The 56,513-nt window shown below is 70.7% G+C and carries 54 protein-coding genes and 1 pseudogene (1 of these 55 running past the window's edge); 24 read left to right on the plus strand and 31 right to left on the minus strand.

The window, feature by feature from the left end:
• A pseudogene (locus ACZ7CF_RS23715) lies at nucleotides 1–890 on the minus strand (hypothetical protein); the annotation flags it as partial.
• On the opposite strand from ACZ7CF_RS23715, the gene ACZ7CF_RS23720 reads away from it, so the two are divergent.
• Genes ACZ7CF_RS23720 through ACZ7CF_RS23740 form a run of 5 tightly spaced genes read left to right on the plus strand, consistent with a single transcriptional unit; the run spans nucleotide 817 to nucleotide 4,829 of the window.
• Nucleotides 817–2,904, plus strand: coding sequence for a hypothetical protein (locus ACZ7CF_RS23720; RefSeq protein ID WP_470370617.1), 2,088 nt, complete (start codon nucleotides 817–819; stop codon nucleotides 2,902–2,904). The pseudogene ACZ7CF_RS23715 and the gene ACZ7CF_RS23720 overlap by 74 nt on opposite strands.
• Nucleotides 2,904–3,251 carry a toxin-antitoxin system YwqK family antitoxin gene (locus ACZ7CF_RS23725; protein ID WP_360397737.1) on the plus strand — a complete coding sequence of 116 codons (348 nt, stop codon included), beginning with the start codon at nucleotides 2,904–2,906 and terminating at the stop codon, nucleotides 3,249–3,251. The genes ACZ7CF_RS23720 and ACZ7CF_RS23725 overlap by 1 nt, the downstream gene beginning before the upstream one ends.
• A gap of 9 nt (nucleotides 3,252–3,260) precedes the next feature.
• Nucleotides 3,261–3,623 carry a toxin-antitoxin system YwqK family antitoxin gene (locus ACZ7CF_RS23730; RefSeq protein ID WP_360397735.1) on the plus strand — a complete coding sequence of 121 codons (363 nt, stop codon included), beginning with the start codon at nucleotides 3,261–3,263 and terminating at the stop codon, nucleotides 3,621–3,623.
• A gap of 2 nt (nucleotides 3,624–3,625) precedes the next feature.
• Nucleotides 3,626–3,925, plus strand: coding sequence for a hypothetical protein (locus tag ACZ7CF_RS23735; protein ID WP_470370618.1), 300 nt, complete (start codon nucleotides 3,626–3,628; stop codon nucleotides 3,923–3,925).
• A gap of 22 nt (nucleotides 3,926–3,947) precedes the next feature.
• Complete coding sequence (locus tag ACZ7CF_RS23740) at nucleotides 3,948–4,829, plus strand: hypothetical protein (protein ID WP_470370619.1); 882 nt, start codon at nucleotides 3,948–3,950, stop codon at nucleotides 4,827–4,829.
• A gap of 53 nt (nucleotides 4,830–4,882) precedes the next feature.
• Here ACZ7CF_RS23740 and ACZ7CF_RS23745 read toward each other — a convergent pair whose 3' ends face one another.
• Nucleotides 4,883–6,043 carry a glycosyltransferase 87 family protein gene (locus tag ACZ7CF_RS23745; protein ID WP_360397729.1) on the minus strand — a complete coding sequence of 387 codons (1,161 nt, stop codon included), beginning with the start codon at nucleotides 6,041–6,043 and terminating at the stop codon, nucleotides 4,883–4,885.
• A 144-nt stretch (nucleotides 6,044–6,187) separates the two neighbouring features.
• On the opposite strand from ACZ7CF_RS23745, the gene ACZ7CF_RS23750 reads away from it, so the two are divergent.
• A complete protein-coding gene (locus ACZ7CF_RS23750) occupies nucleotides 6,188–6,772 on the plus strand; it encodes a DNA-binding protein (protein ID WP_360397727.1) in 585 nt (194 codons plus the stop codon).
• A 29-nt stretch (nucleotides 6,773–6,801) separates the two neighbouring features.
• Entirely contained in the window at nucleotides 6,802–7,458 is a 657-nt protein-coding gene (locus tag ACZ7CF_RS23755; protein ID WP_360397725.1) for an RES family NAD+ phosphorylase, read from the plus strand.
• A 48-nt stretch (nucleotides 7,459–7,506) separates the two neighbouring features.
• On the opposite strand, the gene ACZ7CF_RS23760 is transcribed toward ACZ7CF_RS23755, so the two are convergent.
• Nucleotides 7,507–9,366 carry a S9 family peptidase gene (locus ACZ7CF_RS23760; protein WP_458430840.1) on the minus strand — a complete coding sequence of 620 codons (1,860 nt, stop codon included), beginning with the start codon at nucleotides 9,364–9,366 and terminating at the stop codon, nucleotides 7,507–7,509.
• A gap of 89 nt (nucleotides 9,367–9,455) precedes the next feature.
• Here ACZ7CF_RS23760 and ACZ7CF_RS23765 point away from each other — a divergent pair, with 89 nt between their 5' ends.
• Nucleotides 9,456–10,658, plus strand: coding sequence for a metal-dependent hydrolase family protein (locus tag ACZ7CF_RS23765; protein WP_360397721.1), 1,203 nt, complete (start codon nucleotides 9,456–9,458; stop codon nucleotides 10,656–10,658).
• Here the strand turns inward: ACZ7CF_RS23765 and ACZ7CF_RS23770 are convergent, their stop codons facing one another.
• Entirely contained in the window at nucleotides 10,659–11,657 is a 999-nt protein-coding gene (locus ACZ7CF_RS23770; protein ID WP_470370620.1) for a TerC family protein, read from the minus strand.
• A gap of 369 nt (nucleotides 11,658–12,026) precedes the next feature.
• Between ACZ7CF_RS23770 and ACZ7CF_RS23775 the strand changes: the two genes are divergently transcribed.
• The 4 genes from ACZ7CF_RS23775 (at nucleotide 12,027) to ACZ7CF_RS23790 (ending at nucleotide 16,423) form a co-directional block, all read left to right on the plus strand.
• Nucleotides 12,027–14,873, plus strand: a complete 2,847-nt coding sequence (locus ACZ7CF_RS23775) for an alpha/beta fold hydrolase (RefSeq protein WP_458430839.1) — start codon at nucleotides 12,027–12,029, stop codon at nucleotides 14,871–14,873.
• Nucleotides 14,866–15,000 (plus strand): hypothetical protein, encoded by a 135-nt coding sequence (locus tag ACZ7CF_RS23780; protein WP_360397715.1) that lies wholly within the window; start codon nucleotides 14,866–14,868, stop codon nucleotides 14,998–15,000. The genes ACZ7CF_RS23775 and ACZ7CF_RS23780 overlap by 8 nt, the downstream gene beginning before the upstream one ends.
• Before the next feature lie 284 nt (nucleotides 15,001–15,284).
• Nucleotides 15,285–15,503, plus strand: a complete 219-nt coding sequence (locus tag ACZ7CF_RS23785) for a hypothetical protein (RefSeq protein WP_470370621.1) — start codon at nucleotides 15,285–15,287, stop codon at nucleotides 15,501–15,503.
• The gene (locus ACZ7CF_RS23790) at nucleotides 15,500–16,423 is read left to right on the plus strand and encodes an ABC transporter permease (protein WP_470370622.1); all 924 of its coding nucleotides are present in this window, start codon (nucleotides 15,500–15,502) and stop codon (nucleotides 16,421–16,423) included. Before ACZ7CF_RS23785 ends, ACZ7CF_RS23790 begins: the two co-directional genes overlap by 4 nt.
• Here ACZ7CF_RS23790 and ACZ7CF_RS23795 read toward each other — a convergent pair whose 3' ends face one another.
• The 5 genes from ACZ7CF_RS23795 to ACZ7CF_RS23815 form a co-directional block, all read right to left on the minus strand.
• Nucleotides 16,424–16,828, minus strand: a complete 405-nt coding sequence (locus ACZ7CF_RS23795; protein ID WP_470370623.1) for a VOC family protein — start codon at nucleotides 16,826–16,828, stop codon at nucleotides 16,424–16,426.
• A 64-nt stretch (nucleotides 16,829–16,892) separates the two neighbouring features.
• Complete coding sequence (locus ACZ7CF_RS23800; protein ID WP_360397707.1) at nucleotides 16,893–17,234, minus strand: MmcQ/YjbR family DNA-binding protein; 342 nt, start codon at nucleotides 17,232–17,234, stop codon at nucleotides 16,893–16,895.
• Nucleotides 17,235–17,247: 13 nt separating this feature from the next.
• Nucleotides 17,248–17,679 (minus strand): MarR family winged helix-turn-helix transcriptional regulator, encoded by a 432-nt coding sequence (locus ACZ7CF_RS23805; protein WP_360397705.1) that lies wholly within the window; start codon nucleotides 17,677–17,679, stop codon nucleotides 17,248–17,250.
• A gap of 653 nt (nucleotides 17,680–18,332) precedes the next feature.
• Nucleotides 18,333–20,495 (minus strand): excinuclease ABC subunit UvrB, encoded by a 2,163-nt coding sequence (gene uvrB / locus ACZ7CF_RS23810; RefSeq protein ID WP_360397703.1) that lies wholly within the window; start codon nucleotides 20,493–20,495, stop codon nucleotides 18,333–18,335.
• A 57-nt stretch (nucleotides 20,496–20,552) separates the two neighbouring features.
• A complete protein-coding gene (locus ACZ7CF_RS23815; RefSeq protein ID WP_360397701.1) occupies nucleotides 20,553–21,659 on the minus strand; it encodes a DUF5685 family protein in 1,107 nt (368 codons plus the stop codon).
• A 50-nt stretch (nucleotides 21,660–21,709) separates the two neighbouring features.
• Here ACZ7CF_RS23815 and ACZ7CF_RS23820 point away from each other — a divergent pair, with 50 nt between their 5' ends.
• Nucleotides 21,710–22,219, plus strand: coding sequence for a ribonuclease FAU-1 family protein (locus ACZ7CF_RS23820; protein WP_360397699.1), 510 nt, complete (start codon nucleotides 21,710–21,712; stop codon nucleotides 22,217–22,219).
• Nucleotides 22,220–22,385: 166 nt separating this feature from the next.
• A complete protein-coding gene (locus tag ACZ7CF_RS23825; RefSeq protein ID WP_458430834.1) occupies nucleotides 22,386–22,826 on the plus strand; it encodes a ribonuclease FAU-1 family protein in 441 nt (146 codons plus the stop codon).
• On the opposite strand, the gene coaE is transcribed toward ACZ7CF_RS23825, so the two are convergent.
• The 4 genes from coaE to rpsA form a co-directional block, all read right to left on the minus strand.
• Nucleotides 22,802–23,947 (minus strand): dephospho-CoA kinase, encoded by a 1,146-nt coding sequence (coaE, locus tag ACZ7CF_RS23830; protein WP_470370624.1) that lies wholly within the window; start codon nucleotides 23,945–23,947, stop codon nucleotides 22,802–22,804. The genes ACZ7CF_RS23825 and coaE overlap by 25 nt on opposite strands.
• Nucleotides 23,948–23,992: 45 nt before the next feature.
• On the minus strand, nucleotides 23,993–24,607 hold the full coding sequence (locus tag ACZ7CF_RS23835; RefSeq protein WP_360397693.1) for a hypothetical protein: 615 nt from the start codon (nucleotides 24,605–24,607) through the stop codon (nucleotides 23,993–23,995).
• Between the two features lie 187 nt (nucleotides 24,608–24,794).
• A complete protein-coding gene (locus ACZ7CF_RS23840) occupies nucleotides 24,795–25,016 on the minus strand; it encodes a hypothetical protein (RefSeq protein ID WP_470370625.1) in 222 nt (73 codons plus the stop codon).
• Nucleotides 25,017–25,219: 203 nt separating this feature from the next.
• Nucleotides 25,220–26,710: a 30S ribosomal protein S1 gene (gene rpsA, locus ACZ7CF_RS23845; protein WP_360397691.1), complete on the minus strand. Its 1,491-nt coding sequence runs from the start codon at nucleotides 26,708–26,710 to the stop codon at nucleotides 25,220–25,222.
• A gap of 179 nt (nucleotides 26,711–26,889) precedes the next feature.
• Here rpsA and ACZ7CF_RS23850 point away from each other — a divergent pair, with 179 nt between their 5' ends.
• The 5 genes from ACZ7CF_RS23850 (at nucleotide 26,890) to ACZ7CF_RS23870 (ending at nucleotide 31,871) form a co-directional block, all read left to right on the plus strand.
• Nucleotides 26,890–27,723, plus strand: a complete 834-nt coding sequence (locus ACZ7CF_RS23850; protein WP_360397689.1) for a class I SAM-dependent methyltransferase — start codon at nucleotides 26,890–26,892, stop codon at nucleotides 27,721–27,723.
• A 10-nt stretch (nucleotides 27,724–27,733) separates the two neighbouring features.
• On the plus strand, nucleotides 27,734–28,654 hold the full coding sequence (locus tag ACZ7CF_RS23855) for a GNAT family N-acetyltransferase (RefSeq protein WP_360397687.1): 921 nt from the start codon (nucleotides 27,734–27,736) through the stop codon (nucleotides 28,652–28,654).
• A gap of 78 nt (nucleotides 28,655–28,732) precedes the next feature.
• A complete protein-coding gene (locus ACZ7CF_RS23860; RefSeq protein ID WP_458430831.1) occupies nucleotides 28,733–29,362 on the plus strand; it encodes an ATP-binding cassette domain-containing protein in 630 nt (209 codons plus the stop codon).
• A complete protein-coding gene (locus ACZ7CF_RS23865) occupies nucleotides 29,359–31,284 on the plus strand; it encodes a YhgE/Pip family protein (protein WP_458430830.1) in 1,926 nt (641 codons plus the stop codon). The genes ACZ7CF_RS23860 and ACZ7CF_RS23865 overlap by 4 nt, the downstream gene beginning before the upstream one ends.
• A complete protein-coding gene (locus ACZ7CF_RS23870) occupies nucleotides 31,281–31,871 on the plus strand; it encodes a TetR/AcrR family transcriptional regulator (RefSeq protein ID WP_458430829.1) in 591 nt (196 codons plus the stop codon). Before ACZ7CF_RS23865 ends, ACZ7CF_RS23870 begins: the two co-directional genes overlap by 4 nt.
• Nucleotides 31,872–31,877: 6 nt before the next feature.
• Here ACZ7CF_RS23870 and ACZ7CF_RS23875 read toward each other — a convergent pair whose 3' ends face one another.
• From ACZ7CF_RS23875 to ACZ7CF_RS23900, 6 genes are all read right to left on the minus strand, one after another.
• Nucleotides 31,878–32,390 carry a hypothetical protein gene (locus ACZ7CF_RS23875; RefSeq protein WP_470370626.1) on the minus strand — a complete coding sequence of 171 codons (513 nt, stop codon included), beginning with the start codon at nucleotides 32,388–32,390 and terminating at the stop codon, nucleotides 31,878–31,880.
• Complete coding sequence (locus tag ACZ7CF_RS23880; protein ID WP_458430827.1) at nucleotides 32,387–32,959, minus strand: P-loop NTPase family protein; 573 nt, start codon at nucleotides 32,957–32,959, stop codon at nucleotides 32,387–32,389. Before ACZ7CF_RS23880 ends, ACZ7CF_RS23875 begins: the two co-directional genes overlap by 4 nt.
• A 38-nt stretch (nucleotides 32,960–32,997) precedes the next feature.
• Complete coding sequence (locus ACZ7CF_RS23885; protein WP_360390029.1) at nucleotides 32,998–33,513, minus strand: hypothetical protein; 516 nt, start codon at nucleotides 33,511–33,513, stop codon at nucleotides 32,998–33,000.
• A gap of 266 nt (nucleotides 33,514–33,779) precedes the next feature.
• Nucleotides 33,780–35,255, minus strand: a complete 1,476-nt coding sequence (locus ACZ7CF_RS23890; protein ID WP_360390031.1) for a DUF8189 domain-containing protein — start codon at nucleotides 35,253–35,255, stop codon at nucleotides 33,780–33,782.
• A gap of 92 nt (nucleotides 35,256–35,347) precedes the next feature.
• The gene (locus ACZ7CF_RS23895; protein ID WP_360390033.1) at nucleotides 35,348–35,809 is read right to left on the minus strand and encodes an NlpC/P60 family protein; all 462 of its coding nucleotides are present in this window, start codon (nucleotides 35,807–35,809) and stop codon (nucleotides 35,348–35,350) included.
• Between the two features lie 24 nt (nucleotides 35,810–35,833).
• Complete coding sequence (locus tag ACZ7CF_RS23900) at nucleotides 35,834–36,346, minus strand: GNAT family N-acetyltransferase (protein ID WP_360390036.1); 513 nt, start codon at nucleotides 36,344–36,346, stop codon at nucleotides 35,834–35,836.
• Between the two features lie 71 nt (nucleotides 36,347–36,417).
• Between ACZ7CF_RS23900 and ACZ7CF_RS23905 the strand changes: the two genes are divergently transcribed.
• On the plus strand, nucleotides 36,418–36,867 hold the full coding sequence (locus ACZ7CF_RS23905) for a winged helix-turn-helix transcriptional regulator (protein ID WP_360390039.1): 450 nt from the start codon (nucleotides 36,418–36,420) through the stop codon (nucleotides 36,865–36,867).
• Nucleotides 36,868–36,903: 36 nt separating this feature from the next.
• On the opposite strand, the gene ACZ7CF_RS23910 is transcribed toward ACZ7CF_RS23905, so the two are convergent.
• Both ACZ7CF_RS23910 and ACZ7CF_RS23915 read right to left on the minus strand, forming a co-directional pair.
• On the minus strand, nucleotides 36,904–39,912 hold the full coding sequence (locus ACZ7CF_RS23910) for an AfsR/SARP family transcriptional regulator (RefSeq protein WP_470370627.1): 3,009 nt from the start codon (nucleotides 39,910–39,912) through the stop codon (nucleotides 36,904–36,906).
• A 106-nt stretch (nucleotides 39,913–40,018) separates the two neighbouring features.
• Nucleotides 40,019–40,615 (minus strand): TetR/AcrR family transcriptional regulator, encoded by a 597-nt coding sequence (locus tag ACZ7CF_RS23915; RefSeq protein ID WP_470370628.1) that lies wholly within the window; start codon nucleotides 40,613–40,615, stop codon nucleotides 40,019–40,021.
• Nucleotides 40,616–40,678: 63 nt separating this feature from the next.
• Between ACZ7CF_RS23915 and ACZ7CF_RS23920 the strand changes: the two genes are divergently transcribed.
• A complete protein-coding gene (locus ACZ7CF_RS23920) occupies nucleotides 40,679–41,143 on the plus strand; it encodes a DUF1453 domain-containing protein (RefSeq protein ID WP_470370629.1) in 465 nt (154 codons plus the stop codon).
• Nucleotides 41,144–41,368: 225 nt separating this feature from the next.
• Nucleotides 41,369–41,848 (plus strand): aminotransferase class V-fold PLP-dependent enzyme, encoded by a 480-nt coding sequence (locus tag ACZ7CF_RS23925; protein WP_470370844.1) that lies wholly within the window; start codon nucleotides 41,369–41,371, stop codon nucleotides 41,846–41,848.
• Nucleotides 41,849–41,985: 137 nt separating this feature from the next.
• Here the strand turns inward: ACZ7CF_RS23925 and ACZ7CF_RS23930 are convergent, their stop codons facing one another.
• From ACZ7CF_RS23930 to polA, 5 genes are all read right to left on the minus strand, one after another.
• On the minus strand, nucleotides 41,986–42,375 hold the full coding sequence (locus ACZ7CF_RS23930) for a RidA family protein (protein WP_360390054.1): 390 nt from the start codon (nucleotides 42,373–42,375) through the stop codon (nucleotides 41,986–41,988).
• A 27-nt stretch (nucleotides 42,376–42,402) separates the two neighbouring features.
• Complete coding sequence (locus tag ACZ7CF_RS23935; protein ID WP_360390058.1) at nucleotides 42,403–43,305, minus strand: methionyl-tRNA formyltransferase; 903 nt, start codon at nucleotides 43,303–43,305, stop codon at nucleotides 42,403–42,405.
• Complete coding sequence (locus ACZ7CF_RS23940; protein WP_360390061.1) at nucleotides 43,302–44,531, minus strand: argininosuccinate synthase; 1,230 nt, start codon at nucleotides 44,529–44,531, stop codon at nucleotides 43,302–43,304. The genes ACZ7CF_RS23935 and ACZ7CF_RS23940 overlap by 4 nt, the downstream gene beginning before the upstream one ends.
• A gap of 20 nt (nucleotides 44,532–44,551) precedes the next feature.
• Nucleotides 44,552–45,295: a HalD/BesD family halogenase gene (locus ACZ7CF_RS23945; RefSeq protein WP_360390064.1), complete on the minus strand. Its 744-nt coding sequence runs from the start codon at nucleotides 45,293–45,295 to the stop codon at nucleotides 44,552–44,554.
• A 719-nt stretch (nucleotides 45,296–46,014) separates the two neighbouring features.
• The gene (gene polA, locus ACZ7CF_RS23950; protein WP_470370845.1) at nucleotides 46,015–48,642 is read right to left on the minus strand and encodes a DNA polymerase I; all 2,628 of its coding nucleotides are present in this window, start codon (nucleotides 48,640–48,642) and stop codon (nucleotides 46,015–46,017) included.
• A gap of 153 nt (nucleotides 48,643–48,795) precedes the next feature.
• Between polA and ACZ7CF_RS23955 the strand changes: the two genes are divergently transcribed.
• On the plus strand, nucleotides 48,796–49,155 hold the full coding sequence (locus ACZ7CF_RS23955) for a hotdog fold thioesterase (RefSeq protein ID WP_360391443.1): 360 nt from the start codon (nucleotides 48,796–48,798) through the stop codon (nucleotides 49,153–49,155).
• 161 nt (nucleotides 49,156–49,316) lie between these two features.
• Here the strand turns inward: ACZ7CF_RS23955 and ACZ7CF_RS23960 are convergent, their stop codons facing one another.
• The 5 genes from ACZ7CF_RS23960 to ACZ7CF_RS23980 form a co-directional block, all read right to left on the minus strand.
• Complete coding sequence (locus ACZ7CF_RS23960) at nucleotides 49,317–50,033, minus strand: ABC transporter ATP-binding protein (RefSeq protein ID WP_360390069.1); 717 nt, start codon at nucleotides 50,031–50,033, stop codon at nucleotides 49,317–49,319.
• Nucleotides 50,030–50,836 (minus strand): ABC transporter ATP-binding protein, encoded by an 807-nt coding sequence (locus tag ACZ7CF_RS23965; RefSeq protein WP_360390072.1) that lies wholly within the window; start codon nucleotides 50,834–50,836, stop codon nucleotides 50,030–50,032. The genes ACZ7CF_RS23960 and ACZ7CF_RS23965 overlap by 4 nt, the downstream gene beginning before the upstream one ends.
• Nucleotides 50,833–52,545: a branched-chain amino acid ABC transporter permease gene (locus ACZ7CF_RS23970; protein ID WP_360390075.1), complete on the minus strand. Its 1,713-nt coding sequence runs from the start codon at nucleotides 52,543–52,545 to the stop codon at nucleotides 50,833–50,835. The genes ACZ7CF_RS23965 and ACZ7CF_RS23970 overlap by 4 nt, the downstream gene beginning before the upstream one ends.
• On the minus strand, nucleotides 52,542–53,456 hold the full coding sequence (locus tag ACZ7CF_RS23975; RefSeq protein WP_360390078.1) for a branched-chain amino acid ABC transporter permease: 915 nt from the start codon (nucleotides 53,454–53,456) through the stop codon (nucleotides 52,542–52,544). The genes ACZ7CF_RS23970 and ACZ7CF_RS23975 overlap by 4 nt, the downstream gene beginning before the upstream one ends.
• Before the next feature lie 77 nt (nucleotides 53,457–53,533).
• On the minus strand, nucleotides 53,534–54,760 hold the full coding sequence (locus tag ACZ7CF_RS23980; RefSeq protein WP_360390081.1) for a branched-chain amino acid ABC transporter substrate-binding protein: 1,227 nt from the start codon (nucleotides 54,758–54,760) through the stop codon (nucleotides 53,534–53,536).
• A 450-nt stretch (nucleotides 54,761–55,210) separates the two neighbouring features.
• On the opposite strand from ACZ7CF_RS23980, the gene ACZ7CF_RS23985 reads away from it, so the two are divergent.
• Nucleotides 55,211–56,513, plus strand: the 5' portion of a protein-coding gene (locus tag ACZ7CF_RS23985; protein ID WP_470370630.1) for a hypothetical protein. 104 nt of this gene lie beyond the right edge of the window; the window shows 1,303 of its 1,407 coding nt (coding positions 1–1,303); its start codon is at nucleotides 55,211–55,213; its stop codon lies off the right edge, out of view.

Raw genomic sequence — 56,513 nt, forward strand, 5'->3', positions numbered from 1 at the left:
ACGAACTCTCCGGACCTGACGCCGTCCGGGTCTCCGTCGGGGTCGCACTCCGGTTCGCCGTCTTCGTCCACTCCGGACTCTTCGCCCTCCTCACCCTCTTCGCCTTCGAGCCCGCCGCGCACCCCGGATGCTCCGTCCACTCCGGACAGCTCCCCGTCCGCTCCTGGCTCTGGTTCGCCGCACACGGGCCCGTCGTCCACCCCGGACGCCTCTGCCGCGCCCCCGCGCAACACCGGCCAGACCACCCAGTCCTCGGTCGCCACCCCCGAAGCGCCGGCTCGCGCGGACGTCCCGCACGCCCCGCAGCCCTCGCGCACCCCGGACACCACCCCGTCGTCGTCCCAGCCGGGCCCGATGGGCAGCGCACCGAACGCCGCCGGCAACGCCCCCGCCGGTCGCCCCGGCACCCCCGGCTCGCGCGGTGACGTGCCCCCGTCCGCCCCGGCCGCCCCGCGTTCCCCGGACCACTCGACGACGGCCTCCCGCGCCGACGCCCCGTCCCGTCCGTCCACGCCTCCGACGCACTCGGCGCCTTCGGCTCCGTCGTCGCCGTCGATGCCGTCGTCCCCGTCCGGCGGCATGCCCTCCGCCCCCGGTGGCGCCCCGCACGCCCCGTCGTCCGGTGCTCCTTCCGGCGCCCCGCGCACCGACGCGACCCCGCCCAGCCGCGCCACCGCTCCCTCGGCGGCGGCACCGCACGCCCCGTCGACTCCGCACACCCCGTCGACCCCGTCGGCACCCCCGGCGGGCGGCGGCACCCCGCACTCCTCTTCCAGCGGCTCCCCGTCGGCCGGCTCCCCGCGCACCGACACCCCGATGCGCCCGCAGCCGTCCACGCCGTCGGCCCCGAGCGCTCCGCACACCCCGTCGGCCCGCACGGACGCGCCCACCGCGCCGTCCTCCCGCCCCGACGCACCCCAGACCCGTCCGGCAGGCGGCCCGACCGCGCCGTCCCGTCCCGACGCCCCGCACACCGGCACGACCACGCCGTCGTCGCGCCCGGACGCCCCGCACAGCGGACCGGCCGCACCGCACAGCCCCAACACACCCCAAACCCCCACCGCGCCGCACTCTCCCACCGCGCCGCACGGCGGCCCGAACACCCCGTCCCGCCCGGACGCGCCGCACCGTCCCGACGCCCCCAACCGTCCCGACGCCGGCCCACGCCCGGACACCTCCCGCCCCCGCACGGACGCCCCCGCGGGCCACCCGTCCCGTCCCGACGCCCCCACGCGCCCGGACACCCCGCACCGCCCCGACAGCCCGTCCCGCCCCGACGGCTCCCGTCCGCACTCGCCGGACTCCCCGCGCTCGCGCGGCACCGGCACCGACGCACCCCCGCACCACGCGCCGGACGCGACCCGCCCCGAGGCGGCCACCCCGCACTCCCCCGCGGCTCCGCACTCCCCCGACGCGCCACACCACCCCGACGCGCCACACCACCCGGACGCCGACGCGCCGTCGCACACCCCGGACAAGCCGCACGACCCGGACTCCCCGGACCGCCCCCACGACACCGACGTGGACACCACACCGGCGGACCGCCCGTCCCCGGAGGCCGCACACCAGCGCCACGCCGAGCAGACACCGGCCGGCGTCTCGCACCACGGCGGCGACCCGGACATGGGCGACCTGCCCCACCGCGTGCCGGACGACCCGCGCTACTTCACCGCGGACGTCCACGTCACCCCGGACGGCCACGCCCGCATCGGCGGCCACGACTACACCCCCGCCGAGTACGCGGACATGCTGCGCCGCGGTGGTTACGACGGCAGTCGCCCGGTCCGCCTGATCGGCTGCGACGCGGGCAGCAACGACTTCGCCCAGCAGCTCTCCCGCCACCTCGACGCCCCGGTCCTCGCCCCCACCAAGCCGGCCTGGACCGACGTGAACGGCCGCGTCTTCACGAGCGACGCCGACATCCGCCCCGACGGCACCCGCCAGCCGAAGATCCCGCCGAACGGCGAGTGGGAGACCCACCACCCGGACGGCACGAAGACCAAGACCGGCGACGACGGCTACGCCCCGGACACCGAGCGCCACGACCCGGACGCGACGACGGACACCGACGGTGCCGTCGACCGCGGCGAGCCGCCCTACGAGCGGGACCCGGAGTTCGCGCACCACCCGGACGACCTGCCGCCGAACCGCGCCGAGCCGCAGGTGCTCGAACAGCTGGACCCGGACAGGTGCCAGGTCGACGAGAACGGCCTCATCACGCACTACGACGGCCAGCCGATCGAGCGGTACCTGAACAGGGTCCTCGAAGACCGCGCCAAGCTGATCGAGAACAAGATCGCCGACGGCACGATCAAGCCGCCGGACCACCCCGCGCAGAACATCCAGAAGTACGCGAACAACAACGTCGTGTGCACGTCGGTCTCGGTCGACCGGCAGACCGGCCGGATCTACGAGTCGGTCAACGGCTCGAACACGGACCTGATCCCGGAGGACAAGCTCCACCCGGCGCTGGCCGCGCGCCGCGACGCGATGATGGGCAACCCGCCGCCGGACGGCGACGGCCTGGGCTACACCCAGCCAGACCGCAACCCGGACCGCCTCGGCCAGCCGCTGCTCGACCGCAACGGTGAGGAGTTCCGCACGCCGTTCCCGATCAACGACGCGCCGACGAGGCACGCCGAGGTCAAGAACGTCAACCAGATGCTGCTCGACCGCGGGGTCCCGCCGGACGTGTCCCCCGAGGAGCTGCGCAAGATCCTGGGCGAGATGCGCGTCGACAACGCCTTCACGCCGGCGAAGGTCGGCGCGGTCAGGGACGGCCGCTTCCCGGACACCGCACAGTGCTGCGCGAACTGCACGCGGATGATCGACGGCGTGCCCAGCTCCGCTGGTAAGCTCACCCATCCACCTGGTGACCCGCGGCTCCAGGTCCTGCCGGAGTGATGACCATGCGTGTGAACATCGAGGACACCGAAGACGACTACAACGGTGTCCTCCACGAAGGCGTCCCGTTCACCGGCGAAGTGGTGGAGATCGGCGCGGACGGCAACCTGATCTCGCTCTACACCTACTACACCGGCGTGCAGGACGGCCCGTACTCCGAGTGGTACGGGCCCGACCGCCCGTTCAAGCAGGGCACCATGAAGTTCGGCATGCTCAGCGGCGTGAACCGGCAGTGGCACCCCAACGGGCAACTGGCGCTGGAGACCGAGTTCGACGACCGGGGCCGCCAGCTGTACCGCAGGGAGTGGGACGAGACCGGCGCGCTCACCTACGAGCACAGCGCCTGAGCGATCCCGTTGCGCGTCAACAGGAGCAAGACGGTCGACACCCCGGCGGCGATCCTCCTGCACGACGGTGAACCGTTCACCGGCGAGCTCGAGGACACCGACGCCGAGGGCAACGTCATCGCGCTCTCCTCCTACGTCGACGGCATCGAGCACGGCCCGCAGACCGAGTGGTACCCGAGCGGTGAGAAGCAGGCCGAGGGCCGGTGCCATCGGGGATCACCGGTCGGCGAATGGCGGGAGTGGCACCGCAACGGGAAGCTCGCCGAGCACGACCTGTTCAACGTCTTCGGCGAACTGGTCGAACGGCGGCGGTGGGACGAGCACGGCACGCTCCTCGTTGACGTGAGATCCGGCATCACGCGGGGGCTCTGACGGTGCGCATCGACAGCGGTGAGTCGTACCTGGACGAGGCCAAGGACGCCAACGGCAACGTCATCGCCCTGGTCACCTGCTGGCAGGGCATCACCCACGGCCCGCAGACGCTCCGGTACCCGAACGCCCGCAGGCGTCTGGCGCTGACCGCGTCTCCCGGCCGCGAACCGGAAGACCCACCGCGAGTGGCCCCGCCGGGGAACCACCGGGAGATCAACACCCTCGGAACCAGTGTGAACGGGTCGAAGCCACCGACCCGCCCGCACGTGCACGGGCAGCCCGATAAGATCAGCGCGTTGTGACGGGGAGAGGGGCGAGGAGCACATGGGCCAGCCAGCGACACCGCTGAGCGAGCAGGAACAGCAGCAGCTCGTGCGGCAGATCGGCCGTGCCATGCTGCCGGCGATGCCGCAGGGCTGGCAGCGCATCCGTGCCGAGTACCGCGCGGCGGGCAGGCACATCGAGGTCGACCTCGCGTTCGCCGGGCCCGACGGGCAGTTGCGGCCGGTGCGGCCGCCGATGGACGTGGTGCAGATGTTCGGCCAGCTGCGCGCCGGGATGTACCAGCCGGACCGCGGCACGTGGCTGAGCGCGACCTACGAGATCGAGGCGCCCGCGGCGTTCACGGTCGACTTCAACGCCGAGGACGAGCCGCGCTGGCGCAACACGCCGCCGCCGATCGGGTTCCGCGACGAGCTGCAGACGTTCCCGCGGCCGGACCAGCTGATCCCGGACTGGTGGCGGCAGCGCGTCGGACTGCCGCCGCTGCCCCAGCCGGAACCGGAGCCGCAGCAGGAGTTCCAGGTCCCGCCGCAGCAGCCCGAGCAGCAGCCGTCGGCCGACCTGCGCACCGCGAAGGTCTACGACGGCAAGAACGACGACGGCCGCATCGTGGTGAACCGCCAGCCGGTCGACCCGCAGCTGGTGGACAACCTGCTCACCTACCTCGAGACGGCGCCGGTCGTGCTGGCCGCGCGCAGCTACGACGTGGACGAGTTCTCCGCCAACGGCGAGCAGGACGTGCCGCTGAACTTCCGCACCGACGGCACCTGGGTCTGGGCCGGCGCGGTGCCGCACTACCTGCGCAAGTACGGCCTGCCGCCGGAGCCCGAGCTGGTGGCGCACGCGGTGTCGCGCGGGTTCCGCATCGGTGAGGTGAGCGAGGCGGCGCAGGACCGCGCGGTCTCGCTGATCACCGGTCAGTGAGCGAGAAGTGCTGAAGGGGGCTCGGCTGCGGCCGGGCCCCCTTCTCCACGTTCTCAGCCCGCGGTCGCGACGACGGGGCGGCGTGCCCGCACGGCGAGCGTGACCAGCACGGCGACCCCGGCGACCACGTAGAGGTTGCCGATCACCTGCTGCCACCACGCCCACTGCTGCTCCACGTCGTTGTCACGCGGGAACAGCCAGTGCGGCCCCACCGCGAACACCGCCACGACCAGCCACGACGCCCAGTGCCGCCGCAGCGCGGGCCGCGACAGCAGCACCAGCGCGGGCGCGATCCAGATCCAGTGGTGCCCCCACGAGACCGGCGAGATCAGCAGCCCGCCGAGGGCCACGGCGAAGAACGCCTCGACCTCGCCGACACGTGCCGCCACCCACCACGTCAGCGCCACGACCAGCAACGACAGCACGACCCAGGTGAGCACCTGCGGGCCGCTCTCCAGCCCGAGGCGGGCGAGCAGGCCGCGCAACGACTGGTTCGACGCGTAGGTCAGGCGTCCGACGCGGGCGGGGTCGAGCAGCGCGTGCGTCCAGTACTCGCGCGCGTCGCCGAATGCGATCAGGAACCCGAGCAGGCCGAACGCGAAGAACGACGCGATCGACACGAGCACCGGCTTCCACTGGCGCCGGGCCACGAAGAACAACGCGAAGAACGCGGGCGTCAGCTTGATCGCCGCCGCGAGCCCGATCAGGGCGCCGCGCGGCCACCAGCGGGTGCGTTCGAGCAGGCAGTCGGCCATGACCAGCACGCCGAGCAGCAGGTTGACCTGCCCGAACCAGAGCGTCTCGCGCAGCGGGTCGAAGATCGACGACACGGCGGCCGCGCCGAGTCCCCACTTGACCGCCTCCGGCCCCCACCCGAGCACGCGCGAGGCCGCGACCAGGCACAACGTCGTGAGCAGCGCCAGGTTCGCCACCGCGACCGCGAGGATGGCGACCACCAGCGGCACGAGCGCGAGCAGGCTGAACAGCGCGGCGGCGGCCGGCGGGTAGGTGAAGGGCAGGTCGGGGCCGCCGAGCGGCTTCGCGAACCCCTCGACGTAGAGCGGGAGGCCCTGCAGCAGCGCGTCGCCGCCGTTGCGGTAGACGCGCAGGTCGAGCGACCACCCCGGCGGGCGGAGCATGACGTACGCGAGCGTGCCGATCATGACGACGGCCCACGCCACGACGACGCGCTTGGCTCCCCGGTCCAGCTGCATCGGGAAATCCTAGCGATGGGGGTGCTGAGGCCCACGTCACGGACACCGGGCCGGATTTCTCACGTAGCGTCGTCGCGTGACCGCGGAACGTGGAACTCTGTTGGTGGAGCGCACAAATGCGCACGCTCGGGCTATCCTGTGCGCATGAGCCCCGCACTGGAGACGGTGCTGGCCAAGGCCGGCCTGCAGGTGACGCCCGACGAGTTCCTCGCGCTCGTGACCGACGCGGCGCGCAGGCTCGCGCCGCCACATCCGGAGCCGGTCAGCTACTTCACCCCCGAACAGCAGACGGCACTCGCCGACGTGGGCCTCGACCTGTCCCCGGCCGGCCCGTCCGACGCCAAGCCGCGCACCCGCACCGTCGTGGCGCACGCGGTCCTGCGCGACTCCGCGCTGACCGTCGCCGACGCCGCACGTCAGCTGCAGATCGACACGAGCCGCGTCCGCCACCGCCTCGGCGTGGGCAGGCTCGTCGGCTGGAAGGACCGCGGCAGCTGGCGCCTGCCAGCCTGGCAGTTCGCCGGCACCGGCGTCCTGCCCGGCCTCGAAGCCGTGCTCACGGCCGTGCCCACCGACCAGCCGGCGCTCGTCGTCGCCGCGTTCATGACCACCGCCCAGGAGGACCTGCTGGTCGACGGCAAGCCCGCGACACCCCGCGACTGGCTCCTCGCAGGAGGAGACCCGCGCCTCGTCGCCGACCTGGCCTCCGCGCTCGGCACCCCCGCCTGAGCCGTTCCCGAACACCCGACAGGACCCGAATGTCACGGCTTCCGCAGCCGCCTGCCCCTGCCGTGCTCCAGGCACACCTGCGCCGCACAGAGGACGTGGTGGCCGTCCACCGCGCGACCCGGCTGGTGCGCGTCTTCACGGCCAAGGGCTCCCACCCGCAGCGCTGGAACTCGTTCCGCTACGCGGGCCCCCTCCCGCACGCCCGCTTCGACGCGCAGGCCCCGACCCCCGACGGCAAACCGGCCCCGGACCACGAGAACGGCGTCCTCTACTTCGGCCTGTCCGTCCGCACCTCCGTCGCCGAGGTCTTCCAGGCCACCTCGATGGTCGACCGCCGCACCCGCTCCCCGTTCCTGGTGGTCCTGCGCCCGCGCCGCACGCTGCGCCTGCTGGACCTGGGCGGCCTGTGGCCGACGCGGGTGGGCGCCTCGCAGGAGATCTCGACGGGCCCGAAGGCCGTGACGCAGGCGTGGGCCCGCGCGATCCGCGCGGCCTACCCGGAGCTCGACGGGCTGTGGTACCGGTCGTCGATGGACTCGGGCGACCCGGCCGTGTGCCTGTGGGACCCGCCGGGAGCTTCGGGGCTGCCGGCGGCTCCGGACGTGTTGTTGCCGTTGGACCACCCTGGGCTGGACCTGCCGTTGGCGCGGGTGTGCGAGGAGCTGAACTACACGCTCCTGGGCTGAGGTCCCCGGCCCGTCCGGCCGAGGACCCCGGCCGAACGGGTCAGTTCCTCACAGGTAGCGCCCCCACCACTCCAGCACCGCCGCGAACCGCTGCCTGCGGTGCCGCGGCTGGCCGGACCGGGTCAGCTCGTGCCCCTCGCCGGGGAAGATCAGCATCTCCGCCTCGACGCCGCGCCGGCGCAGGGCCACGAACATGCGCTGGGCCTGTTCGAGCGGGCAGCGCCAGTCCTGCTCGGAGTGCACGACCGCGAACGGGATGGTGATCTTCTCCGCGTAGGTCAGCGGGCTCATCGCGCGCTGGGCCTCGGGGTCGGGGCCGCAGTAGGCGTCGGGGAAGTAGTAGCCGATGTCGGAGGAGCCGGAGAAGGAGTCCCAGGCGTTGACGGCGCGTTCGCTCCAGGCCGCGCGGAAGCGTTCGCCGTGGTGCGCGGACAGCCAGGAGGCCATGAAGCCGCCGTAGGAGCCGCCCATGACGCCGACGCGGCCGGCGTCGCAGTCGGGGCGTTCCAGCGCCACGTCGAGCAGGGACAGCACGTCGTCGACGTCGACGGTGCCGAACTTGGCGACCACGGCCTGGCCGTGGGCCTGACCGTAGCCCGCGGAGCCGCGCGGGTTGGGCAGCACGACGGCGTAGCCGGCAGTGGCGTAGACCTGGGCCTCGTCGAAGAAACCCCAGCTGTGGTACATGAACGGGCCGCCGTGCACGGCCAGCACGACCGGGTGCGGGCCGTCGCCGTCGGGCAGCACGAGCCAGCCGTGGACGGGGTAGCCGTCGGAGGCGGAGCCGGTCAGCTCCACCACGCGGCGGGCCGGCACCTTCGAGAACGACGTGCGCGTGCCGGTTCCGACGAACTCGACCTCGCCGGCGTTGTCTGGAGTGGACACGACGGCGACGACGGTGGACCCGTCGGAGGCGAACGACTTCACCACCGCGGACTCGCCCGCGAGCACCTCGCCGGTGCCGCCGCCGGACAGCGGGATTCGCCGCAGCTCCACGGCACCGCGGTTGCGGACCGCCACCAGCACGTCCGGACCGACCACCACGGGCGGGCCGGACAGCCGTTCGACGTCGACGGATTCCTCGTCGGTGAGCCGCTCCGGGCCACCGGAGCCGTCCAGCGGCGCCCGCCACAGGCCGGTGTTGCGCGCCACCGCGTCGATCCCGGTGAACTCCGTGCCCAGCCAGTGGACGAACCCCTCGGCGACGAACGGCATCGACGCCTCGCCCCGGCTGCGGACCAGCACGGACGCCGGGCCACCGGAGGCCGGCACCGTGTACAGGTCGCTGACCAGCGTCTCGGCCGCGCCGAAGTCACGTGGTGCGGCGAACACCAGCTCCTCCGGGGACAGCCACGCCGGGTCGGCCACGTCGAAGGAGCCGTCGGTGACCTCGGTGACCTCGCCGGACAGGTCGGTCACGTGCAGTCGCGGCCGGCGGTCGAGCAGGAAGCCGACGTCGTCGACGCGGTAGTCGAGCCGCGTGATGCGGCGCGGCGCCTCGGCCTCGGGGCCGTCGTCACCGGTGCCGTAGCGGCCCTCCTCCGGGACGCGCGCCACGAACGCGATCCGCGTCGAGTCCGGCGACCACACCGGGGCGCCCGCGCCCAGCGGCAGATCGGTCAGCTTGCGCGGTTCACCGCCTGCGGTCGGCATGACATAAAGCTGCGGTTTCGTTTTGCCCGAAACGCGCAGGAATGCCACCTGGGTGCCATCGGGAGAAATACGCTGTGCATGATCACGGTCACCGTGTGTCCACGGTGTCGTGCTGCCGTCGGGGTGGACCCGGTGCAGGCCACCCCAGTAGGTGTTGGTGGCGAAGTCGGGCGTGGCGAGGCTGACCAGCACCAGGTCTCCGGACACCGCGACGGTGCCGGGCGTGGTGAGCAGCTCCAGGTCTTCGGGGCGCACGGCACGGACGGTAACAGGTTTCTTTAGCAACGCTCACAACGTTTTGTTGACCGATCACAAAAATTGACTCGCCACATAGATTTCCGCGTATGACGCGCATCGTGTTCTCCGGTGGACGGGTCTTCACCGGCACAACGACCGAGCCAGGCGACGTGGTGGTCGAGGGCGACCGCATCGTCGACGTGGGCACCGACCTCGACGGCGACACCAGGGTCGACGCCACCGGCCACACCCTGCTGCCGGGGCTGTTCGACTGCCACGTGCACTTCATGTTCAGCGGTGCCGACCTGGTCCGCGACCTGAACACGCCGTTCTCGCTGCCCTTCTACCAGGCCATCGGCAACATGCGCGCGACGCTCGACTGCGGCATCACGACCGTCCGCGACGCGCTCGGCGCCGACCTCGGGGTCGCGGAGGCGGTCCGGCGCGGTCTCGTCCAGGGGCCGCGCATGCAGATCGCGATCAACATGGTGTCGCAGACCGGCGGCCACAACGACGACTGGATGCAGTGCGGCGCGCACGTCAGCCCGCCGCTGCACCCCGGACTGCCCGACACCGTCGCGGACGGCCCCGAGGAGCTGCGCAAGGTCATCCGCACGCTGGTCCGCCACGGCGCGGACATCATCAAGATCGCGTCCAGCGGCGGCGTGATGTCACCGCGCAGCAACCCGCGGCACGCGCACTTCCGCGACGACGAGATCGCGATGATCGTGCAGGAGGCCACCGCGGCCGGCATCGCGGTCATGTCGCACGCGATGAGCGGTGACGGCATCCTCACCGCCGTGCGCAACGGCGTGCGGTCCATCGAGCACGGTGTGTTCCTCACCGACGAGGGCGTCGAGGAGATGCTGCGGAACGGCACCTGGCTCGTGCCCACGCTGATGGCGCCGCGCATGGTGCTCGACCAGGCCGCCAGGGGCGTCGCGATCTCCGACGTGGTCCTGGACAAGGCGAAGATGGTGGTGGCGCAGCACTTCCAGTCGTTCCAGAAGGCGCACCAGGCGGGCGTGAAGATCGCCATGGGCACCGACTCGGGCGTGGGACCGCACGGCGACAACCTCACCGAGCTCACCCTGATGACCGAGTACGGCATGACGCCCGCGGAGGCGCTGCACGCCACCACGCGGTCCGCGGCGGCGTTGCTGCGCCTGGAGAACGAGCTCGGCGAGCTCGCACCGGGCAAGCTCGCCGATCTGGTTCTGGTCGAGGGGGACGCCGAGCAGCACGTGAAGGCCGGAACGCTGAGGCAGGCCGTCCGCGCCGTCTACCAGAACGGCGTCCCCGTCGGGTAGCTAGTGGTCGGCGCCGATGTGCTTGGCGGCTTCCGGGTGGCGCTTCACCTTGAGCAGGCTGGCGATCGTCGTGATCGCCAGCACGCCGACGATCACCGACAGCGAGACCTCGATGCCGATGGTCGGCACGTGGAAGGGCTCGCCGCCGTTGAGGAACGGCAGGTTGTTCGTGTGGAGCGCCTCCAGGATCAGCTTCACGCCGATGAAGCCGAGGATCACCGAGAGGCCGATCGACAGGTAGACGAGCTTCGCGAGCAGGCCACCGAGCAGGAAGTACAGCTGGCGCAGACCCATCAGCGCGAACGCGTTGGCCGTGAACACCAGGAACGGCTCCTTGGTGAGGCCGAAGATCGCGGGGATCGAGTCGAGCGCGAAGAGCAGGTCGGTGGAGCCGATCGCGACCATCACGATGAACATCGGGGTCACGAAGCGCTTGCCGTCGATCTTGATGAACGACTTGGCGCCGTGGAACTCGTTGGTGACCGGGAAGACCTTCCGCACCACGCGGAGCATCAGGTTCTCCTTGTACTCCTCCTCCTCGTCGTGGCTCTCCCTCGCCAGCTGCCAGCCGGTGTAGATGAGGAACGCGCCGAAGATGAAGAAGACCCAGCTGAACTCGGCGATGAGCGCCGCGCCGAGCGCGATGAAGATGCCGCGCATGACGAGCGCGAGCAGGATGCCGATCAGCAGCACCTTGTGCTGGTGGATCGCGGGCACCTTGAACGTCGTCATGATGATCAAGAAGATGAACAGGTTGTCGACGCTCAGCGAGTACTCGGTGATGTACCCGGCGAAGAACTCCGTCGCGTACTGCCCACCGGAGAAGTACCAGATGCCTGCCCCGAACAGGGCGGCCATGGCCACGTAGAACACAACCCACCGGGCGGCCTCACCGATCGTCACCTCATGGGGTTTTCGATCGACGATCACGAGGTCCACGGCGAGCAGGACGAGCAGACCAACGATCGTCGCGATCCACATCCATGCGGGGACGTTCACAACCCAACCTCCGGGATTCCTCAGCGCACGCCAAACAACCCGGAGGTCTCCTCCGCCGCCCGGCCGGTCCTGTGAAGACCACCCGCACGACCGACGGCACCGGAAGCCCGACGCTGGACTCCGTACTGACGACACCGCCGCTTAGGGAGTACTCCCCTCCATCCTGCGTGAATATTGTGCTCCACGACGACCGGTTAGCGCCACACAGGGTGAGCAGACCCACGCAACCAGGTGCGATGGGAATACGTTGCGTGGTCTCCTGAGCAGTACCCGACCGAACCTGAAGCCCGGCTGAAGATCGACTCTTGCTGAGACCGGCACCGGGTCCCGACAGGTCGCTCTCAGCGAAACTCGCATATCGTCATCGCTGTGTCCCGCCTCTCCCGCATTCGCGGCAGGTGGTCGATCCCCGCTCTGATAGTGGTCGCGGCCCTCGTGGCCGGTGGCTTCTACTTCACCAGATCAGGCGACGACCCCGCGCCCGTGCAGTACAAAGAAGCGAACATCGACGCACCCGAGAGCCCCGACAGCGCTCAGACGGTGACGATCGAGACGCGTCTTTACCTCCCCCAGCAGACGCCCGCGCCCGCGATCATGCTCGCGCACGGCTTCGGCGGCAGCCTGCGCAGCGTGCACACGCAGGCGGAGGAGTTCGCCCGGCGCGGTTTCGTCGTCCTGACGTGGTCCGCACGCGGTTTCGGCCGCAGCACCGGCCAGATCGCGCTCAACTCCCTCGACCGCGAGGTCCGCGACGCGCAGAAGCTCGTCGACTTCCTCGCGACCCGCGACGAGGTGCAGAAGGACTCCGGTGGCGACCCGCGCGTGGGCGTGACCGGTGCCTCCTACGGCGGTGCGCTGTCGTTGCTGCTCGCCGGCACCGACAAGCGGGTCGACACGCTCGTCCCGGTCATCACCTACAACGACCTCGCGCAGGCGCTGCTGCCGAACTCCGCTTCGGCCGAGCCGCGTTCCGACGCCACGCCGGGGGCGACCGCGTTCGGTGAGGACGGCGTCTTCAAGCGGTCGTGGGCGGGCATCTTCTTCTCGGCCGGCATGACGTCGATCGACCTCGCCTCGCCCACGGGTGAGGCGCCCGAGGTGGGTGACACCGAGTCGAACAACCAGGCGCCGGCACAGCAACCGCAGCAGCAGCCGGGTGGCGGTTCGGGCGCGGCCGCACAGCCGCCCACGCCGTCGCTGGGCGCCTGCGGCCGGTTCACGCCCGCCGTGTGCACCGCCTACACGGAGGTCGCGACGACGGGCAAGGCCTCGCAGCAGACGCTCGACCTGCTGCGCCGCTCGTCACCGGTCGAGGTCACCGACAAGATCACCCAGCCGACGATGCTGGTGCAGGGCGAGCAGGACACGCTCTTCGGCCTCGACCAGTCCGACGCCACCGCACGGCAGATCGCCGCGGCGGGCGGCAAGGTGAAGACGGTCTGGTACGCGGGTGGTCACGACGGCGGCAACCCCGGCGCCACGCTGCGCGGGCAGATCGCCGACTGGATGGTCTTCCACCTGATGGGCAAGGGCACCGACCCCGGTACCGGCTTCGAGTACCAGGTGCAGGGCGCGTTCCGCTCGTCCGGAACGCCGTCGCTGCGCACGGTCGTCGCCCCCTCCTACCCCGGTCTGGCGCCCGGTTCCACGAGCGAGCGCCGTTCGGTGAAGCTCAGCGGCCGCGAGCAGGTGGCCGTGAACCCCGCCGGCGGCAACCCGGCGGCGATCTCGAACCTGCCCGGTCTCGGCTCGGCGCTGGCGCGGTCGTCGTCGATCTCGTCGCGGCTCTCGCTCGACCTGCCCGGTCAGGCGGCGGTGTTCCAGTCCGACGCCCTGACCTCGCAACTGCTGCTGACGGGTTCCTCGACGGTCCGGCTGCGGGTGGCGCGCGGTGACCAGAACAGCGGCGAGGCGATCCTGTTCGCGAAGCTCTACGACGTGTCGAAGGACGGCACGCGGGTGCTGCCCGGCTCGGCCGTGGCCCCGTTCCGCGTGGCGCTGCCGCCGGACGGTTCCGCCGCCGAGGTGACCGTGACGCTGCCGCCCGCCGTCCGCCCGGTCGAGAGCGAGCACCGGCTGGCGCTGGTGGTCTCGACGACGGACCAGGCGTTCGCGAACGCCGAGCAGCCCGCCGCGTACCGCATCTCGCTGGCCGACGACACCATCTCGGTGCCGGTCGTGCCCGGCCGCAACGTGACGACCGGTTTCCCGGTGGCCGCGCTGTGGGGCATCGTGATCACGCTGCTGGTGCTGATCGGCGCCGGTGTCATCGCGATGTTCCGCCGCCGCCTGGCGCACGACTCGGACCCGGAGCTGTCCGGGGTGCCGCTGGTGATCTCGAACCTCACCAAGTCCTACCCCGGCGGCCTGACCGCGGTGAAGGACCTGTCGTTCCGCGTGGAGCACGGCCAGGTGCTGGGCCTGCTGGGTCCCAACGGTGCCGGCAAGACCACGACGCTGCGCATGGTGATGGGCCTGATCCACCCGTCCGAGGGACACATCCGGGTCTTCGGGCACAAGGTGACGCCGGGTGCGCCCGTGCTGTCGCGGATCGGGTCGTTCGTGGAGGGCTCCGGTTTCCTGCCGCACCTCTCCGGTGCCGAGAACCTGCGCCTGTACTGGGCGGCGACCGGTCGTCCGCTGGAGGAGGCGCACGTCGAGGAGGCGCTGGAGATCGCGGGCCTCGGCAACGCCGTGAACCGCCGCACCCGCACCTACAGCCAGGGCATGCGGCAGCGCCTCGCCATCGCCCAGGCGATGCTGGGTCTGCCGGACCTGCTGATCCTGGACGAACCGACCAACGGTCTCGACCCGCCCCAGATCCACCAGATGCGCGAGGTCCTGCGCCGGTACGCCGCAGCCGGCCGCACCGTCCTGGTGTCGTCGCACCTGCTGGCCGAGGTCGAGCAGACCTGTTCGCACGTGGTCGTGATGCACAAGGGCCAGCTCGTCGCCGCGGGCGAGGTGGCCGACATCGCGGCAGGCGGTGGCGAGGCGACGTTCCGCGTCGACTCCCCGTCGAAGGCAGCGGAGGTGCTGCGCAACCTCGAAGGCGTGCACGACGTGCACGAAGACGAGGACGCAGTGCACGCCTCGATGAACGGCGTCCCGCGCGCTGCCGCACTATCGGCCCTCGTGGCCGCCGGTGTGGCCGTGGACCAGGCGGGCCCGCGACGCAGGCTGGAAGACGCGTTCTTGGAGCTGGTCGGTGAATGACTTCCTGATGGCAGCGGCGTCCGCCACGGCGGACGCCCCGGACCCGGTGTCGCTGGAGGCGCTGGCGGAGGCGGGCCTCGACGTGGCCGCCTCCGACGACGAAGAGCAGCGGGAGGCCACCGCATGACCTCCACCCGCTCGGTGCCTCCCGCGCGCCCTCTGGCGAACGCCAACCGCATCCGCCTGAGCGCCGGCAGGCACGCTCCCGCAGGCGTCCCCTCCTCCTGCGAGCGCACGTCGCTCGCGCGCGAAGGGGGTCCCCTTGACTCAATTATCCCAGGCAGCACCGACAATTTCGGCGCACCGGACGCGGCGGAGGCCGTTGACCGCAGCGCGCACGGCGCCGGCGTTGCCGCTGAGGTGAGCACCTTGGTGAGCGCCGGCACGGCGAGCGCCCCAGCGACCGCTGACGTGGCAGGCACCGATGTGCCGGGCACACCGGTGGGCGCCGACATGGCGAACACCCCGGTGGGTGCCGACGCGCCGGGTGAGCACAGCCCGGCCGGTCACGGCGAGCACGACCCGGCCGACGGCGTCGGCGGGCAGATCACGACGAGCGCCGGTGTTGTCGGCGCGCGCGTCACGACCGCCACCGACGAGGTCGGCCGGCACGAGGAGGTGGACCGGTGAGCGAGAACGGCGTCCACACCGACCCCGGAGCGATCAGCGACCTCACCGAGGCCGCTGCCCACCAGCAGACCGAGGTGGCCGAGGACGGCTCCTCGAAGGGTTACCGGGCCCGCAGGACCCTGCGGATCAGCGTCGAGCTGCAGCGCCAGGTCAAGCGCCGCCGCACCCAGCTCGTGCTGGGCTTCCTGGTGCTGCTGCCGTTCATCCTGGCCCTGAGCTTCGAGCTGGGCGAGAGCCAGAACCGCCGCTCCGGCGGTTTCGTCGACCTCGCCACGGCCAGCGGCATCAACTTCGTGGTGCTGACGCTGTTCGTGAGCGGCAGCTTCCTGCTGCCGATGATCGTGGCGCTGTTCTTCGGCGACACGATCGCGTCCGAGGCGTCGTGGTCGAGCCTCAAGTACCTGCTGGCCGCACCGATCCCGCGCCACCGCCTGCTGCGCCAGAAGGCGATCAGCAGCGGCCTCCTCAGCTTCTTCGCCCTCGCACTGCTGCCCGCGGTCGCACTCGGCGTCGGCGTGCTGTGGTACGGCGCGGGCGAGGTCGTGAGCCCGACCGGTGAGGCGGCACCGTTCGCGGACGGCGTGCTCGGCATGGGGCTCGCCGTCTGCTACATCGCGATCAACCTGTTCTGGGTGGCGGGCCTGGCGCTGTTCCTGTCCGTGTCCACCGACGCGCCGCTCGGCGCGGTCGGCGGCACGGTGCTCGTGTCGATCCTGTCGCAGATCCTCGACCAGATCGAACCGCTTGGGGACCTGCGCAACTACCTGCCGACGCACTACTCGATGGCGTGGGCCGACCTGCTCTCGACCGACGTGGACTGGTCGGAGATGACGCGCGGGGTGTTCTCCGCGCTCGTCTACGGCGGCATCTTCACGCTGCTCGCGGCACGCCGGTTCATCACGAAGGACATCACCAGCTAGCTAGTGCTTGCCCTGCACGCAGAACTCGTTGCCCTCGGGGTCGAGCATGACGACCCAGTGCCCCATCCGGCCCTGGTCGAACTCCTCGACCTTCGTCGCACCGAGGGCGACGAGCCGGTCGACGGCCTCCAGACCCGCGTTCACGTCGAGGTGGACGCGGTTCTTGGCCGTCTTGCCCTCCGGCACGCGCTGGAAGAAGAACCGCGGCCCCGCGCCGTCCGGGTCGATGATCGCCGAGTAGTCGTTCCACCGCTCCTGCGGGATGTTGTTCGCCTGAGCGAACTCCTCCCACGTCGCGAACCCGCCGGGCGGCGGCTGCACCACGTACCCGAGCGCCTCCGACCAGAAGGCGGCCAGCTTCGCCGGGTCCGCCGCGTCCATCGTCACCTGGATTTCGGTTGCCATGGCGCAACGGTAAGACCGAATGCGGACAACCACTGTCCGGAGTGGTGGAAGATCGGAAACCGGGCTAGACCGGCCGCTTCCGCTTCGGCAGCCGCGCGACGACGGCGTCGTAGGACCCGTCCACCAGCTCCAGCAGGTCGTCGTCGGGCACCGAACCCTTGAGCGCGATGGTGTTCCACCCGTAACGCCCGATGTACCCGCTCACCGTGATGTCCGCGGGAAAGCGCTCTCTCCACACCGCGGCGGCCTCACCGTCGGCTCCGCACTTGAGCCCGACGGTGTGCACGTCCAGCCCGACGAAGGCGAAGGCCTTCCCTCCCACCTTGCAGACGAGCTCGGCCTCACCCCACGGATACGTCTCCTCCGCGCCGGGTTTGGCGGCGCAGTAGGCGATCAGCTCGTCCATCGTCACAACGCGATTATCGCCCGCCGAAGCCCGCGACGAAACGAGTGAGCAGCTCCGCGAACGTCGCCCGCTCGTCCTCGCTCCACTCCGCCATCGCCGCCGCACAGGCCGCCTGCCGCGCCCGGTGCAGCTCGGCACTGGTGGCCCGCCCCCGCGGCGTGCGCACGAGCAGCACTCGCCGCCCGTCCGCCTTGTCGGCAACGCGCGCGACCAGACCGGCGTCCACGGCGCTGGTGACGAGTTTGCTGGCCCGCGGCTGATCGACGTGCAGCGCCGCCGCAACCCCGGAAACCGTGGCCTGCACCCCGCCCCGCTCGGCCGCTTCGATCACGTCGAGCACGTCGAAGGCCGGTACGGCCAGCTCGGCGAGCGCCCTGCGTGACTGGCTGCGCCGCATCGCGATCAGCGCCTGCTCCACCGCGGCGAGGTGGGTGTCGACGTCCACCGGGAGATCATGGCCGCATCACGCTCGAATGGGTGTTGTCAGCCGACATCTCACCCCAGAGGGCGATTTACGCGCCGCAGTTGCCGGCTTCACGGTGAGCGACCGGTCGTCCATTGTGGACTGGGCGGGTGCGGTGGGACCTGCGTTGTGCGCGGTGGAGGTGAGGGCGGGGCGGGAGCGGCGGGCGTTGCGGGACGACGGTGGCGCCGTTGTGGCGAATCGAGACGATGGGGTTGGCCTTGCGGGCGGTGGTATAGCGGCGGTTGCTGTCGTCGCGGAACGGCGATGTCCGCTGGACGCGCGAGCCGACGCGAACCAAAGCCGAGGCAACCCGGCACCGAGGCAGTCTGGAAGCGTGGCGATCGGCCGGGGAGACCAGGCGGCCGCGTGCCGAGGCATGAAGCGGGGGCGCTTGCGTTGTGGGCGGCCCGCGCCGCGCGGGCTACGTCACACCGGCCGCGTGCCGAAGCAAGGAGCGGGGCACCTGCGTAGCGGACGGCACCCGCCACGGGGGTACTCCACGCCGGCCGCGTGCCAGGGCAAAGCAGGCGCGCTTGCGTTGTGGGCAGCCTCCGCTGCGGGGTTACTCCGCGCCAGCCGCGTGCCGAAGCGAGGAGCGGGGGCACTTGCGTTGTGGCGCCCCCGCCGCGGGACTACTTCACGCCGGCTGCGTCCATGCCCCGCAGCTCCTTCTTCAGGTCCTGGACCTCGTCACGCAGGCGCGCGGCCAGCTCGAACTGCAGGTCGCGGGCCGCGTTCATCATCTGGTCGGTCAGCTGCTGCACGAGGTCAGCGAGCTCGGAGCGGGCCATGCCCGCGCGTTCGTGGGACTGCAGGACGCCGGCGGAGCGACCGCCTTCGCCGGTGGCGCGCTTGCCGCGGGACTGGTTGCGGCCGGAGCCGCCGACCGGCACCTCGTCGTCGGCTTCGGAGTACACCGTCTCGAGGATGTCGGTGATCTTCTTGCGCAGCGGCTGCGGGTCGATGCCGCGTTCCTCGTTGTAGGCGATCTGCTTGGCGCGGCGGCGGTTCGTCTCGTCGATCGCGTGCCGCATCGAGTCGGTGATCTTGTCCGCGTACATGTGGACCTCGCCGGACACGTTGCGGGCAGCGCGGCCGATCGTCTGCACCAGGGAGGTGCCCGAGCGCAGGAAGCCCTCCTTGTCCGCGTCGAGGATCGCGACCAGGGACACCTCGGGCAGGTCGAGGCCCTCGCGCAGCAGGTTGATGCCGATCAGCACGTCGTACTCGCCGAGGCGCAGCTGGCGCAGCAGCTCGACGCGGCGCAGGGTGTCGACCTCGGAGTGCAGGTAGCGGACCCGGATGCCGAGCTCCAGCAGGTAGTCCGTGAGGTCCTCGGCCATCTTCTTGGTCAGCGTGGTGACCAGGACGCGCTCGTCGCGCTCGGCCCGCTCGCGGATCGAGTGGACCAGGTCGTCGATCTGGCCCTCGGTCGGCTTCACGACGACCTCGGGGTCGACCAGGCCGGTCGGGCGGATGACCTGCTCGACGAACTCGCCGCCCGCCTGGCCCATCTCGTACGGGCCCGGGGTCGCCGACAGGTACACGACCTGGCCGATGCGGTCCGCGAACTCCTCCCACGTGAGCGGGCGGTTGTCGAGGGCGGACGGCAGGCGGAAGCCGTGCTCCACGAGGTTGCGCTTGCGGGAGGCGTCGCCCTCGTACATGCCGCCGATCTGCGGGACGGTCACGTGCGACTCGTCGATGACCATCAGGAAGTCGTCGGGGAAGTAGTCGAGCAGCGTGGCGGGGGCGGTGCCGGCGGCGCGGCCGTCGATGTGGCGGGAGTAGTTCTCGATGCCGTTGCAGAAACCGACCTGGCGCATCATCTCGATGTCGTACTGGGTGCGCATGCGCAGGCGCTGGGCCTCCAGCAGCTTGCCCTGGCGCTCCATCTGCGCGAGCGTCGTCTCCAGCTCCGCCTCGATGTCCCGGATGGCGCGCTCCATGCGCTCGGGGCCCGCGACGTAGTGGGTGGCCGGGAAGATCCGCAGGTCCTCCACCTCGCGGACCACGTCACCGGTCAGCGGGTGCAGGTAGTAGAGCTTGTCGATCTCGTCGCCGAAGAACTCGACGCGCACCGCGAGCTCCTCGTAGGACGGGATGATCTCGACCGTGTCGCCGCGCACGCGGAAGGTGCCGCGGGTGAACGACATGTCGTTGCGCGTGTACTGCACGTCCACCAGGGCGCGCAGGAACTGGTCGCGGTCGACCTCGGCCCCGGTGGCCAGCGGGATCGAGCGGTCGAGGTACGACTGCGGCGTGCCGAGGCCGTAGATGCACGAGACGGACGCGACCACGATGACGTCGCGCCGGGTCAGCAGCGACATGGTGGCGGAGTGCCGCAGCCGCTCGACGTCCTCGTTGATCGAGGAGTCCTTCTCGATGTACGTGTCCGTCTGCGGGATGTACGCCTCTGGCTGGTAGTAGTCGTAGTAGCTGACGAAGTACTCCACCGCGTTCTGCGGGAAGAGCTCCTTCAGCTCGTTCGCCAGCTGCGCCGCCAGCGTCTTGTTCGGCGCCATGACCAGCGTCGGCCGCTGCAACCGCTCGACCAGCCACGCCGTCGTCGCCGACTTGCCGGTACCGGTGGCGCCGAGCAGCACCACGTCCCGCTCGCCCGAGCGCACGCGCCGCTCCAGGTCGGCGATGGCCGCCGGCTGGTCGCCCGCCGGCTGGTACTCGCTGACCACGCGGAACTGCCCGCCGGTGCGGGTGATCTCGCCGACGGGACGGTGCTCGGAGTGCGCCTTGACGGTGCTCTCCTCTTGCGGGAGCTCGGTTGCGAATGCCACGGGAAGCACGTTACGCCGGGGGTCTGACAATTTCAGATTGTGCCTGGTCAGAGCCCTCTAATCGCACGGACAGCAGTTGCAGTCGCAGTCGCAGTTCGGGCCGCAGTCCGGCCCCGGGTCGCACCCGTCGCGCCGCTTGTCGCTCCACGGTCCCGGGAACGGGTCGCGGCAGCAGAACTGGCACGTGCCGCACATGTAGAGGAACGCCCCGCAGCCCTCGAAGCACCCACGCGGCTGCCGCTGCCAGTTCAGCTTCGGGTACGCCCACAGCCCGCTGCCCGGATCCGACCAGCGCGGCTTGTCCGGCGGGTGCTGGTGGCGCTTCCGCTTGCCGAACACCCGGACGATCGACTCCTCCAGCTCGTGCACCAGCAGCTTGTGCACCAGCCGCCCGTCCACGAACTCGACCTCGGCCAGCGCGAGCCGGATGCCCGCCACCGCGTCCAGGCACAGCCGGTGCGCCTCCTGCACCGACGTCCCGGTGGCCAGCAACGGGTTCCACGAGCCCGAGGCGCGGTCCTCCTCCAGGTCCTCCGCCGCGTCGATCAGGTGCGCGACCCGCCCGAACAGCCGCCCGACCTCGCGCAACGGCTCCGCGTTCGCCGGCCGCCCCGCGATGATCGCCGTCTGCGCCACCGCGAACCCGGTGGCGGTCTCCGTCGGCTCGGTCACGGCCAGCACCGAGCTGCCCAGCCCCGCCGCTGCCTCGACGAGCGTCTGCCGACGCACCGAGTCGATCATCACCGACGCGTCGAACCCGAGGTCAGCGGCCGTTCCGATGCCCTTGGCCGCCCACCGCTGGGCGACCGCGCGCCCGGCCCAGCCGACTCGGCCGGCCAGCCCGTCACCGTCGTCGACGTGGTCGTGGACCTTCAACGAGGCCAGCACCAGCGACACCGATGCCGCCAGCCGCGCGCCCGCACCCACGGCCACGTCCGCAGACTTCATGCCGCGCAACGCGCACGGCCCGGCGGACCGGCGCGACAGACCGGTCTGCGCCTCGACCGCGGCTGAGATCATCAACCCGTCGTAGTTGGTGACGAGACGTGACAGATGACCGTGCTCGTCGCGCAGCGAGAGGCACATCCCGCACAGGTGCGCGAGCCACGCGGACCGCAGCTCAGCGCCCAACCTGTTGCGGCAGGGGCGGATGATCCCGAACATGCGCGCGATCCTAAGTGGCCGCTGACGAATCTGATGGCAGTATCGCTGACGTGGCACACATCCATCCGCCGAAGATCGAGTACTTCGACCTGGACGCCAAGAGCAACACCGATCCCAAGGGGCAGCTGAGGAGCGTCGACGAGTACCGCCTCACCCCGGCCGGGCTCTACATGTTCCGCCCGCTCTCCGGGCACCCGAGGATCAGCCACTTCGAGAGCTGGTTCCTGCCCAAGCTGAACCTGCGGGTCACCCGCCAGTCCTGGCACCGCGGCCACGAGCAGGACTTCGACTTCTACGTCGACGTCGTGGAGATCTCGGCGATCGGCAGCGTGTGGCGCACGACCGACCTCTACCTCGACCTCCTCGTCCGGACGGGCCGCAGCACCACGGTCCTCGACACCGACGAGCTGCTGAGCGCGCTCCAGCACAACTTCATCACCGCGGAACGCGCGCAATGGGCATTGGAAACCACCTATGCGGCGCTGTCCGGAATTTCAGCACACGGTCACGATGTGGTTCGGTGGCTCACCTATTCGGGTTGTCCTACGACCTGGCGTTGATACACAGAGTGTGGTCGTCATCTGACCGTGACGTAACAAATCGATCCGCCGTGTAACTGCGAGCACATATTTGACTACCCTCGGCGTCGTGGGAGCGGTCACTACACCTCAGCTGGTCGACACCGTCGACACCATTTCGGGCGTCCGGAGCTATTCATCCGGGGGCATGCGGCACCTCAGCTCGTGCCACGTGGAGCGCTGGGGTCTGCGGATCGAGCACCCCACACCGGAGGACCCGTTCTCCGACTCCGAGGTGACGTGGCTGCTGCCCGACGTCGGCGTGCGGCTCACCACGTTCCACCCGCGGTCGCGGCACGCGCGCAGCGGCCCGAGCGTGCTGACGGCCGTGCGCGTCGAGCGCGACCACCGCCACTGGCAGACCACGGACCTGCTGCTGGGCCTGGCCGTTCCCGGCGGCACCACGGCCCGCATCGTGCGCAGCGAGGAGTTCGCCGCCGCCGTCGCGGGCCGCGTGCTGCAGCCGGGCGACGCCGACCAGGCGCTGCGCACGGTCCACCGCACCCTCGAAGAGCTCAGCAACGTCAACCACAACCTCACCTCGTGGCTGACGTGGCACGGCATCTACGACGCCTGGCCGCCCCTGTAGGCCTTGATCCGCTCCACCGCGGCGACCATGAACGGCTCCTTCGCGTCACCGTAGGCGAACCCGCTGTCGTGGCCCGCAAACCGTTGTGACAGTTCGAGTTTCACGTTCTCGTACTCCTCGCGGGCCCGCGCGTCGTGCCGCAGCCAGTCGCGGAAGTCGACCGCCCACCGCCAGTTGGCCGCGCCCTCGACCCGCAGGTGCAGGTTCACCCGCCGCCCCGGATCCGCACCCGCGTGCAGCCGCTTGTCCCAGCCGCCGTCCTCACCGCGTGGCGTGTCCTCGTACGGTCCCACGTACGGGAAACCGGCCTGCGCCAGCACTTCCCGCAGCCCGTCGGCGATCTCCATGTCCTCGACGGCGAGCTGGAAGTCCAGCACGTCCTTCGCCGCGAGCCCGGGAACGCTCGTCGACCCGATGTGCTCGACGTGCCGCCCGCCCGCGGCCAGGGCGATCCGCCGCGCGACCCGCCCGGCCTGCGCCGGCCACGTCTCGTCGTAGGGCACCACGACCGGCTGCCCCGACGCGTACGTCCGCGTCCGCACGTTCTCCTCGAACCGGACGAGCCGGTCCCACAGCCCCGTCACGTCCGGGACCTCGCCGGAGTTGTCGAGCCACACGTCCGCGGCCGCACGGCGCTGCTCCTCGGTGGCCTGCGCGGCGATCCGGTTCCGCGCGTCGTCCTCGGCCATCCCGCGGCTGGTGACGAGGCGGTGCAGCCGGGTCTGCGCGTCCGCGTGCACGACGATGACCAGGTGGTAGGCGGCAGCCAGGTCGCGCTCCACGAGCAACGGGATGTCGTGCACCACGATGCCGTCCGCCGCCGCCATCCGCTCCGCGGTGAGCTGCCCGATGCGGGGGTGCGTGATGCCGTTGAGCGTCTGCCGCGCCTCCTCGGTCGCGAACGCCTTGGCCGCCAGCGCGGCCCGGTTCAGCGTGCCGTCGGCGTTGAGCACGTCGTCACCGAACGCCTGCACGACCTCCGCGAGGCCGTCGGTGCCCGGTTCCAGCACCTCGCGCGCCAGCTTGTCGGCGTCGATGATCGTCGCGCCGCGTTCTTCGAGCAGCCGCGCGACCGTCGACTTGCCCGACCCGATCCCGCCGGTCAATCCCACCCTGAGCATGCCGGTCAGGTTAGCCGGGTCGCGGGGGCGAGCAGGACCGCGACGCTAGACCGGCGGTGTCATCGCCTGCTGCGCCAGCGGCGGCAGGATCTTCGTGAGGTTCTGCGGCGGCACGAAGCCGTTGCGCGAGCGCACCACGAACGTCGACTTGCCCAGCGACCCGATGAGCAGCTGCTCGTCCTTGCCCTCGATGAGCGTGCCCTTCTGCTTGCCGACGTCGACCTCGGTGATCTTCGCCCCGTCCTGCCGCTCCGCCTCGACGCTCTCCGCGACGCGGGTGCGGGCGGTGAGCTCATCGGTGTAGGTCGACAGGCCGATGATGATCTTCGCGGCCGGCAGCCCCTGCTTGGGCGGGATGCCGTAGTAGCAGTCGATCTTGCCGGTGCGGCCGATGCCCGGTTCCTTGACGCCGATGATGATCTGCGGCTCTCCCGGCAGCTCCTGGCCGAGGATCGCGTTCATCGTGTCCACGTCGACCACGAGGTCGCAGTCGTCGGGCAGCGCGGGCCGGTCGACCATCGCCAGTGCCTTCGACTGCGTGGTCGGCGGGGTGATCTTCGGGATCTGCGGCGGCGGCGCCGAGGACTGCGGGGCCGCGGACGAGCAGGCGGCGGTGAGCGCCGCCGCGCCGAGTGCCATGAAGAAACGTATCCCACGCATAGGTTTCTCAACCTACACAACGGACTCAGCCCTTCACCACAGAGTGAACGAGTGGCGCCCCGCCCGTCTTTGTGGCATCTGCGAGTACTACCAACTCGCCCTCGACCCGCCTCCAACTGCACCCAACCGGTCCGTCCCCCTGAGGCCACGCCGCACAGCAGAACCGGCAACGGAACGCCGCCGTCGTTCAACGCGAGCCGCCCGGCGGTCTCCAGCATCGACTCGGCACGACCATCCGCTTCCCCGCCAGCCGCAGCTTCGCAACGCCATCGCCACGACCGCCTGGGCGCGATGCCAACGATTCCGCGATCTCCTCCCTGGTCACGAGCTCACGGCGGATCGCGTCGTCCGCCGCCCACACAGCGTCCAAACCGTCGTGCTCGATGACCTCGTCGATCCACTCGTCCATGGACCTCAGCCTGCACAGGCGAGCCGTGTCGCGGAGGCGCCCGCGCCCATCTGTGGACAAGTCGAGCAGTTGGTTGCAGTCAGGTGCCTGTTGATCTTGAGTTGGCAGTACTTGCAGATGCGGGCGGCAACAACGGCGAAGGCCCCCGCACCGTGAGGTGCGGGGGCCTTCGTCAGTCAGCTACCCGAAGGTGCCGGGGTGGCTCACATGCCGCCCGACAGCTTCTCGCGGAGCGCCGCGAGCTGCTCGTCGGAGGCCAGCGTGCCGCCGGACTGGGCCGGCGCGCCGACGGAGGTGGACGGGGCGTCGCCACCGGAGGTGTAGTTGCCCGCACCCTCGGCCGAAGCCTCTTCCTCGGCCTCGGCGGCCTTGCGGATCTGCTTCATGTGGGCCTCGTAACGAGTGTGCGCCTCGGCGTACTGGCGCTCCCACTCCTCACGCTGCTTGTCGAAGCCGTCCTGCCACTCCTGGGTCTCCGGGTCGAAGCCCTCGGGGTAGATGTAGTTGCCCTGGTCGTCGTACTCGGCGGCCATGCCGTACTGGGTCGGGTCGAACTCGGTGTCGACCGTGAAGCCCTCGTTGGCCTGCTTGAGCGACAGCGAGATGCGGCGGCGGTCCAGGTCGATGTCGATGACCTTGACCATGACGTCGTCGCCGACCTGCACGACCTGCTCCGGGATCTCGACGTGGCGCTCGGCCAGCTCGGAGATGTGGACCAGGCCCTCGATGCCCTCGTCCACGCGGACGAACGCACCGAACGGAACCAGCTTCGTGACCTTGCCCGGCACGATCTGGCCGATCGCGTGGGTGCGGGCGAACTGGCGCCACGGGTCTTCCTGGGTCGCCTTCAGCGACAGGGAGACGCGCTCGCGCTCCATGTCGACGTCGAGGACCTCGACCGTGACCTCCTGGCCGACCTCGACGACCTCGGACGGGTGGTCGATGTGCTTCCAGGACAGCTCCGAGACGTGGACGAGACCGTCGACGCCACCCAGGTCCACGAAGGCACCGAAGTTGACGATCGAGGACACGACGCCCTTGCGGACCTGGCCCTTCTGCAGCTGGTTGAGGAACTCGCTGCGGACCTCGGACTGGGTCTGCTCCAGCCACGCGCGGCGGGACAGGACCACGTTGTTGCGGTTCTTGTCCAGCTCGATGATCTTCGCTTCGAGCTCGCGGCCGACGTACGGCTGCAGGTCGCGGACGCGACGCATCTCGACGAGGGAGGCGGGGAGGAAGCCGCGGAGACCGATGTCGAGGATGAGACCACCCTTGACGACCTCGATGACCGTGCCCTTGACGGGCTCGTCCTTCTCCTTGAGGGCCTCGATGGTGCCCCACGCGCGCTCGTACTGGGCGCGCTTCTTGGAGAGGATCAGACGGCCTTCCTTGTCCTCCTTCTGGAGAACAAGCGCCTCGACCTCGTCACCGACCTTGACGACCTCGTTGGGGTCGACGTCGTGCTTGATCGACAGTTCGCGCGAGGGGATGACACCCTCGGTCTTGTAGCCGATGTCGAGCAGGACCTCGTCCCGGTCGACCTTGACGATCGTGCCTTCAACGATGTCGCCATCGTTGAAGTACTTGATCGTCGCGTCGATAGCTGCGAGGAAGTCCTCCTCCGTCCCGATGTCGTTGATCGCGACCTGCTTGGGCGCAGCGGCAACGGGGGCGGTGGTGGTGTCGGTGGACATTAGGTAGGTGGCTCCGGTACGGATTGGCATTAATGAGTGGTAGTGGTGCGCGCGCAGCATCGCAGCGACCTGGAATCCCCGACCGTCTGGATCATGGGCAGCACTAACCCACTACGCACGCGATATCGTACGCGGCTGCCAGACGCGCAAGCAAACCAGCCCCCACGTGAAGGAGCAGTGTGTCCAACCAGCACACGAGCGCGGAGCACGCGCTCGGCACGGCCGGCATCGTCAAGCGCGGGGCGGACGCCGCCGAGTCGCGCGTGGCGAACCGCATCTGGTGGGACGCCGACGCGGACTCCTACCACGACGCGCACGGCGACTTCCTGGGCGCGGCCGACTTCGTCTGGTGCCCGGAGGGCCTGCGCGAGGAGGACGCCGGTTTCCTGGGTGAAGTCGCAGGTCAGCGCATCCTGGAGGTCGGCAGCGGCAGTGCCCCGTGCGCCCGTTGGCTGAAGGTGCGGGGTGCCGACGTGACCGCGCTCGACATCTCCGAGGGCATGCTCCGCCACGCGCGTGAGCACAACGCCGAGACCGGTGTCGACGTGCCGCTGGTGCAGGCCAGCGCGGACCAGCTGCCGTTCCGGTCGGGCACCTTCGACGCGGCCTGCTCGGCGTTCGGCGCGGTGCCGTTCGTGGCCGACGTCGAGCAGGTCTTCAGCGAGGTCGCCCGCGTCCTCAAGCCCGGCGCGAGGTGGGTGTTCGCGGTGAACCACCCGATGAGGTGGATCTTCCCCGACGACCCCGGCCCGATGGGACTCACCGTCACCCAGTCGTACTTCGACCGCACCCCGTACGTGGAGGTGGACGCCGAGGGCCGGGCCACCTACGTCGAGCACCACCGCACGCTCGGCGACTACGTCCGCGCGCTCACGGCGACCGGCTTCGCGCTGGAGGACCTGGTCGAACCGGAGTGGCCGAAGGGGCACACCCGCAACTGGGGGCAGTGGAGCCCGCTGCGGGGCAGGCTCTTCCCCGGCACCGCGATCTTCCGGACCCGGCTCACGTCGTAGTCTCCGGTCCATGAGCTCGGCACGCGGACTCGTGGCGGCCCAGTCAGCCCGCTTCGCCGCACTGGACCCGCTGCTGCCCCCTGCCGCCGAGCTCCCCCGCGACGGCCACGTCCTCACCGCCGCGCTGCCCGACGGCACCCGCGTGGCCGGCGTGGTCTGCCACGACTCGTTCGAGCCGCACTCCACGACCCGGCTGTGGTCGGCGGCCGAGGTCTGGGAGCTGGTGCCGCTCGTCGGCACCGCGCAGGGGATGGACGCGCTGCTCACCCGGTTCCGCCGGTACCTCGACGAGGTCGACATCGGCGAGGACACGGCGTGCGTGGTGCACTGGCCGAGCCGGGACACGGTCGCGGCGCGCGCGTTCCTCGACCACGGCATGGTGCCGCTGTCCGTCCTCGGCGTCCGGCTGCGCACCCCGCACCCGCACTTCCCGCGCACGGTCGCGATCCGCCGCGCCACCCCGGGCGACCTCGACGGCGTCGTGGAGCTGTCGCTCGCGGAGCTGCGGTACTCGTCGCTGGTGGGCTCCACGATCGTGCGACCGGAGGCACCGGCCCTCAAGCGCCGCGCACTCGCCGAACGCCTGAACAACGCGAGCCCGATCTGGCTCGCCGAACGCGACGGCGTCGCGGTGGCGCTCGCCGAGTGCGCGGTCGTGGCGTCCGAACCGGGCACGGCCGCGGCCCAGCGCCTGCCCCGCGGCCGCTGGGGCTACGTGAACTGCGTCTCGGTGCTGCCCGGCGCCCGCGGCACGGGCATCGGCCAGCAGCTCGTCGCCCACGTCCACCAGGAGCTGCACCGCCTGGGCACGGTCGGCACCTACCTCTACTACAACCCGCCGAACCCGCTGAGCAGCGTCTTCTGGCCGCGTCAGGGCTACCGGCCGCTGTGGACCGTCTGGGAAGTACGCCCCGCGTCCGCCCTCAGGTGACCTATGTCCGAGTTGCCACGCGCACCGGTCTGCGCGAGAATTTGTACTGACCGGTCAGTTTAAACGGAAGGTAAAGCCGTGGAGATCCACGCCCAGCGCGCCGGCGTCACCGGGGCCCATGGTCCCCTGCTCCGGCCGACCTCGCTGACCGTGCGGCCGGGCGAGCTCACCCTCGTCGCCGGCGACCCCGGCACCGGCCACACGGCGCTGGGCCTGCTGCTGTCCGGCCGCATGAAGCCCTCCACCGGCACGGTGTCGCCCGAGCTGAAGACGCTGCGCAAGCACGTCGTCCTGGTCGACGCCCCCGAGGTGAACGAGCCGGAGGAGGCGCTGACGCTGGCCGCCGTCGTCGGCGAGGAGCTCGCGATGAACGGCATGGCCTCCGGGAAGAAGGCGGTGCACGACTGGCTCGTCGAGCACGCGGCCGACGAGCACGCGGCCAGCCGCTTCGAGCACGTGCCGCCGCGGACGCGCTGCGCGGTGCTGCTCGACCTGGCCGCCGCCCGCCCCGGCGTGACGGCGCTGGTCCTCGACTGCCCCGACCGCTACCACCCCGACCCGCGCGAGTGGTTCGCACTGGCCCACGACCACGTGACCCCCGAGCGGTCCGTCGTCGTCCTGTGCTCGAACTCCTCCGCCCAGATCCTCGACCTCCCGCACGCGCGCCTTGGTGAGGACAACGACACCAAGATGGAGACCCCCGCATGAGCGCCCTTCGCATGGCCTTCAACGAGCTGCGCCGGATCACCTCCGGCACGCTCCCCCGGCTCGCCGTCCTCGCACTGGCACTGGTGCCGCTGCTGTACGCGTCGCTCTACCTGTACGCCAACAAGGACCCGTACTCGAACCTGAACAACGTCCCGGCCGCGCTCGTCGTGCAGGACCGCGGGACGAAGGACCTCAACGCCGGCAAGGACGTCGCCGACGAGCTGCTCAACGGCAGGAAGTTCAAGTGGCAGGTCGTCGGCAGCGGCGAGGAGGCCGACGAGGGCGTGCGCAAGGGCAAGTACATCTTCGCGCTCACGCTGCCTGAGGACTTCTCCGAGGCGCTCACCTCGCCCGCGGACATGAAGCCGCGCCAGGGCGTGCTGACGCTCACGACCAACGACGCCAACAACTACCTCGGCAGCACGATCGCGAACCAGGTCGTCACCGAGGTGCGCCGCGCCGTCACCGAGAAGGTCTCCACCGAGGCCGCCGACCGGCTGCTGCTGGGCTTCTCCACGATCCGCCAGGAGACCACGAAGGCGGCGGACGGCGCGGCGAAGCTCGCCGACGGCAGCGCCACCCTGCGCGACAAGCTCACCGAGCTCGACGGCGGTGTGCAGCAGCTGTCCACCGGCTCGGTGACCGCCGCGGCCGGTGCCGTCCAGCTGCGCGACGGCCTGCACGAGCTCCGGTCGCAAACCCAGGCCCTGCCCGCGGGCGCGCAGAAGATCGCCGACGGCGCGCGCCAGGTCGCGGACGGCAACGAGACCGCCGCGACCGAGGCCGAGGCGTACGCGCGGCTGGCCCAGTCCCTCGTCGGCGCGCTCGACCAGGCCAACGGCGACGTCGCGACTCGGTTGCGCGCACTCGGGTTCACCGAGGAGCAGGTGCAGCGGGTCATGACCGCCCTCACCCAGGCCCGCCAGCCCCTCGACAACGCCAACGGCAAGGTCCAAGGCGCCGCGGGCAACCTGCGCAAGCTCGCGACCGGCGCGGACCAGGTCGCCGACGGCGCCGCCCAGCTCTCGTCGAAGATGCCGGGGCTCGTCAGCGGTGTCGGCCGGCTCGACGACGGCGCCACCAAGCTCGCCGACGGCAACGCCCAGCTCCGCGACGGCCTGCAGAAGGCGGCCACCGGCACCCCGCAGCTCAGGGACGGCGCCGCGCAGCTCGCGGACGGTTCCGCCCAGCTGCGCGACGGCCTCACCGGCGGCGTGGGCAAGATCCCCGACACCGACGACCCCACGCGCGAGGCGATCGCGAAGGCCATCGGCGACCCGGTGGCGGTGAAGGGCCTGTCCCAGACGAAGGCGGCCACCTACGGCGCCGGTCTGGCCCCGTTCTTCCTCGGTCTTGCGACGTGGATCGGCGCGTTCGTGCTCTTCCTGCTGCTGCGCCCGCTGTCACGCCGTGCGCTGGCCGCCGGCCAGTCGGCGTTGCGGGTCGCGTTGGGCGGATGGTTGCCCGGTGCGTTGCTCGGTGTCGTGCAGGTGCTCGTGATGTTCTCGGTCGTGCGGTTCGTGGTCGACATCGAGCCGTCGAACCCCTTCGGCACGTTCGCGTTCCTCGTGCTGATGTCACTCACGTTCGTCGCGATCCTGCACGCCCTCAACGCCGCGTTCGGCGCCGTGGGCAAGTTCCTCGGCCTGATCCTGCTGATCCTGCAGCTGGTCAGCGCGGGCGGCACGTTCCCGTGGCAGACGATCCCGGTGCCGCTCTACCCGCTGCACTACGGCCTGCCGATGGGCTACGCGGTCGACGGCCTGCGGCACCTGATGTATGGCGGTGACCTGGGCAGCGTCGGACAGGACGCGCTGATCCTTCTCGCCTGGCTGGTCGGGGCCCTAGCCTTGTCGTCCGTGGCGGCCTACAAGCAGCGGGTGTGGACACCCTCGAAGCTGAAGCCGGAGCTCGTGCTGTGAGCGCGCGGACGACGGCGACGAAGCAGAAGCTCTTCGACGCGGCGTTGAAGCTGGTCGGCGAACGGGGTGCGGCCTCGGTGACGGTCGACGAGATCGCCGCCGAGGCGGGTGTCGCCAAGGGCACGATCTACTACAACTTCGCCTCGAAGGACGCACTGGTCGAGGCGCTGCTGCACCACGGGGTGGAGATCCTCGCCGGCCGGCTGCGGTCGGCGGAGGCGGCCGGGTCGTCCGAGGACTCGCTGGAGGCGCTGGTCGACCAGATGCTCGGCTTCTGGGCCGAGTACCCGGCGTTCGGCCAGCTGCTGGTGTCGGAGCTGTGGCGGACGCCGGGCCAGTGGCACGGGACGTTGTCGTTGCTGCGCGACGACATCGTGTCGATCGTGCGCGGTCAGATGAAGCGCCTGGCCGACGCGGGCCGTCTGCCGGAGGGCGTGGAGGTCGGCACCGCGTCGGCGGCGTTGTTCGGCACGCTGCTCGTGATCGCCCTGGACTGGCAGGTGTTCCAGCCGGAGCGGTCGCGGGCGGAGGTGCGGGAGTCGGTCATGCTCCTGGTGCGGGGGCTGGGACAGGCCCGCCGTCCCTGACCGCGCTCAGGAACCGGCCTGGTGCAGCGAGGGCGGCTTGCCCTCCAGCGCCCGCACGACGGCGTCCAGCACGGCCTGGCCGACGTGCCGGGCGGCGTCGTGCGCGAAGCGGCCGAGCAGGACCTGCTGGGTGGGGTGCGCGCTCAGCACGGCGTCGGGCACCGGTGCGGACGTGTGCACCTCCACGACCGGCGCGTGCTCGGCCAACAGCGGTGCGACGGCGGTGAGCACGGCGGTCCGGTAGCTCGCGTGCACCCACGCCACCAGCAGGTTCACCGGGCGGCCGGCCAGCTCGTACTCGACCTCGGAGGCCAGCTCCGCCGGTTTGGCCCAGTCCGCCTTCACCCAGGTCGGCCGGTGCCCGCGCGACACCGACGCCCGCGCGGCGCGGCCGGGACCGTCGTCGGCGGCCAGCGGCCGGGTGCGGCACGGCAGCACCACCTGCCACCCGCGTGCCACCAGCCGTCCCGCGCAGCCGGCCAGCATCCCGCTGCCGCCGAGCACCAGTGCCGTCCTCACCGCGCACGCTCCTCACCGACGGCGGCCAGCGGCCCGGTCAGCCACCGCTCCACCTGCCCCTGCCCGCTCAACCGCACCACGACGACCTGGCCCACCAGCGCCCGCACCCTGGCCCGGTTGCGCCCGTAGGACTTCCAGCCCCACCGCAGGATGTGCTCGGGGTCCGTGAACACCGACCACAGCGACGACTCCTGGTTACCGTTCCACAACTCCACCCGCCCCGCCCGCCGCCGGACCGTCCGGCGCACGAGCCGGGTCATCACCGTCGCGAACGGGTGGTCGAGCCAGATGACCGTGTCGGCGCGCGCGGCCAGCTCGCGGCGCACCTCCTTGTACTGGTACTCCGTCACCCACCGGTCCTGGTGCGCGAACTCGGCGACCTCGCCGGCGAACTCCGGCCGCGGTGTCCACTGTGGACCCCAGTACAGCCGGTCGAGCTCGACGTAGCGGACACCGCGCAGTGCGGCGATGCGCCGGCACAGCGTCGACTTGCCGGAGCCGGCGTTCCCGGCGACCAGGATGCGCCGGGGCACGTGCGGCAGCGGGTCTGCTGGTCCGAGCAACGGCATCGGGTCAGGCTAACGGGAACCCCGTGATCACAACACGGTCAGCGGCGCTGGGGCCGCGGCACCGCGAACTGCAGCTGCATCCACGAGATGCGCCAGACGAGGAAGCACGCGAGTCCCGCTGCGACCACGGCCGCCACCGTGGACAGCGTCGAGAACACCAGGTACGCCCCGGTGTCGAGCAGCAGCGTCTCCAGCAGGTCGGTCAGCACCATCGCGAGGAACGCGCACTGCCACGGCTTGATCAACGGACTGGTGGTGCGCTCGGCGAACGGCTTGCTGCGCTGCGACGGGTCGCTGGCCCGCCACACGTCGGTGATCGTCCGGACCCCGCGCAGCGCGATGGCCTCGGCGTTGTGGGTGGCGTTGCGGAACCACAGCACGAACGCGACGGCGGCGGGCAGGTAGAGCACCTGCGCCAGGAAGCTCCACGTCGACGAGCCGCCGGACCAGTCGTTCACCGCGCCCCACACCGACTCCGCGGCGACGAGGGCGATCAGGCCCTGGCTCGCGAAACCGGTGAGCCGGACGTCCCTGAGGTCGATGTAGGTGTCCACGGGCTACCTTCCGAAACCGCAACCGAGTTCCGCGAACGTAGCGATCTTCTCGGCGGCGCGCACCACCTCCCGGTCGATTCCGTCGAGCACGATCCGGTCACCGTCGCGGCGGGCGGGCAGCAGGGCGTGCGCGAACGGGTTGACCAGGCACCCGTCCTCGCCTTGGCGCCCGGCCCGTGCGTTCGGGTGCCCTCCAGGACCTGCTGACCCGCGAACGCGAAAGGGGCCACGGCGGTTCGCCGTGGCCCCTCTTCCGCTGTAGCGGCTCAGCCGACCGTGCGGTCGCCGAGCAGCGCCCACTGGCTCCAGCCCGCCTTCTCCTTGTAGAAGCGGCGGATCGGCTTGCCGTCGTCGGTGCGGGCGAAGACCTCGATGGTCTTGGTCTGCGCGTGGTACATCGCGGTCGGCGCCCCGGAGACCTTGGTCGTGCCGAGCTTGGTCCACGCGGTCCAGCCGCTGTCGGTGGCACGCGAGTGCTCGACCTGGCCCTCCGCGCCGAGCTGCAGCACGTCGATCGAGCCCGTCGTCGTGTTGTAGACCGCCGACGGGGCACCGACGCCCTTGCCGCCGAGGGTCTTCCACACGCCCGCCGCGTACTGCTCGACGCTGCCGGCGGCGCTGCGGACGAAGACCTGGTCGACGGCGACGCTCGGGTCGCTGACGATCTGCACGTCGCCCTGGTCCTGCCACTTCTCGCCGTCGAACTTCACGAGCTTGCCGTCGTCGCTGCGGGCGTAGACGTCCTTGTCGAGCACGGCGGGGTCGCCGGCGACCTTGCGGTCACCCAGCGCGTCCCAGCGGCCGGCCGCGAACCGCAGCAGCGCGCCGTCCACGCCGCGGGCGAGCACCTCGACGGCCTTGTCCTTGTCGTTCCAGCGCAGCACGGGGTTGCCGGCCACGGCCGTGTCGCCGAGCGCGAGCCACTTGCCGTCGGCGCGGTGGTAGACCCGGCCGTCGGTGCCGCGCGCGTACAGCTCGACGATCTTCGTCGCCGGGTTGAGCAGCGCGACCGGGTCGCCGGCGAAGAGCTCGGGGCCCAGCTGCTGCCAGCCGGCCCAGCGGCTCGTCTTGTGGAAGTTCGTGATGATCGTGCCGTCCGCGGCGCGCGCGTAGACCTCGAGCGACTGCGCGGCGGTGTTGGAGATCTGCGGGCCGCTGCTCACGGCCGGCGCGTCGGTGACCGGGGTGTCGCCGGTGACCGCGCCGGCGCCGCCGGACTCGACCAGGCCGTTGTAGCGCAACGGCACGTACCGGCTCGCGGTCGCGGCGCTCCACACCCGCTGCACGGGACGGGACCCGTCCGGGCCTGCCTGCTCGCGCACGATCGGCCGGGTCTTGGCGGCGTCCGCCCAGCCGATGAACAGCGCCACGTGGTTGAGGCGGTCGTTCAACGCGTCGCCGGGGCGCAGGTCCTCCCAGTCGATGCGGTGCGCGACCTGTTCGAGGATGTGGGTGGTGTAGGAGATGCGCAGGCCCCACGCCATCGACACGTAGCCGGAGCAGTCGGTGCGGTAGGCGCCGTACTTGTTGCCGAAGCAGTCGCTCTGGCTGTAGGGCACCCGCGCGCTGATCCACGTCCGCGACCGCGCGAGGACCTCGCTGCGCGTGATCTTCGAGTTCGCCGCGTACGTCCCGCAGTTCGCGCCACCCTCGGCGGCCGCGACCGCGACGTCGGGCATGGCCAGCGACGAGCCGAACGTGATGGCCGCCGCGGCGACCGCCAACATCCCCAGCGATCTCATGCCGGTCACCGTAGCAAGGCGGTGTGAAGTTTTGGTCCGGTCGAACGGCCTGAGTTCGACCGGCCGGTCAACCGTGAACGGCCGGTCGGCGGTCAGTCGAGGACGCCGCGGTACCGCCGCGGCACGTACAGCTCCTCCGCGCTGTCGTACGGGTACCGGACCACCCGCAGCCGCGTGCGGTGCCCGCCCGCCTGCTCGTACGCCCAGTACCGGTCCCGTTCCTCCGCCCACGCCGCGAAGATCACGACGTGCCGGGTCAGGTTGGTGCCGTCGGTGCGCAGGACGATGTCGCCCGCGCGGAGCTCCGTGCGCTCGACCGCCGCGCTGACACCGGCGAGACCGGGGGTGTCGAGGCCGCCGTGGCGGTCGTCCGGCTTGCCGGGCAGGCCCCAGGCCATCGACACGAACCCGGAGCAGTCGGCGCGGTAGATGCCGTGCTCGTTCGCGTGGTACTTCGCCTGCCCGTACGGGACCGAGTCGCGCAGCCACGTGCACGCGCGTTCCACGATCTCGGCGCGGCCGATCCTGCGTCCGGCGGTGCGTGCAGTCGTCACGGGGCCATGGTCGAGCACCGACCTCTAAACGCCCTGCAAACTCGCTATAAGGTCCGCGTCGGTGACCTCGGCGGTGGCCCAGGCGAGCGGGTAGCTCAGCCGGATCGTGTCGATCTCCTCGCTCAGTTGCACACCGGGCAGCACCTTCCGCGCCAGCGCGAGCATCGCGTGGTTGCCGGGCAGCACGTCGCCGTGCAGCTCCGCGAACCCCAGCCGGGCGGCCACCTCGGTCAGCGCCTCCAGCAACCGCCGGCCGGCGCCGCGGCGCTGCCAGCGGTCGACGACGGCGACGGCGATCTCCGCGCCGCGCTCGCCGGTGCGGATGACGCGGGCGATGCCGATCGGGTCGTCGCCGACGCGGGCGCACACGGCGGCGTGCCGGGTGCCGTCGACGTCCACCAGCACCCGGCGCGCGGCGGCGGTGAGGCGCGGTGTCGGCGAGTGGAAGCGCTGGAAGCGGCTTCGTGCCGACAGACCGGCGAACACGGCGTCCACCGCCGCCGGTGCCGTGGTCCGGTCGAGCTCGGTGACGCGCATGAGACCCCCTGAGTTCGGAATCCGAACCGTAGCTGAGTTCGAAAAACGAACGCAAGGGATATCCTGGGGGCATGTCGTACGCGAGCTTCGCCAGCCTGCCGTGCACGCTGGGCCGCCCGGCCGCACTGCTGGGCGAGCGCTGGACGTTGTTGCTGCTCCGCCAGATCTTCCTGGGCACCCGGCGGTTCGAGGACTTCCAGACGACGATGGAGATCTCCCGCAGCGTGCTGACCGACCGGCTGAGCATGTTGCTCGACGAAGGCGTGCTCAAGCGCGTGCCGTACCAGGCCGATGGGCGCACACGGCACGAGTACCGCCTCACGGAGAAGGGCAAGGACCTCTACCCGGTGCTGATGGCGCTGCGGACGTGGGGCGAGAAGTGGATGCTGACCGAGCAGGAGGACGAGTCGTTCACGCTGGAGCACCGCGACTGCGGCGGTGGCGTGCGGGCGAAGGTCGAGTGCGCGGACTGCGGGGCCGAGCTGACCGCGCGGGACGTGCACGTGACGGCGCGCGGGTGACCTCGCCCGGCGGGTGGCGCCGGGCGAGGCCGTGGTTCACGCGGGCAGGTGCGCCGCCCGCCACTCGACGGCGCTGAGCCCCGCCAGCTCCCCCGCCTCCCGTGCGCGCAGCCCGGTGAAGAGCGCCTTGGCCTCGGCCCAGACCTCCTCGTCCCCGGTCGCGGCGGCGAGGTCGCGCATCGTGCGGGCCCGCCAGATCGGCAGCCCCAGCGCGGTCCACCGGTCCAGCGCGTCCCGCAACAGGCCGGCGGCCTCGTCGTCGCTGCCCCGCGCCAGCGCGGCCTCGCCGAGCGTCCTCGTCACGAGCGCCACGCCGAACCGGTCGTGCTGGCGGGTGCAGACCTCCAGGCACCCGGCCAGCAGGTCCTCGACGTCGGTGACACCGGCGGCCTCACCCGCCCGCAGCGCCGCCTTGGCGAGCGACTGGACCGCGTACGTGGCACCGAGCTCGTCCCCGGCGGCGCGCAGGACCCGCTCCGCGTCCCGGCTGAGCTCCACCGCCCGCACGTACGTCCCCTCCGCGCGGTGGCACAGGCTCAGCCCGCGCAACGCCAGCGCCTCACCGCGCTGGTCGCCGAGCCGCCGGTAGAGCTCGACGCACCGCTCGAACGCCGCGACCGCCTCGGTGAGGTCGCCGTGGTCGCGGTGGATCGCACCGACGCCGTAGCTCGCGGCGGCGACGACCCCCTCGTCCCCCAGCGCGATCGCCTGGCCGAGCAGCTCGCGGGCCGGTTCGAACTCCGCGAGGTCGCGCAGGACCGTGCCCATGCCCACGCACGCGACGGCGAGCGTCGCGGTCTCGCCGATGTCCCGCGCGATCTCCGCGGCCTGCTCGAAGTTCCGCAACGCCTCGACGAAGTCGTCCTGCTCGTAGCGCAGCTGCCCGAGCCCGGCCAGCAGCACCGCCTCCGCACGCCGGTTGCCGCGGTCGCGGGCGGCCCGCAGCGCGACCTCGTGGGTGCGCTGCCAGTTGCCGAACTCGTTGCGGGCAGCGAAGGGCGACGACAGCAGCGACGCGATGACGGTCGTGGTCAGCTCGTCGACACCGAGGTCGTGCGCGCGTTCCACGACCCGCACCACCGCACCGGTCTCCGCGTGCAGCCAGCCGGTCGGGTCCTCCTCGACGTCCTCGGCCAGCCGCGGGTCCACCTCGACCAGCGGGGCGAGCGGAGGGCGCAGGCCGAGCGTCACGCGCGGCAGGGCCCGCACCGCGGTCTCCACGAGCGCGAGCCACGTCGCGAGCGTGCGCGCGACGGCCGCCGCGACCTCCTCCGCCGGTTCCGCCGCCGCCTGCTCGGCGCCGAAGAGCTGCACCAGGTCGTGGAACCGGTAGCGCACCCGGCCGAGCTGGTCGACGCCCGCGACGTCCACCAGCCGCAGGTCCACCAGGTGCTCGACGACGTCCTCGGCGTCGTAGGGCGGGATGTCCAGCAACGGCGCCGCGACCCACGCGCTGAAGTCCGGCAGGTCGAGCAGCGACAGCAGGTGGAAGGCCCTGCGGTGCCGCGCGTCCAGCTCGGCGTAGTTGAGCCGCAGCGACGAGCGGATCGCCAGGTCACCCGTCTCCAGCTCGTCGAGCCGGCGCCGTTCGTCGGACAGCCGCCTGGCCAGCGTCCGCAGCGGCCAGTGCGGCCGGGCGAGCAGCTTCGCGCCCGCCGCCCGCACCGCCAGCGGAACCCCGCCGCACAGCCTCGTGATCTGCTGCGCGGCCTCGGGTTCACCGCCGACGCGCTCGGTGCCGACGATGCGGCTCAGCATCTCCGCGGAGACCTCCTCGCCGAGGAACCCCAGCTCGATCGGTTCCGCGCCCTCCAGGCCGGTGAGCCGGCTGCGGCTGGTGATGATCACGAAGCAGTTGGCGTTGCCCGGCAGCAGCGGCCTCACCTGCGCCTCGCTCCTGGCGTTGTCGAGCACGACCACCAGCCTGCGGTCCGCGACCGTGCGCCGGTACAGCTCGACGCGTTCGTCCGGTGCCACCGGCTGGTCGTTGCCGGGGATGCCGAGCAGGCCGAGGAACCGCCCGAGCACCTCCTGCGGTTCGAGGTCGCGCCCGGCCCCGCGCAGGTCGGCGAACAGCTGACCGTCGGGGTAGGTGCGGCGCAACAGGTGCGCGGCGTGCACGGCCAGCGCCGACTTGCCGGCCCCGCCGAACCCGGAGACCACGACCGTCGGCGTCGCGGTGCTGTCCGCCGGCGCCTCGCACAGCGCCATGACCTGCTTGAGCGCCTCCTCGCGGCCGGTGAAGTCGCTGATGTCCGGCGGCAGGTGGTGCGGGACCACCTGCGGCCGGACCACGACCGGTGCCGGCACCGCCCTGGCGGGCGACTCCTCGATCGTGCCGTTCAGGATCGCGGTCTGCAGGTCCCTGAGCTTCTCGCCCGGCTCGATCCCCAGCTCGTCCAGCAGGTACTCGCGGGCTTCCCGGTACACCGTGAGCGCATCCGCTGTGCGCCCCGCACGGTGATATGCCCGCATGAGCAGCTCACGTGTCTCCTCGCGTGCCGGGTGCGCGTTGGCCAACGCGGTGAGCCTGCTGATCGCGTCCTGCTCCCGGCCCTGGTGCAGCTCACACCTGCCGAGACCTTCCTCGGCGCTGAGCCGCTGCTCGCCGAGTGCGAGCGCGTGCCCCCGTGCGAACTGCGCCTCGACCCCGTGCAACGCCGGCCCGCGCCACAGCGCCAGCGCCTGCCGGTAGTGCGCGACGGCGGTGCTCAGGTCCCCTGCCCGCTCCGCCTGCCGCGCCGTGGCGACGTGCCCGGCGAACATCTCGGCATCGCTGTCGACGTCGAGCACGTACCCCGGTGCCCGCGTGATCAGCGCTTTGTCGAGCGCCCTGCGCAACGACGACACGTAGGTGTGCACCAGCGCGACTGCGGTCTGCGGCGGCTGGTCCTCCCAGATGAGGTCGATCAGCCGTTCCACCGGCACGACCTGCCTCGGTTGCAACAACAACGCGGCGAGCAGGGTTCTCGGCTTCGGTCCGCCGAGGTTCACCTGTCTGTCGCCGACCCACACTTCGACTGGCCCCAGTACGAGCGCTTTCACGCCCACACCCCCATCCCCCAGTAGATGAGCACGCGTGTGCGTCTACGAGGATGCACTACTCGGCGTTCGGGGCAACGCGTTTCGGCGTTCCGGGCCACGACCGGTGCTACCGCAGCGACTCCAGGTGCCGGTGCAGCAACGCCACCGCCAGTTCCGGTGTCATCCGATCGGGGTGCAGCACCCCTCCGACGGTGAGCCCGTCCACCAGTGCCGCCAGCCGCTCGACCTCCACCCGCACGTCGAGGTCCGCGGCGGCGGTGCCCTCCGCGACCATCCGCCGCACGACCTCCCCGCAGAGGAACCGCAGCCCGTCGTACAGCCGTTCGGCGTGCGGGAGCAGGGCCGGCCTGGTGCGCGCCGCCGTCGCGAAGGCCAGCCACAGGACGGCTTCGTCGCGTCGGCGGTCGTCCAGCGGCAGCACCTCCGACAGCACGAGCACACCCGGCCTGCCCTCGGCCTCGCCCAGCCGCTCGACGTGGGCCAGCACGCGGGCGCCGATCGAGTCCACCAGCGCCTCGACCGCGAAGACGATCATCGCGTCGTGGCTGTCGAAGTAGTGGCGGACCGAGCCGATGGCGAGGCCCGCCTCCAGGGCGACGGTGCGCAGCGAGGCGCCCTCGACGCCGTCGCGCACGACGACGCGGAACACGGCCTCGGCGACGTGCTTGCGGCGGGCGGCGGGATCGACGACTCGGGGAGACACGGCCACTTTGTAGCATGACCCTGCTAGTTTAAGTAGCAGGGTCATGCTACTTAGGGGGAAGCCATGACATATCTGCTGATAGCAGCGGGTGTCCTGTACGTGCTCGTGCGCAGGTTCCTGGGTGAACCGCTCAACGCCAGGGACCTCCTCGCGCCACCCGTGTTCCTGCTGTTCTTCGGGATCAGGGCGACGACGGACTTCCACGCGAGCTACCTGCTGCCGCTCGCGGCGGGGTTCGCGTTCGGCGTGCTCCGGGGCGTCACGACCAAGCTCTACGAACGCGACGGGCACCTGTGGCAGCGGTACACGCCGTGGACGTTGCTCGTGTGGGTGGCGTCGATCGGCGTGAGCACCGGGCTCGGGTTCCTGGCCGGCGGGCACGCGCCCACGCAGCTGTCGATCGGCGTGAGCATGCTCGGCGAGCTGTGCGCGATCGGCGCGAAAGCGCTCAGCACCGGTGTTCCGTTCGCGCGGGAGGAGACACGGAGCCCGCTCGCGAGGTTCCATGACAGGCGTGGATCGTCGTGACTTCCTCGTCTGAGCCGGACTGCTCGCCGTCGCACCGGCCGCGGCGTCGGCCGTGCGGGAACTGGACTGGGGCGCCGTGCGGCGCGAGTTCCGGCTGGACCCCGATCTGGTGAACTTCGGCCAGTTCTACCTGGCGTCGAACCCGCGCGAGGTGCGCGACGCGGTCGAGTCGTTCAAGCGGAAGCTCGACGCGAGGACGAGATCACGACCAGGCTCCACGGCGCGATCACGCCGCGGACCCGTGCCGTCGGCATCACCCGGGTGCAGTCCGGCACGGGCCTGCGCATGCCCGTGCGCACGTGCGCCGAAGTGGTCGCCGAGGCGAACAGGGGACGTGCGCAGGAGGACCGCTGCCTGCTGGTCGTCGACGGCGTGCACGGGCTGGCCGCCGTGGACGAGGACCCCGCGCGGACCGGCGCGGACGTGTTCGTCGCGGGCACGCACAAGTGGTTGTCCGGGCCGCGCGGCACCGGCATGACGTGGGCGAAGCCGCAGGTGAGCGACCAGGTGGTGCCACTGCTGCCGAGCCTGGGCGGCCGCGGCGGCACGGCGCTGCCGGGACCGCGTGGCCGCCCGGATCACCGAGCTGGCCACGCGGTTCAAGGAAGGACTTGCCGAGCTGCCCGGCGTCACCGTGCACACGCCCCGCGACCAGGACCTGTCCGCGGGGCTCGTGTGCTTCGACGTCGCCGGGCAGACCGGTGACCGGCTCGTCGCCCGCCTTGAGCGGAAACGGATCCAGATCACCACCGCGCCCTACCGGCGGCCCCACGCGCGGATCGGCGCCGCCATCACGAACACACCGGAGGAGGTGGACCGGACGCTCGCGGAGATCCGGTCGCTCACCCGCTGGTGGCCGCGACGACCTCGATCTCCAGGAGCCACTCCTCCTCGTAGATGTCGCAGGCGATCACCGTGACCGCCGGCTCGTGGTCACCGAGGACCTCTTGGCGCACGCGGGAGTTGGCGCCGCGGTACTTGCGGTCGGACAGGAACGTCGTCGCCTTGACGATGTTCGTGCGGTCCATGCCGGCCGCTTCGAGCGCGGCGAACACGTTCGCCCACGCCTGGCGGCACTGGTCGTCGAAGTTGTCGGGCACGTTGCCGTCGGCGTCGACCGGGATCTGACCGCTCACGAACAGCAGCTTGCTGCCGCCGGGCACGCTGGCCGCCTGGACGTAACCGGGACTGGGGATCGCCGTGTTGATCGGCGTGAAGGATGCGGTACGCACGCACCGCATCCTCCCGCATGGCCACGATCAGGTGAGCCGGCCGCCCATCTTCTTGAACACCTCGGCCGCCGGACGTGCTTCTTCGCCGTCGACCTGGACCTCCAGCAGGATGATCCCCTCGGTGCCCGTCACGACCGCGACACCGCCGTCCGCCTGCCGCACGACCCGGCCGGGCGTGCCGCAGAAGCCCATCGACGGCGGCGCGGCCCTCTTCACCGCGACCTTGCGGCCGTCGAGCATCGTCCAGGCGTTCACGTACGGGTCGGACTGGCCGCGGACCAGGTCGTAGATCTCCCTGGTGCTCCTCGTCCAGTCGATCCTGGTGTCGTCCTCGGTGATCCGGTGCCAGAACGTGCGCTTCGACGCGTCCTGCGCGGTGCCCCGGTCGCCCGCGGCCAGCTTCTGCAGCGCCTCCAGCGTCGCCGGCACGTACTGCGCGGTCACCTGCTCGTAGACCTCCGTGGCCGTGTCGTGGTCGCCGATCGGCACGACCCGCTGCACCACGACGGGCCCCGTGTCGAGCTCGGGTTCCATCAGGTGCACCGTCACGCCGGTCTCGCTCTCGTGCTCCCGCACCGCCCAGTTGACGGCACCGAACCCGGAGAACTTCGGCAGCAGCGCGTCGTGCACGTTCAACGCGCCCAGTCGTGAGGTGGTCAGCAGCTCGCCGGGCAGCCGGGTGCGCCAGTTCGTGGACACGATCGCGTCCGCTCCCAGCTCCCGCAGCTGCGCCGGGAGCTCGGGCTCGCGCCCGTTCGACGAGATCACGGACCGCAGCCCGTGCTGCTCGACCAGGTCGGCCACGTGGGGCTCACCGAGCCCGGTGAACTCGGTGCGGTGGGTCAGCACCAGCACGACGTCGTGGTGTTCGACGAGCGCGCTGAGCACCACCGCGCCGAGTTCGCCGTAGCCGAAGAAGACGATCCTCATGAAACTCCCTCAGGCGCTGGGTCGGCCGCCGCGGCGACCGACGCGAAGCGCAGCGCGTTCATCCGGATGAAGCCCTCCGGGTGGTGCCGCTCGTAGGCGGCCGCGCCCACGCCCGCCTCGAACGACACGCGCTTGCGGCTGTGCCGGGAGAACGGCGAGGTGCGCCGCAGCACGCTCACGTTCCCCTTGTACAGCGCCACCTCGACGTCGCCGGACATGTTCTGCTGGCTGTGGTCGATCGCCGCCTGCAGCATCTCCCGCTCGGGGGCGAACCACAGACCGCGGTAGACGAGCCTGGCGTAGCGCGGCATCAGCTCCTCCTTGAGCAGCGCCACCTCGCCGTCGAGCGTCAACGCCTCCAGCGCGCGCCGCGCGGTCAGCAGGACCGTACCGCCGGGGGTCTCGTACACGCCACGCGTCTTGATGCCGATGATCCGGTTCTCGACCATGTCGACCCGGCCGACCGCGTGCTTCGTCGCGAGCTCGTTGAGCTTGCCGAACGTGTCGGTCGCGCTCAGCGGAACGCCGTCGACCGCGACCGGGTCGCCGCCCTCGAACGTGATCGTGACGCGCTCCGGCTCGTCCGGTGCCTCCGCGAGGTCGCGCACCCGGAAGAACACGCCGTGCGGGGGCAGTGCGCCGGGGTCCTCCAGCACCTCGCCCTCGTAGGTGGTGTTCATCAGGTTCTGGTCGACCGAGTACGGCCGCTCGGCCGCACCGGTGCTGTCGATCTGGATGCCGTGGTCGGCGGCGTACTTGAGCAGCTGCGAGCGGGTGTTGAGGTCCCACTCCCGCCACGGCGAGATGATCTTGATGTCCGGGTTGAGCGTCTGGTACGCGAGCTCGAACCGCACCTGGTCGTTGCCCTTGCCGGTCGCGCCGTGCGCCACGGCGTCCGCGCCGACGGTCTTCGCGATCTCGATCTGCTTGGCCGCGATCAACGGCCGCCCGATCGCCGAGCCGAGCAGGTAACCGTCCTCGTAGACGGCGTTGGCCCGCAGCATCGGGAAGACGTAGTCCCGTGCGAACTCCTCGCGCAGGTCCTCGACGAACACCTCCGCCGCACCGATGGCGTACGCCTTGTCCCTCGCCCTGTCCAGCTCCTCACCCTGTCCGAGGTCCGCGATGAACGCGACCACCTCGCACTCGTAGGTCTCCTTCAACCACGCCAGGATGACCGAGGTGTCCAAACCGCCGGAATAGGCAAGAACCACTTTGTTGACCACGACGCTCCTCATACTTTATTTCAGACGCGGAAAAGGTCTTCCATGGTTTCGTGCGAGATTTCCTTGCTCAGATCCCGCTCGGCCGCGTAAGCCATGTTGATGATCGTGCGCGTGGCGCCTTCCTCGACCGGGTGCACGCGGTGCAACGTGGTGTCGGTGCGCAGCAGGTAGATGTCGCCGGGCCGCAGCTCGTACGAATAGATGGGGTTGTTCACCAGCTGCTTGAAGACCTGCGGGTTCTTCTTGTCCCAGGACGTACCGGGCACCGTCTGCACGAACCCGCCGAACTCGACGTCCGGGCAGTCCACCACGTAGATGACCCCGAAGCTGTAGTCGTCCCAGTGCCACCCATGCGTGTCACCGGGGCGCTCGAGGTGGGTGATGACGTAGTGCTCCGGCTCGTACGGGCACTCCAGAACCTGCTCACCTGCGACGTTGCTCAGCGCCCTGATGAAGGCGGGGCTGCTGTAGAGGTCGACGGTCGCACCCGCGTGGGCCCGGATGTCGGCCGCCGTGACGTTGCGCATGTACCGCGGGCTGTTGCTGGTCTCGGCGAGGTGCAGGTCCCTGCGGATCGACTGCTCGGCGAGCAGGTCGTTCACCTCTGCGGCCACCATGGCTTTCACGTCGGCCGGCAACAGGTAGGACACGAGCGCGAAGCCCGTTTCGTAGAACGACTTGCGCGAGGCCCACAGCTGCTCGTTGTCCACCTCGCGGTGAACGTGCTCCTCGATGGACGAATCCAGTGAAGTGACGATGGACAATTCCGTCTCCCCGGTCGGTCGTTTGCAGCCGAAAAAATCCCCCACTGAAATCGGCTCCTAATGTGACGCCCCGACAGCCTGCTGGTTTTGTTCAGCCGGTGTCAACGGCGGTTAACCGGGGTGGTTCGATGCCGGAATGGGCGGGATCAACGTCCGTTATGGCTGCAGCGCGGGCGGCGGTGCCGTTCCGGGCGGCGGGACCTCGGCGCCCTCGGCCACGACACGCGGTGGTTCCCGCGTCACCTCGTGGGCCGTGCACCCTCCGACCGCTGCGAGCGCGACCAACCCGGCGGCGGCGAACGGCGCAACGCCGATCCACCCGCGGGGCCGGTCCTCCTCGCGCACCGGGGCTACCCACGTCGGCGGCGGTTCAACCACATCGGGTTCGAGTTGTCCGGCCTCGTGCGGCCCCGGCACGAACAGGACGCCGGTGCGCCAGGGCCACCCTGCCCGGTGGCTGACCGGCCGGCGGGCGCGGGTGGTGGCATCACGGCCGATGACCGCGGTCTACGCGCGCGGTGCCGATGTCAAGGCCGACTCGGTACGCCATGAGCAGGCCGGACGTGCGCGGACACACCATTGGAGCGTTCCCACCGACTGGCGTGGGAGCGGGGCCACAGCCGAACTCTTCCCCTCAACTCGTTGACGAGCAACAAATTGAGGGGAAGAGTTCAGGTTCTACGGCAAGTTTTCCAGTGCGGCGGAACGGATCGGTCGCGCTAGTGCGCCGCGTCGTCCCACGAACGGCCGACGCCCACCGAGACCTCCAGCGGCACCTGGAGCTGGTAAGCGTTGCCCATCTGGTCGCGGACCAGGGCCTCGACCGCCTCGCGCTCGCCGTCGGCGATCTCCAGCACCAGTTCGTCGTGGACCTGGAGCAGCATGCGGGAACGCAGGCCGGAGGACTCCAGGGCGCGGAAGACACCGAGCATCGCGACCTTGATGATGTCCGCGGCGCTGCCCTGGATCGGGGCGTTCAGCGCCATGCGCTCGGCCATCTCGCGGCGCTGGCGGTTGTCCGAGTTGAGGTCGGGCAGGTAGCGGCGGCGGCCCAGCACGGTCTCGGTGTAGCCGTCCTTGCGGGCCTTCTCCACGATCTCGTTGAGGTAGTCGCGCACGCCGCCGAAGCGGGAGAAGTACGCCTCCATCTGCTCGCGGGCCTCTTCGGTGGGAATGCGCAGCTGCTGCGACAGGCCGAAGACGGACAGGCCGTAGGCGAGGCCGTACGACATGGCCTTGATGCGGCGGCGCATCTCGCCGGTCACCTCGGAGGTGGGGATCGAGAACGCCTGCGAGGCAACGTAGGTGTGCAGGTCCTCGCCGGAGTTGAAGGCCGCGATCAGGCCCTCGTCGCCGGACAGCGTCGCCATGATCCGCATCTCGATCTGGCTGTAGTCGGCGGTCATCAGCTCGGCATAGCCCTCGCCGACGACGAACGCCTGCCGGATGCGGCGGCCCTCGTCGGTGCGGATCGGGATGTTCTGCAGGTTCGGGTCCGTCGAGGACAGCCGGCCGGTCGCCGCGATCGTCTGGTGGAACGTCGTGTGGATGCGGCCGTCGTCGGCCACCGACTTCAGCAGGCCGTCCACAGTGGACTTGAGTCGGGTGACGTCGCGGTGCGACAGCAGGTGCTGCAGGAACGGGTGCTCGGTCTGCTCGAACAGGTTCTGCAGCGCGTCGGCGTCCGTGGTGTAGCCGGTCTTGGTCTTCTTCGTCTTCGGCATGTTCAGCTCGTCGAAGAGGACCGCCTGCAGCTGCTTGGGGCTGCCGAGGTTGATCTCCTTGCCGATCACCGAGTACGCGTCCTGCGCCGCCTGCTTCACGCCGGCCGCGAAGTGCGCCTCCAGCTCGGACAGGTGGTCGACGTCGATCGCGATGCCGACGGCCTCGACCTCGTCCAGCACGTTCATCAGCGGCAGCTCGAGGTTCGCCAGCAGGTCGGCGCCGCCGATCGTCACCAGCTCGGCGTCGAGGCGGTCGGCGAGCTCGGCCACGGCGCGGGCGCGCAGGATCGCGCCGGTGGCGACCTTGGCGGCCTCCTCCGACTCGTCCGACAGCAGCGACAGCTGGCCGTCACCGGACTCCTCGGCCCGCAGCTCGCGCTTGAGGTAGCGCAGCGCCAGGTCGTCGAGGGCGAACGAGCGCTGGCCGGGACGCACCAGGTACGCCGCGAGCGCCGTGTCCGAGGTCAGGCCGCGCAGCTTCCAGCCGCGGGCGCGGACCCGGCGCAGTGGCAGCTTCAGGTCGTGGCCCGCCTTGGTGACGCCCTCGTCCGCCAGCCACGCGGCGAGCGCCTGCTCGTCGGCCTCGTCGAGGCCTTCGACGGCGACGTAGCCGCCCTCACCGGAGGCGGTGCACAGGGCGACGCCCTCGACGTCCTGGCCCGAGATCCGCAGCGCCACGCCGACGCGGGCGCCACGGGCGTGCTCGTCGAGCCATGTGGCCAGCGTGCCGGCCGGGATCGCGCCGCCGGAGACCTCGAAGCCCTCCTCGGCCTCGGGCTCCGCGGTCGACAGGGTCTGGAACAGCCGGTCGCGCAGGACGCGGAACTCCAGCTCGTCGAACAGCCGGTGCACCGCGTCGCGGTCCCACTGCCTCACCGCCAGACCGTCGATCTGGTACGGCAGTTCCAGGTCGCGCACCAGCTCGGTGAGCTGGCGGTTCATGATGATGTTGCTCAGGTTGCCGCGCAGCGCCTCGCCGACCTTGCCCGGCACCTCGTCCACGCGGTCGACCAGCCCGTCGAGCCCGCCGAACTGGTTGAGCAGCTTGATGATCGTCTTGGGGCCCACTCCGGGCGTGTTCGGCAGGTTGTCCGACGAGTCGCCGCGCACCGCCGCGTAGTCGGCGTACTGCTCGGGCTTCACGCCGTGCTTCTCCTCGACGTAGGCCGGGGTGAACCGGCCCATCTCGGACACGCCCTTGACCGGGTACAGCACCGTCACCTTGTCGTTGACGAGCTGGAACGCGTCCCGGTCGCCGGTGACGATCTCCACCTCGAAGCCCTGCTCCACCGCCTGCGTGGTCAGCGTGGCGATGACGTCGTCGGCCTCGAAGCCCTCCTTCTCCATCTTGCAGATCTGGAGCGCGTCGAGGACCTCGCCGATCAGCGAGACCTGGCTGCGGAACTCGTCCGGCGTCTTGGAGCGACCGGCCTTGTACTCGGGGTACTGCTCGGAGCGGAACGTCTTGCGGGAGACGTCGAACGCCACCGCCACGTGCGTGGGCTGCTCGTCGCGCAGGATGTTGATGAGCATGGACGTGAACCCGTACACGGCGTTCGTGACCTGCCCGGTGGCCGTCCGGAAGTTCTCGGCGGGCAGGGCGTAGAACGCTCGATAGGCCATCGAGTGACCGTCGATGAGCAGGAGCCGCTTCACGTCTGAGGGAGTCACGAGCCCGAGTCTAGGGTGGTGGTCTGACAGTTTCGCTTGAGCCCTGGAGCGCACGTGATCGGCGACCTGCCCACCGAGTACGCAGACGAGCAGTTGCACACCCGCATGGGCATAGAAATCACCCGATGGGATGTCCAGGAGATGGTCGGCACCATGCCGGTCAAGGGCAACCGCCAGCCGTTCGGGCTGTTGCACGGCGGCGCGAACGCGGTGCTCGCCGAGCTGCTGGGCTCGGTCGCGGCCACCATGCACGCGGCGTCGTTCGGCTCCATCGCCCTCGGGCTGGAGCTGTCCTGCACGCACCACCGCGCGGCGCGCGAGGGGATCGTGACGGGCGTGTGCCGCCCGCTCCACCTGGGACGGTCCACGGCGACGTTCGAGATCGCCATCTCCGACGAGGAGGGCAAGCGGACCTGCACCGCGCGCCTCACGTGCATCATCCGCCCCAAGGCACCGGGGGCCTGAGCACCGGGGCAGGTCCCACCCGGTGTCCACAGTGGATGCGGCGCTGGCCTGGAGCCACCTGCGCTTTCGACTCGTCACGCCCGAACGTGAACCACGGCCGGGCTGAACAGCGGAAACGGGGCGGAGGAAGGTTCCTCCGCCCCGTTCGCCGTGCTACCGGCTCAGTGCGACTCGCCCAGGTACGCGTCGCGCACCCGCTGGTCGGCCAGCAGCTGGTGCCCGGGACCGTTCAGCGTGGTCCGGCCGAGGTCGATCACGTAGCCGTGGTGCGACAACGCGAGGGCGGCCAGTGCGTTCTGCTCCACCAGGAGGATGGTGGTGCCGAGCGACTGCAGCTCCTTGATGGTGTCGAAGATGCGCTGGGTCATGATCGGCGAGAGGCCCATGGAGGGCTCGTCGAGCATGAGCAGGCGCGGCTTGGACATCATCGCGCGGCCGATGGCGAGCATCTGCTGCTCACCGCCGGAGAAGAGGCCGGCCTTGTTGTGCCGGCGCTCGCCCAGGACGGGGAACAGCTCGTAGACCCGGTCCATGTCGGCCTGCACGCCGTCGTCCTTGCGGACGTAGGCGCCGAGCTGGAGGTTCTCCTCCACGGTCATCCGCGGGAAGAGCCGCCTGCCCTCCGGTGAGTGCGAGATGCCCATGCCGAGGATGGCGTGGGCCGGCTCGCTGTGGATCGGCTTGCCCTGGAACAGGATCTCGCCGGACACCGGGCGCAGCAGACCCGAGATGGTGCGCAGGGTCGTGGTCTTGCCCGCACCGTTCGAGCCGATCAGCGACACGATCTGACCGGCCTCGACGGTGAACGAGATGTCGCGGACGGCCTCGATCGCGCCGTAGGCGACCGAGAGGTTGCGGACTTCGAGCAGCGGGCTCATGCCTGCTCCCCCTTCGCGGCCTCGATGTCGTGCTCGACTTCCTCCGGCGGCTTGCCGAGGTAGGCCTCGATGACCCGCGGGTCAGCGCGCACGACCTCGGGGCTGCCCTCGACGAGCAGCTCGCCCTGCACGAGCACGGAGACCGAGTCGCACAGCCCGAAGATGAACTTGATGTCGTGCTCGATGACGACCACGGACACACCCGTCTCGCGGATGCGGAAGATCAGCTGCTGCGTCGCTTCCGTCTCCTGCGGGTTCATGCCCGCGGTGGGCTCGTCGAGCAGCAGCACCGACGGGTCGGTGGCCAACGCGCGCGCGATCTCAAGACGGCGCTGGTCGCCGTACGGGAGGTTGCGCGCGAGCTCGTCGTCCGGTCCGCGCAGGCCGACGAACTCGAGCAGCTCGCGGGAGCGCTCGCGGGCCGCCTTCTCGCCGCGGTGGTAGGCCGGGCCGTGGAACAGCGACGCCAGCGGACCCTGCTTCATCCGCACGTGCCTGCCCACCATGACGTTCTCCAGCACGGTCATGCTGGGGAACAGCCGGATGTTCTGGAACGTGCGGGCGAGACCCGCGTCGGTCACCTTGGCCGGGTCGCCGGGCAGGACGTTGCCCTTGAGCAGCACCTGTCCGGTGGTCGGCGTGTACAGGCCCGTGAGGCAGTTGAAGAACGTGGTCTTCCCCGCGCCGTTCGGGCCGATCAGGCCGACGATCTTGCCTTCGTCGAGCGACAACGTCACGTTCTTCAGCGCCTTGAGGCCACCGAAGACCATCGAGACGTCACGCGCCTCCAACACCGGCGTCACGCCTTCGCCTCCTTCGGCAGCTCGTCGACGTGGGTGCCGTCGACGTTCTCATCGGCCAGCTCCGCGCGCCGGTGCGCGTCGGGGATCAGGCCCTGCGGGCGGAACCGCATGATGAGCACCAGCGCGAGGCCGAAGATCATCAGGCGGTAGTCCTCGAAGTCGCGCAGCTTCTCGGGCAGCACGAACAGCAGCGCGGCACCGAGCACGGCGCCGGGGATCGAGCCCATGCCGCCGAGGATGACCGCCGCGAGCAGCGTGATCGACTCGAGGAACTTGAACGACTCGTAGGACACGGTGCCGTTCTTGTGCGCGAACACCGCACCCGCGAGACCGGCCAGCATGGCGCCGATGAGGAACGCGAGGATCTTCATCTTGCCGGTGCGGATGCCCATCGCGCGGGCCGCGTCCTCGTCCTCGCGGATCGCGATCCAGGCACGGCCGATGCGGCTGAACTTGAGGTTCGCGAACACCGTCATCGTCGCCGCGACCAGCAGCACGATGAGCACGTAGTAGAGGACACCGGCCGGCAGCTTCACCGAGCCGAGGGTCAGCTGCTTGTTGAACTCAGTGCCGAACAGCGACAGCTGCGGGACGCCCGGGATGGCGTTGGAGCCGTTGGTCATGCCGCCGATGTTGTTCTGCGCGGAGCGGGTGAAGATCTCACCGAACGCCAGCGTCACGATCGCCAGGTAGTCACCGCGCACGCGCAGCGTCGGCGAACCGACGATGGCGCCGAAGATGCCGGCCACGACCGCCGCGATGACCGCGGCCACCGGGAACGGCAGGTCGATGCCGAAGTTCGCGGCGGCGGCACCGGAGAAGTTCGCCGCGACGAGCGCGCCGATGCCCATGAACGCCACGTACCCGAGGTCGAGCAGACCGGCGAGGCCGACGACGATGTTCAGGCCGATCGCGGTGGCGGCGTAGATGCCGATGTTCGCCGCGACCGTCATCCAGTACTCGTTGCCGGCGTCGGTGAACGGCAGCAGCAGCGCGCACGCCAGGAGCACGATCACGCTGAACACGCGGTGTTCCTCGGACAGGTGCGAGATCCACTTGGTGTAGCCGATGCCGTTGAGCGCCGCCAGCAGTCCGCCGGCGAAGCCGAGGAACGACAGGAAGATGGCGCCCGCGTACGGGTTGCCGGCACCGACACCGCCGGTGGTCAGCATCGCGGAGACGGCGTAGAGCACCGCGCCGAACGACACCAGCAGCACCAGGTACGCCACCGGCGTGCTGAGCTTGATCCGCCAGTTGCCGGGCGGCTCGATGCCGATGCCGTAGCCGGCGAGGATCACCAGCACACCGGCGACGACGCCGGCGATGCTGCCGAACGCCACCACGTCCTTGTACGCGGTGATGGCACCGAACCCGCCGCCCTTGACGACGAGGTAGATGCCGTTGATGGCAGCCACCGACAGGACGCCCCAGCCCAGCGCGCGCACGACGCGGCCCTTGGACGGGGTCGGCGCGAAGGCGGCGACGAGCACGAGCACACCGAGCACCAGCATGTGCCAGCGGAAGCCGGTGAGCGCGAACGGCGCGTCGAAGAACGACAGCGTCGACTTGTCCGGCCAGTTCCCGTCGTTGAGCGGGAACGTGACCCACGGCAGCATGGCCGCGACGATCGACAGCACGCCGCCGACGGCCGCGAACGGCTTGCCCAGTGGCGCGAGAGCGGAGCGCTTCTCAGCAGCGGTCGTGGTCATGCGCGCACCCTTTCCGGCTCGCCGAACAGACCCTGCGGGCGGAAGACGAGCACGAGGATCAGCACGACGAAGATCCAGACGTAGTCGTACTGGGTACCGCCCGGCATGTACTGGCCGGCCAGGGTCTTGATCAGACCGATGATGAACGCGCCGATGACCGCACCGCGGATGCTGCCGACGCCGCCCAGCACGGCCGCCGTGAAGGCGAAGATGCCGTTCTGGAAGCCCATGTCGATGTTGATGTTGTTCAGGTATCCGCCGAACATGACGCCGGCGACACCGGCGAGCACGGCACCGAACACGAACGTCAGCACGATCACGCGGTCGGGGTTGATGCCCATCAGCTTCGCGGTGTCGGGGTCCTGCGCGGTGGCCCGCATCGCACGGCCCATCCGCGACCGGTTGATGTAGGTCTGCAGCAGGATCGACAGACCGACCGACAGCACCACGAGCAGCACGCCGGTCCACGGCACGCTGATGGGGCCGAGGGCGAGGCTCCCCGTCGGGAAGACCTTCGGGTAGGGCAGGTTGGACGTGGCGTCGGGGTACCAGACGCGCACGGCCTCCTGGAGGAACACCGAGACGCCGAGCGCCGTGATGAGCGGCGCGAGCCGGGGCGCGTTGCGCAGCGGCCGGTAGGCGAAGCGTTCCATGACCACGGCCACGACGACCGCGACGAGGATGCCGCCCAGGAACATCAGCGGCAGAGCCACGGCAGGCGACTTCTTGAGGTCGTCAGGAAGAAGCGTGAACGTGGCGAGTCCTCCGTACGAGGACACCATGAAGACTTCACCGTGGGCGAAGTTGATCAGCTGGATGATGCCGTACACCATCGTGTACCCGAGGGCGATCAGGGCGATCAAAGCGCCCTGCACGACCCCGTTCGCCAGCTGTTGGAGCAGGACTGACACGACTACCTCCGTAGACGGCGGGGGCGAGCAAACTTCGCCCGCCCCCGCCGCAGCTTCATTTAACGATCAGCAGTCGGTCAGCCCGTGTACTCGCCGGTCTGCACGTCATCCCACTTGGTGCCGGTGACCTGGTAGACGGTCAGGACCTTGTTGGTGCTGTCGCCGTACTGGTCGAACTTGACCTCACCGGTGGCGCCGGAACCGCTGTAGGCACCGACGTTGGTCAGCATGGCGTCGCGCTTGGCGTCGCCCCACTCGCCGCCCTCGACGGTCTTGGCCAGACCACCGATGATCGCGTTCGCGGCGTCGTAGGAGAACGCACCGTAGGCGGCGAAGTCCTCCTTGCCGAACTTCTCCTTGTACGCGGTCACGAAGGCCTTGGCGGTCTCCAGCGACTCGGTCGGCGCACCGACGGAGGTGGCGAGGTCGCCCTCCTTGCCGCCGAGGTCGATGAACTTCTGGTCGTAGATGCCGTCGCCGCCCATGAGCGGGACGTTCAGGCCGTTGTCCTTCATCTGCTTGGACAGCGGACCGGCGGCCGGGTACTCACCGCCGTAGTAGACGGCCTCGGGCGCGAGGCCCTTGATCTTCGACACGACGCCGGAGAAGTCCGTGTCCTTCTCACCGACGGTCTCGGTGCCGACGATCGTGCCGCCCTTCTTGGCGACCTGCTTCGCGAACTCGTCCGCCAGACCCTTGCCGTAGGTCTTGCCGTCCGTGATGATCGCGATCTTCTTCTTGCCGGCCTTCTCGACCATGTAGTTGGCCGCGAACGGGCCCTGCAGGTCGTCGGTCGCGCAGACGCGGAAGTAGTTGTCGAACTGCCGCTTCGGCGCCGTCAGGAAGTCGTTGCCCCTGGTCAGCGACGGGTTGGTGTTCGCGGGCGACACCTGCGGGATCTTCTTGTCGCGCAGGATCGGCTGCACCGTCTGGGCGACCGACGAGTTCAGCGTGCCGACGACGCCGACGACGTTCGGGTCGGTCGACAGCTTGGTGGCCGCCTGGGCGCCCTTGGCCGGGTTCGCCTCGTCGTCCTGGGCCGACACCTGGAGCTTGTAGCCCTTGACGGTGCACTTCTTGTTGGCCTCGTCCACGGCGAGCTCAGCGGACTGCTTGATGCCGATGCCGAGCGCCGACAGGTTTCCGGACAGCGGAGCGACAACGCCGACGGTCAGCGTGCCCTTCGACGTGTCGCAGCTGCCCCCGGTGCCGCCCGCTTCGGTCTTGTCATTCGTGCCACAGGCCGCGACGACGAGCAGCGTGGCGCCGACGATCGCTGCGGACTTCACAAGGTGCTTACGCACGTGAGTCCCTCCTCTATCCGTGCTCACTGCGATGGCGAGATCTCCGCGCACCGCTCCACGCCCCTCTGCTGAGGGATGGCCGGACCCTAGGCGCTGATTGTGACCCCAGTCATCAACGCCAATGGGCTCGTGACCATAACGCAACTCGGCGTTATGTTTTGTTTAAGGAAAGTCACCGTCAGTAACCTTCGTTCACTCTTTGGACTGCTGCCATAGCCTGGGCGTATGACTCCGCGTCGTCGTTTGGTCGCAGTCATCGCTGCCGCCGGGGTGCTGACCTCGGCGGTCCTGGTGCTGCGCGACCCCGGCCCGGACCCGCAAAACCCCAGCTCGGAACCTGTGCGGCTGACGAGCTACACGGCCGACTATGTCAAGCCACCGCCCCGTTCAGGCTCGATTTCGGCACCGTCCTCCGTCTGGAGCAACGACGGGCGGGTGCAATGGTCTCCCGTGGCGGGCGCCGCGGGCTACGAGGTGTCGGGCAGGCTGGTCGCGTCACCCGAGGTCGCCGGCGGTGGCACACCGGAGGTGCGGGCGGTCGACGCGCACGGCCGGCGGTCGGCGCCGGTCCGCGCCGAGGAACGCGCGGGGGACGACGGGGCGTGGCGGCAGCGGGTGTCCGGGTTCCTGGAGGAGTTCGACGACCCGCGGGTGGAGCGGCACTTCCACCTCAGCGGCCGGCGCGGCTGCGTGAACCCCTCGCTGGGCTCGGGCCGGCTCGTGGTCGACATGCCGTGCGGCGAGGGCACGGCGGTCCTGCGGGCGCGGTCACCGCTGGTGCTCGAAGACGCCGGCGAGCTCGGGCGTGTCGCGGTGGTGACGTCGGCGGCGGGTCCCCGCGGCAAGCTCGTGGTGGACCTCGTGCCGGGCACGCCCGACCTGGCCGGACCCACTCCCCCGGCCGGCGCGATCCGCGTGGTGGTGGACGACTCAGTCGCCGGCACGCGCGGCGCGGGCGTGCTGCACCGGTTCGAGGTGGTGCTGACCCGTGACGGCGTGCGCGTGCTGCAGGACGGCGCGGAGATCTCCCGCTCGGCCGCGGTGCCCGCGTGGCGGCAGGCGACCGTGCTGGTCGGCGTGACCGCGCCGCCGGGACGGCCGGGACGGGTCGAGGTCGACACCGTCGGGATCTCCGGCGGGCCGCGGCCGATCACCGAGGTCGTCGAGACGCCCGTCGTGGCGGGCACGTTGCGCGTGCTGGAGCCGGAGGAGGAGGCGCCGGGCATCGGCGTGGCGCGCACACCGTTGCGGAACGCGCCTTCCGCCCGGCTGCGCGCCACGGTCCGGCTGGGCGACGGCGGTGACGTGAACGGCCTGGTGGCGCAGCTCGGAACGGCGCGAATCCCGTTGCGGCCGCAGACCGAGGGCTGGTCGGCGGCGCAGGACTCCGAGGTCACCGTGGCCGGTGACGTCCCGGCCGAGCTGCTCGGACCCGAGACCGGGGCGCTGTCGCCGTTCGTGCTGCGGATGCCGGGCGCGTCGCAGGCGCAGGTGCTGGAGAGCTACCTGGAGGTGCCGGGCGAGACGCGGGCGCGGCTGCCGAACGCCCCCGGACCCCTGCCACCCGCTGTGCCCGTGATGACCGCTGAGTTCGCCGCTGTGACCCCGAACGAGGCAACGCTCGTGGTCACCCTCGACGGCAGCGCCACACCGTCAGTGGCTCCCGTGGCGGGCTTCGAGGTGTACGTCGATCGGCACCACGCGGCCACGGTCGCCACGCCCGGTGGCGTCGGCGGCCGGCACGAGCTGCTCC

It is taken from the genome of Lentzea sp. NPDC036955, assembly GCF_055608005.1.

What these genes read in the sequence shown, in the direction of transcription:
- ACZ7CF_RS23865 (WP_458430830.1), top strand. Translation starts at nt 29,359, where the DNA reads ATGAGCGCCCTTCGCATGGCCTTCAACGAGCTGCGCCGGATCACCTCC.
- ACZ7CF_RS23795 (WP_470370623.1), bottom strand. Translation starts at nt 16,828, where the DNA reads ATGGCAACCGAAATCCAGGTGACGATGGACGCGGCGGACCCGGCGAAG.
- ACZ7CF_RS23970 (WP_360390075.1), bottom strand. Translation starts at nt 52,545, where the DNA reads ATGACCACGACCGCTGCTGAGAAGCGCTCCGCTCTCGCGCCACTGGGC.
- ACZ7CF_RS23720 (WP_470370617.1), top strand. Translation starts at nt 817, where the DNA reads ATGCGCCCGCAGCCGTCCACGCCGTCGGCCCCGAGCGCTCCGCACACC.
- ACZ7CF_RS23725 (WP_360397737.1), top strand. Translation starts at nt 2,904, where the DNA reads ATGACCATGCGTGTGAACATCGAGGACACCGAAGACGACTACAACGGT.
- ACZ7CF_RS23840 (WP_470370625.1), bottom strand. Translation starts at nt 25,016, where the DNA reads ATGGACGAGTGGATCGACGAGGTCATCGAGCACGACGGTTTGGACGCT.
- ACZ7CF_RS23825 (WP_458430834.1), top strand. Translation starts at nt 22,386, where the DNA reads ATGCGGCACCTCAGCTCGTGCCACGTGGAGCGCTGGGGTCTGCGGATC.
- polA (WP_470370845.1), bottom strand. Translation starts at nt 48,642, where the DNA reads ATGGCCTATCGAGCGTTCTACGCCCTGCCCGCCGAGAACTTCCGGACG.
- ACZ7CF_RS23765 (WP_360397721.1), top strand. Translation starts at nt 9,456, where the DNA reads ATGACGCGCATCGTGTTCTCCGGTGGACGGGTCTTCACCGGCACAACG.
- coaE (WP_470370624.1), bottom strand. Translation starts at nt 23,947, where the DNA reads ATGCTCAGGGTGGGATTGACCGGCGGGATCGGGTCGGGCAAGTCGACG.
- ACZ7CF_RS23935 (WP_360390058.1), bottom strand. Translation starts at nt 43,305, where the DNA reads ATGAGGATCGTCTTCTTCGGCTACGGCGAACTCGGCGCGGTGGTGCTC.
- ACZ7CF_RS23960 (WP_360390069.1), bottom strand. Translation starts at nt 50,033, where the DNA reads ATGAGCCCGCTGCTCGAAGTCCGCAACCTCTCGGTCGCCTACGGCGCG.
- ACZ7CF_RS23755 (WP_360397725.1), top strand. Translation starts at nt 6,802, where the DNA reads ATGTCACGGCTTCCGCAGCCGCCTGCCCCTGCCGTGCTCCAGGCACAC.
- ACZ7CF_RS23815 (WP_360397701.1), bottom strand. Translation starts at nt 21,659, where the DNA reads ATGTTCGGGATCATCCGCCCCTGCCGCAACAGGTTGGGCGCTGAGCTG.
- ACZ7CF_RS23920 (WP_470370629.1), top strand. Translation starts at nt 40,679, where the DNA reads ATGACATATCTGCTGATAGCAGCGGGTGTCCTGTACGTGCTCGTGCGC.
- ACZ7CF_RS23745 (WP_360397729.1), bottom strand. Translation starts at nt 6,043, where the DNA reads ATGCAGCTGGACCGGGGAGCCAAGCGCGTCGTCGTGGCGTGGGCCGTC.
- ACZ7CF_RS23855 (WP_360397687.1), top strand. Translation starts at nt 27,734, where the DNA reads ATGAGCTCGGCACGCGGACTCGTGGCGGCCCAGTCAGCCCGCTTCGCC.
- ACZ7CF_RS23900 (WP_360390036.1), bottom strand. Translation starts at nt 36,346, where the DNA reads ATGCGCGTCACCGAGCTCGACCGGACCACGGCACCGGCGGCGGTGGAC.
- ACZ7CF_RS23955 (WP_360391443.1), top strand. Translation starts at nt 48,796, where the DNA reads ATGGGCATAGAAATCACCCGATGGGATGTCCAGGAGATGGTCGGCACC.
- ACZ7CF_RS23890 (WP_360390031.1), bottom strand. Translation starts at nt 35,255, where the DNA reads ATGAGATCGCTGGGGATGTTGGCGGTCGCCGCGGCGGCCATCACGTTC.
- ACZ7CF_RS23740 (WP_470370619.1), top strand. Translation starts at nt 3,948, where the DNA reads ATGGGCCAGCCAGCGACACCGCTGAGCGAGCAGGAACAGCAGCAGCTC.
- ACZ7CF_RS23750 (WP_360397727.1), top strand. Translation starts at nt 6,188, where the DNA reads ATGAGCCCCGCACTGGAGACGGTGCTGGCCAAGGCCGGCCTGCAGGTG.
- ACZ7CF_RS23880 (WP_458430827.1), bottom strand. Translation starts at nt 32,959, where the DNA reads ATGCCGTTGCTCGGACCAGCAGACCCGCTGCCGCACGTGCCCCGGCGC.
- ACZ7CF_RS23835 (WP_360397693.1), bottom strand. Translation starts at nt 24,607, where the DNA reads ATGCGTGGGATACGTTTCTTCATGGCACTCGGCGCGGCGGCGCTCACC.
- ACZ7CF_RS23905 (WP_360390039.1), top strand. Translation starts at nt 36,418, where the DNA reads ATGTCGTACGCGAGCTTCGCCAGCCTGCCGTGCACGCTGGGCCGCCCG.
- ACZ7CF_RS23800 (WP_360397707.1), bottom strand. Translation starts at nt 17,234, where the DNA reads ATGGACGAGCTGATCGCCTACTGCGCCGCCAAACCCGGCGCGGAGGAG.
- rpsA (WP_360397691.1), bottom strand. Translation starts at nt 26,710, where the DNA reads ATGTCCACCGACACCACCACCGCCCCCGTTGCCGCTGCGCCCAAGCAG.